Annotated in this window: 57 protein-coding genes and 1 tRNA gene (1 of these 58 cut by a window edge); 7 read left to right on the top strand and 51 right to left on the bottom strand. The window is 38.0% G+C overall.

Features of this window, described 5'->3' with window-relative positions; genetic code table 11:
* The 8 genes from eno to rpoN all read right to left on the bottom strand — a co-directional run.
* Window positions 1-137, bottom strand: the 5' end (the start) of a protein-coding gene (gene eno, locus ACFSCX_RS23245; protein ID WP_377930633.1) for a phosphopyruvate hydratase. It extends 1153 nt beyond the left edge of the window; only the first 137 of its 1290 coding nucleotides appear in the window; the start codon lies at window positions 135-137; the stop codon falls past the left edge of the window.
* A gap of 31 nt (window positions 138-168) precedes the next feature.
* The gene (gpmI, locus tag ACFSCX_RS23240) at window positions 169-1704 is read right to left on the bottom strand and encodes a 2,3-bisphosphoglycerate-independent phosphoglycerate mutase (protein ID WP_377930632.1); all 1536 of its coding nucleotides are present in this window, start codon (window positions 1702-1704) and stop codon (window positions 169-171) included.
* Window positions 1697-2458 (bottom strand): triose-phosphate isomerase, encoded by a 762-nt coding sequence (tpiA, locus tag ACFSCX_RS23235; RefSeq protein ID WP_377930631.1) that lies wholly within the window; start codon window positions 2456-2458, stop codon window positions 1697-1699. Before tpiA ends, gpmI begins: the two co-directional genes overlap by 8 nt.
* Window positions 2459-2482: 24 nt before the next feature.
* Entirely contained in the window at window positions 2483-3667 is a 1185-nt protein-coding gene (locus ACFSCX_RS23230) for a phosphoglycerate kinase (RefSeq protein ID WP_377930630.1), read from the bottom strand.
* Between the two features lie 166 nt (window positions 3668-3833).
* Window positions 3834-4841 (bottom strand): type I glyceraldehyde-3-phosphate dehydrogenase, encoded by a 1008-nt coding sequence (gene gap, locus ACFSCX_RS23225; RefSeq protein WP_377930629.1) that lies wholly within the window; start codon window positions 4839-4841, stop codon window positions 3834-3836.
* A 45-nt stretch (window positions 4842-4886) separates the two neighbouring features.
* Window positions 4887-5906 carry a sugar-binding transcriptional regulator gene (locus ACFSCX_RS23220; RefSeq protein ID WP_377930628.1) on the bottom strand — a complete coding sequence of 340 codons (1020 nt, stop codon included), beginning with the start codon at window positions 5904-5906 and terminating at the stop codon, window positions 4887-4889.
* A 169-nt stretch (window positions 5907-6075) separates the two neighbouring features.
* Window positions 6076-6321: a glutaredoxin family protein gene (locus ACFSCX_RS23215; RefSeq protein WP_377930627.1), complete on the bottom strand. Its 246-nt coding sequence runs from the start codon at window positions 6319-6321 to the stop codon at window positions 6076-6078.
* 10 nt (window positions 6322-6331) lie between these two features.
* A complete protein-coding gene (gene rpoN / locus ACFSCX_RS23210) occupies window positions 6332-7627 on the bottom strand; it encodes an RNA polymerase factor sigma-54 (RefSeq protein WP_377930626.1) in 1296 nt (431 codons plus the stop codon).
* A 77-nt stretch (window positions 7628-7704) separates the two neighbouring features.
* Between rpoN and yvfG the strand changes: the two genes are divergently transcribed.
* Both yvfG and ACFSCX_RS23200 read left to right on the top strand, forming a co-directional pair.
* Complete coding sequence (gene yvfG, locus ACFSCX_RS23205) at window positions 7705-7923, top strand: protein YvfG (RefSeq protein ID WP_377930625.1); 219 nt, start codon at window positions 7705-7707, stop codon at window positions 7921-7923.
* 67 nt (window positions 7924-7990) lie between these two features.
* Entirely contained in the window at window positions 7991-8323 is a 333-nt protein-coding gene (locus ACFSCX_RS23200) for a DUF3817 domain-containing protein (protein WP_377930624.1), read from the top strand.
* Window positions 8324-8868: 545 nt separating this feature from the next.
* Here the strand turns inward: ACFSCX_RS23200 and ACFSCX_RS23195 are convergent.
* Together ACFSCX_RS23195 and ACFSCX_RS23190 are read right to left on the bottom strand one after the other, a co-directional pair.
* Window positions 8869-8944, bottom strand: a tRNA-Arg gene (locus ACFSCX_RS23195).
* Between the two features lie 436 nt (window positions 8945-9380).
* Complete coding sequence (locus ACFSCX_RS23190; protein ID WP_377930623.1) at window positions 9381-9854, bottom strand: hypothetical protein; 474 nt, start codon at window positions 9852-9854, stop codon at window positions 9381-9383.
* A gap of 864 nt (window positions 9855-10718) precedes the next feature.
* Here ACFSCX_RS23190 and clpP point away from each other — a divergent pair.
* A complete protein-coding gene (gene clpP / locus ACFSCX_RS23185) occupies window positions 10719-11315 on the top strand; it encodes an ATP-dependent Clp endopeptidase proteolytic subunit ClpP (protein WP_377930622.1) in 597 nt (198 codons plus the stop codon).
* 69 nt (window positions 11316-11384) lie between these two features.
* Here the strand turns inward: clpP and ACFSCX_RS23180 are convergent, their stop codons facing one another.
* The 28 genes from ACFSCX_RS23180 to ACFSCX_RS23045 all read right to left on the bottom strand — a co-directional run bounded on the left by ACFSCX_RS23180 (window position 11385) and on the right by ACFSCX_RS23045 (window position 35319).
* Window positions 11385-11642, bottom strand: coding sequence for an HPr family phosphocarrier protein (locus tag ACFSCX_RS23180; RefSeq protein WP_377930621.1), 258 nt, complete (start codon window positions 11640-11642; stop codon window positions 11385-11387).
* 109 nt (window positions 11643-11751) lie between these two features.
* Window positions 11752-12696, bottom strand: a complete 945-nt coding sequence (whiA, locus tag ACFSCX_RS23175) for a DNA-binding protein WhiA (protein WP_377930620.1) — start codon at window positions 12694-12696, stop codon at window positions 11752-11754.
* A 50-nt stretch (window positions 12697-12746) separates the two neighbouring features.
* Window positions 12747-13718 (bottom strand): gluconeogenesis factor YvcK family protein, encoded by a 972-nt coding sequence (locus ACFSCX_RS23170; protein ID WP_377930619.1) that lies wholly within the window; start codon window positions 13716-13718, stop codon window positions 12747-12749.
* Complete coding sequence (gene rapZ, locus ACFSCX_RS23165) at window positions 13719-14579, bottom strand: RNase adapter RapZ (protein WP_377930652.1); 861 nt, start codon at window positions 14577-14579, stop codon at window positions 13719-13721.
* Window positions 14580-14644: 65 nt separating this feature from the next.
* The gene (locus tag ACFSCX_RS23160) at window positions 14645-15103 is read right to left on the bottom strand and encodes an NUDIX domain-containing protein (RefSeq protein ID WP_377930617.1); all 459 of its coding nucleotides are present in this window, start codon (window positions 15101-15103) and stop codon (window positions 14645-14647) included.
* A gap of 314 nt (window positions 15104-15417) precedes the next feature.
* Window positions 15418-16359 carry a thioredoxin-disulfide reductase gene (gene trxB, locus ACFSCX_RS23155; RefSeq protein ID WP_377930616.1) on the bottom strand — a complete coding sequence of 314 codons (942 nt, stop codon included), beginning with the start codon at window positions 16357-16359 and terminating at the stop codon, window positions 15418-15420.
* A gap of 151 nt (window positions 16360-16510) precedes the next feature.
* Window positions 16511-17506 (bottom strand): tetratricopeptide repeat protein, encoded by a 996-nt coding sequence (locus tag ACFSCX_RS23150; RefSeq protein ID WP_377930615.1) that lies wholly within the window; start codon window positions 17504-17506, stop codon window positions 16511-16513.
* A gap of 659 nt (window positions 17507-18165) precedes the next feature.
* Entirely contained in the window at window positions 18166-18792 is a 627-nt protein-coding gene (hisIE, locus tag ACFSCX_RS23145; protein ID WP_377930614.1) for a bifunctional phosphoribosyl-AMP cyclohydrolase/phosphoribosyl-ATP diphosphatase HisIE, read from the bottom strand.
* Window positions 18789-19550, bottom strand: coding sequence for an imidazole glycerol phosphate synthase subunit HisF (hisF, locus tag ACFSCX_RS23140; protein ID WP_377930613.1), 762 nt, complete (start codon window positions 19548-19550; stop codon window positions 18789-18791). Before hisF ends, hisIE begins: the two co-directional genes overlap by 4 nt.
* On the bottom strand, window positions 19544-20275 hold the full coding sequence (hisA, locus tag ACFSCX_RS23135) for a 1-(5-phosphoribosyl)-5-[(5-phosphoribosylamino)methylideneamino]imidazole-4-carboxamide isomerase (protein ID WP_377930612.1): 732 nt from the start codon (window positions 20273-20275) through the stop codon (window positions 19544-19546). Before hisA ends, hisF begins: the two co-directional genes overlap by 7 nt.
* The gene (gene hisH, locus ACFSCX_RS23130) at window positions 20276-20908 is read right to left on the bottom strand and encodes an imidazole glycerol phosphate synthase subunit HisH (RefSeq protein ID WP_377930611.1); all 633 of its coding nucleotides are present in this window, start codon (window positions 20906-20908) and stop codon (window positions 20276-20278) included.
* Window positions 20909-21502, bottom strand: coding sequence for an imidazoleglycerol-phosphate dehydratase HisB (gene hisB / locus ACFSCX_RS23125; protein WP_377930610.1), 594 nt, complete (start codon window positions 21500-21502; stop codon window positions 20909-20911).
* Window positions 21502-22773, bottom strand: coding sequence for a histidinol dehydrogenase (hisD, locus tag ACFSCX_RS23120; RefSeq protein ID WP_377930609.1), 1272 nt, complete (start codon window positions 22771-22773; stop codon window positions 21502-21504). The genes hisB and hisD overlap by 1 nt, the downstream gene beginning before the upstream one ends.
* A 9-nt stretch (window positions 22774-22782) precedes the next feature.
* Window positions 22783-23412 (bottom strand): ATP phosphoribosyltransferase, encoded by a 630-nt coding sequence (hisG, locus tag ACFSCX_RS23115; RefSeq protein WP_377930607.1) that lies wholly within the window; start codon window positions 23410-23412, stop codon window positions 22783-22785.
* Window positions 23409-24593: an ATP phosphoribosyltransferase regulatory subunit gene (locus tag ACFSCX_RS23110; protein ID WP_377930651.1), complete on the bottom strand. Its 1185-nt coding sequence runs from the start codon at window positions 24591-24593 to the stop codon at window positions 23409-23411. The genes hisG and ACFSCX_RS23110 overlap by 4 nt, the downstream gene beginning before the upstream one ends.
* Window positions 24594-24998: 405 nt before the next feature.
* Complete coding sequence (locus ACFSCX_RS23105; RefSeq protein WP_377930605.1) at window positions 24999-25529, bottom strand: acyltransferase; 531 nt, start codon at window positions 25527-25529, stop codon at window positions 24999-25001.
* The gene (gene ppaX, locus ACFSCX_RS23100; protein WP_377930604.1) at window positions 25526-26173 is read right to left on the bottom strand and encodes a pyrophosphatase PpaX; all 648 of its coding nucleotides are present in this window, start codon (window positions 26171-26173) and stop codon (window positions 25526-25528) included. The genes ACFSCX_RS23105 and ppaX overlap by 4 nt, the downstream gene beginning before the upstream one ends.
* Entirely contained in the window at window positions 26163-27104 is a 942-nt protein-coding gene (locus ACFSCX_RS23095; protein WP_377930603.1) for a nucleoside recognition domain-containing protein, read from the bottom strand. The genes ppaX and ACFSCX_RS23095 overlap by 11 nt, the downstream gene beginning before the upstream one ends.
* 30 nt (window positions 27105-27134) lie before the next feature.
* Window positions 27135-27950 carry a prolipoprotein diacylglyceryl transferase gene (gene lgt, locus ACFSCX_RS23090; RefSeq protein ID WP_377930602.1) on the bottom strand — a complete coding sequence of 272 codons (816 nt, stop codon included), beginning with the start codon at window positions 27948-27950 and terminating at the stop codon, window positions 27135-27137.
* 55 nt (window positions 27951-28005) lie between these two features.
* Complete coding sequence (gene hprK, locus ACFSCX_RS23085; RefSeq protein ID WP_377930601.1) at window positions 28006-28941, bottom strand: HPr(Ser) kinase/phosphatase; 936 nt, start codon at window positions 28939-28941, stop codon at window positions 28006-28008.
* A 411-nt stretch (window positions 28942-29352) separates the two neighbouring features.
* Window positions 29353-30159, bottom strand: a complete 807-nt coding sequence (gene phnE / locus ACFSCX_RS23080; RefSeq protein ID WP_377930600.1) for a phosphonate ABC transporter, permease protein PhnE — start codon at window positions 30157-30159, stop codon at window positions 29353-29355.
* 16 nt (window positions 30160-30175) lie between these two features.
* Window positions 30176-30991, bottom strand: a complete 816-nt coding sequence (gene phnE, locus ACFSCX_RS23075; protein WP_377930599.1) for a phosphonate ABC transporter, permease protein PhnE — start codon at window positions 30989-30991, stop codon at window positions 30176-30178.
* Window positions 30991-31767, bottom strand: coding sequence for a phosphonate ABC transporter ATP-binding protein (phnC, locus tag ACFSCX_RS23070; protein WP_377930598.1), 777 nt, complete (start codon window positions 31765-31767; stop codon window positions 30991-30993). The genes phnE (ACFSCX_RS23075) and phnC overlap by 1 nt, the downstream gene beginning before the upstream one ends.
* 162 nt (window positions 31768-31929) lie before the next feature.
* A complete protein-coding gene (locus ACFSCX_RS23065; protein WP_377930597.1) occupies window positions 31930-33027 on the bottom strand; it encodes a phosphate/phosphite/phosphonate ABC transporter substrate-binding protein in 1098 nt (365 codons plus the stop codon).
* 249 nt (window positions 33028-33276) lie between these two features.
* A complete protein-coding gene (locus ACFSCX_RS23060) occupies window positions 33277-33642 on the bottom strand; it encodes a phage holin family protein (RefSeq protein WP_377930596.1) in 366 nt (121 codons plus the stop codon).
* Window positions 33639-33836, bottom strand: a complete 198-nt coding sequence (locus ACFSCX_RS23055) for a PspC domain-containing protein (RefSeq protein ID WP_377930594.1) — start codon at window positions 33834-33836, stop codon at window positions 33639-33641. Before ACFSCX_RS23055 ends, ACFSCX_RS23060 begins: the two co-directional genes overlap by 4 nt.
* Before the next feature lies 1 nt (window position 33837).
* Window positions 33838-34959, bottom strand: a complete 1122-nt coding sequence (locus tag ACFSCX_RS23050) for a DUF4097 family beta strand repeat-containing protein (protein WP_377930593.1) — start codon at window positions 34957-34959, stop codon at window positions 33838-33840.
* 45 nt (window positions 34960-35004) lie between these two features.
* The gene (locus ACFSCX_RS23045; protein ID WP_377930592.1) at window positions 35005-35319 is read right to left on the bottom strand and encodes a magnetosome magnetite crystal formation protein family; all 315 of its coding nucleotides are present in this window, start codon (window positions 35317-35319) and stop codon (window positions 35005-35007) included.
* 170 nt (window positions 35320-35489) lie between these two features.
* Here ACFSCX_RS23045 and ACFSCX_RS23040 point away from each other — a divergent pair, with 170 nt between their 5' ends.
* Window positions 35490-35672: a hypothetical protein gene (locus ACFSCX_RS23040; protein ID WP_377930591.1), complete on the top strand. Its 183-nt coding sequence runs from the start codon at window positions 35490-35492 to the stop codon at window positions 35670-35672.
* 234 nt (window positions 35673-35906) lie between these two features.
* On the opposite strand, the gene uvrA (ACFSCX_RS23035) is transcribed toward ACFSCX_RS23040, so the two are convergent.
* The 3 genes from uvrA (ACFSCX_RS23035) to ACFSCX_RS23025 form a co-directional block, all read right to left on the bottom strand.
* Window positions 35907-38780, bottom strand: coding sequence for an excinuclease ABC subunit UvrA (uvrA, locus tag ACFSCX_RS23035; RefSeq protein ID WP_377930590.1), 2874 nt, complete (start codon window positions 38778-38780; stop codon window positions 35907-35909).
* A 3-nt stretch (window positions 38781-38783) separates the two neighbouring features.
* The gene (gene uvrB, locus ACFSCX_RS23030; RefSeq protein WP_377930589.1) at window positions 38784-40766 is read right to left on the bottom strand and encodes an excinuclease ABC subunit UvrB; all 1983 of its coding nucleotides are present in this window, start codon (window positions 40764-40766) and stop codon (window positions 38784-38786) included.
* A gap of 312 nt (window positions 40767-41078) precedes the next feature.
* Window positions 41079-42134, bottom strand: coding sequence for a D-alanyl-D-alanine carboxypeptidase family protein (locus ACFSCX_RS23025; protein WP_377930588.1), 1056 nt, complete (start codon window positions 42132-42134; stop codon window positions 41079-41081).
* Between the two features lie 561 nt (window positions 42135-42695).
* Here ACFSCX_RS23025 and ACFSCX_RS23020 point away from each other — a divergent pair.
* Window positions 42696-42803 carry a helix-turn-helix domain-containing protein gene (locus tag ACFSCX_RS23020; protein WP_377930587.1) on the top strand — a complete coding sequence of 36 codons (108 nt, stop codon included), beginning with the start codon at window positions 42696-42698 and terminating at the stop codon, window positions 42801-42803.
* Window positions 42804-42869: 66 nt separating this feature from the next.
* Here the strand turns inward: ACFSCX_RS23020 and ACFSCX_RS23015 are convergent, their stop codons facing one another.
* The 5 genes from ACFSCX_RS23015 to uvrA (ACFSCX_RS22995) form a co-directional block, all read right to left on the bottom strand.
* A complete protein-coding gene (locus ACFSCX_RS23015) occupies window positions 42870-43829 on the bottom strand; it encodes a DMT family transporter (RefSeq protein ID WP_377930586.1) in 960 nt (319 codons plus the stop codon).
* Between the two features lie 223 nt (window positions 43830-44052).
* Window positions 44053-44238 (bottom strand): hypothetical protein, encoded by a 186-nt coding sequence (locus ACFSCX_RS23010; RefSeq protein ID WP_377930585.1) that lies wholly within the window; start codon window positions 44236-44238, stop codon window positions 44053-44055.
* An 857-nt stretch (window positions 44239-45095) separates the two neighbouring features.
* The gene (locus ACFSCX_RS23005; protein ID WP_377930584.1) at window positions 45096-46100 is read right to left on the bottom strand and encodes a DUF3231 family protein; all 1005 of its coding nucleotides are present in this window, start codon (window positions 46098-46100) and stop codon (window positions 45096-45098) included.
* Window positions 46101-46228: 128 nt separating this feature from the next.
* Entirely contained in the window at window positions 46229-47965 is a 1737-nt protein-coding gene (locus ACFSCX_RS23000) for an ABC transporter ATP-binding protein (protein ID WP_377930583.1), read from the bottom strand.
* Between the two features lie 72 nt (window positions 47966-48037).
* Complete coding sequence (uvrA, locus tag ACFSCX_RS22995; RefSeq protein WP_377930582.1) at window positions 48038-50503, bottom strand: excinuclease ABC subunit UvrA; 2466 nt, start codon at window positions 50501-50503, stop codon at window positions 48038-48040.
* 146 nt (window positions 50504-50649) lie between these two features.
* On the opposite strand from uvrA (ACFSCX_RS22995), the gene ACFSCX_RS22990 reads away from it, so the two are divergent.
* Window positions 50650-51381: a MerR family transcriptional regulator gene (locus ACFSCX_RS22990; protein ID WP_377930581.1), complete on the top strand. Its 732-nt coding sequence runs from the start codon at window positions 50650-50652 to the stop codon at window positions 51379-51381.
* A gap of 388 nt (window positions 51382-51769) precedes the next feature.
* On the opposite strand, the gene ACFSCX_RS22985 is transcribed toward ACFSCX_RS22990, so the two are convergent.
* From ACFSCX_RS22985 to ACFSCX_RS22965, 5 genes are all read right to left on the bottom strand, one after another.
* The gene (locus ACFSCX_RS22985; RefSeq protein ID WP_377930580.1) at window positions 51770-52381 is read right to left on the bottom strand and encodes a TetR/AcrR family transcriptional regulator; all 612 of its coding nucleotides are present in this window, start codon (window positions 52379-52381) and stop codon (window positions 51770-51772) included.
* Window positions 52382-52451: 70 nt separating this feature from the next.
* A complete protein-coding gene (locus ACFSCX_RS22980) occupies window positions 52452-53705 on the bottom strand; it encodes a GNAT family N-acetyltransferase (protein ID WP_377930579.1) in 1254 nt (417 codons plus the stop codon).
* Window positions 53706-53718: 13 nt separating this feature from the next.
* The gene (locus ACFSCX_RS22975; RefSeq protein ID WP_377930578.1) at window positions 53719-54600 is read right to left on the bottom strand and encodes a GNAT family N-acetyltransferase; all 882 of its coding nucleotides are present in this window, start codon (window positions 54598-54600) and stop codon (window positions 53719-53721) included.
* 217 nt (window positions 54601-54817) lie between these two features.
* Window positions 54818-56053 carry an aminopeptidase gene (locus ACFSCX_RS22970; protein WP_377930577.1) on the bottom strand — a complete coding sequence of 412 codons (1236 nt, stop codon included), beginning with the start codon at window positions 56051-56053 and terminating at the stop codon, window positions 54818-54820.
* 47 nt (window positions 56054-56100) lie between these two features.
* The gene (locus ACFSCX_RS22965; RefSeq protein WP_377930576.1) at window positions 56101-56427 is read right to left on the bottom strand and encodes a hypothetical protein; all 327 of its coding nucleotides are present in this window, start codon (window positions 56425-56427) and stop codon (window positions 56101-56103) included.
* Between the two features lie 425 nt (window positions 56428-56852).
* Between ACFSCX_RS22965 and ACFSCX_RS22960 the strand changes: the two genes are divergently transcribed.
* Window positions 56853-57254 carry a hypothetical protein gene (locus tag ACFSCX_RS22960; RefSeq protein WP_377930575.1) on the top strand — a complete coding sequence of 134 codons (402 nt, stop codon included), beginning with the start codon at window positions 56853-56855 and terminating at the stop codon, window positions 57252-57254.
* The last annotated feature ends 417 nt before the right edge of the window (window positions 57255-57671 follow it).

Below are 57671 nucleotides of genomic sequence, written 5' to 3'. Positions count from 1 at the left end.
TATTCTCCAGTTGAAGCTCCGCTTGGTACTAAGGCACGACCCATTGCACCAGATTCAGTATAAACCTCTACTTCAACGGTTGGATTCCCACGAGAATCTAATACTTCACGAGCATAAACATCAATAATAAATGGCATATCTTTCTTCATCTCCTTAGTTTCTATATAATTATTTTTTAATTAACGTCTTTCCTGTCATTTCAGTTGGTAACGGAATATTTAATAAATCCAATATAGTAGGCGATAAGTCACCTAATATACCATCCTCACGAAGCTGAACGCCTTCCTTTGTCACAATTACCGGTACTGGATTTGTTGTATGAGCTGTCATCGGATTTCCTTCTAATGTGATGACTTCGTCAGCATTTCCATGGTCAGCAGTAATAATCGACACTCCGCCTTTTTCAATCACGGCATCCACGATTTTCCCTAAACATTCGTCAACTACTTCTATCGCTTTTACAGTCGGCTCCAGCATTCCAGAATGTCCAACCATATCAGGATTGGCGAAATTCAAGATAATAACATCATGCTTATCTAGCTCTATTTCTTTTAAAAGGGACTCCGTAACCTCATACGCACTCATTTGAGGCATTAAATCATATGTAGCGACCTTAGGTGAATCAATTAATATACGTTCTTCACCAGGAAAAGGATGTTCCCTACCACCACTAAAGAAAAAAGTCACATGTGGATACTTTTCAGTTTCTGCAATTCGTAGCTGTTTTAATCCGTGTTGGGAAAGAACTTCTCCTAAGGTATTATCTAGGTTTGTTGGTTTAAACGCAACATATCCTTGAACTGTTTCACTAAAGTGGGTCAAACACACAAAGTGTAAGTTCTTCGGATGCCCTGCCCCACGATCAAATGATCGGAAATCCTCATTCGTGAACGTATTCGAGATTTGAATTGCTCGATCTGGACGAAAGTTATAAAAAATGACTCCGTCGTTATCCATAATTGTTTGAACAGGTGTGCCGTCCTTCCTAGTAATAACGGATGGAATCACAAATTCATCAAATATTCCATTTTGATAAGAATCATTTACACACTCAAGCGGATCCGTGTATGTTGGTCCTTCTCCATAAACCATCGCTTTGTACGCTTTCTCAACACGCTCCCAGCGTTTATCACGGTCCATGGAGTAGTATCTACCAGATAAGGTAGCAATTTCACCTACACCTATTTCATCTATCTTTTTCTGGAGATCTTCAATAAAGGTTTTCGCTGTTTGCGGTCCAACATCACGACCATCTAGAAATCCATGAATATACACATTTTTGATTCCTTCAGAAGCTGCTAGCTTTAATAGAGCGTATAAATGCTGGATATGTGAGTGAATTCCGCCATCAGATAATAAGCCAAATAAATGCAAGTTGGTTCCATGCTTCTTTACATGATTCATCGCTTCAATAAAGGTTTCATTTCGCCCAAATTCACCTTCTCGAATCGCTACATTTACTCTTGTTAGACTTTGGTACACAACACGTCCAGCACCGATGTTGAGATGTCCCACTTCTGAGTTTCCCATTTGGCCTTCTGGAAGTCCAACGGCTTCACCAGAAGCCATTAAGGTTTGATGCGGGTATTGATTCCAATATCGATCAAAGTTTGGCTTCTTAGCATGGGCAACTGCATTTCCGGACTTCTCATCTCTAAGTGCAAACCCATCTAAGATGATTAACGCAACAGGCTTTTTAGTCATTACTAGCACCTTCCAATAATTGCAGGAAGGAGGTTGCTTCTAAGCTGGCACCACCAACTAATGCACCATCAATATCTGACATTGATAACAATTCTTTAATGTTAGATGGCTTTACACTTCCACCATATTGAATCCTTACCGCACTTGCTGCCTCATTTGAAAACTCAGTAGAGACGACTCGACGAATATGCGCACATACCTCATTTGCATCCTCAGAAGAAGCAGTCTTCCCAGTTCCAATTGCCCAAATGGGCTCATAGGCAATGACGGTTTGCTTTACTTGATCTTCCGTTAACCCTGTTAAAGCCTTTTTCACTTGCTCTTCAACAATCAAATTTGTTGAACCAGCTTCTCGTTGCTCAAGTGTTTCTCCGCAGCACACAATCGGAATGAGACCATGCTTAAAAGCGGACAATGTTTTTTTGTTTACAGATTCATCTGTTTCAGCAAACATTTCACGTCTCTCAGAGTGACCAATAATACAATAGCTAACACCTAAATCAGATAGTGCAGCTGGACTAATTTCACCAGTAAATGCTCCACTATCTTCAAAATGCGTATTTTGGGCACCTATTTTAATATCTGTTCCACTCGTTAAGTCTACCAAGCTCTCAAGAAACAAGGCAGGAGCACACACAACAGCATCCACCTTCTCAGAAGATGGGACAAGTCCTTTTACTTCCTCAATAAAACCTTTTGCTTCGGAAAGTACTTTGTGCATTTTCCAGTTTCCAGCGATAATGGGTTTACGCATGACAACACCTTCCCTAACTAGTTTTTATTTATCATGTAATGCAACAACACCAGGTAGCTCGATACCTTCCATAAATTCAAGGGAAGCACCGCCCCCTGTTGAAATGTGGTCCATTTGATCAGCAAGATTAAATTTTTCAACCGCTGCCGCCGAGTCTCCACCGCCGATAACGGTATATGTATTAGATGCGTGAGCAAGAGCCTGTGCAACAGATTTTGTACCGTTTTCAAACGCTTCCATCTCAAAGACCCCCATTGGTCCATTCCAGATCACTAGCTTTGATTCAGAGATAACCTTTTCGTAAATTTCTCTTGTTTCGGGTCCAATGTCTAACCCTTGCCATTCACTCGGTATCGAATCTACAGACACAACTTTAACATTTGCATCGCTAGAAAACTCATCCGCTACAACAGTATCGATTGGCATATAAAAGTTTACACCTTTTTCTTTTGCCTTTTCGATGAATGACCTCGCTAAATCAATTTTATCTTCTTCAAGCAACGATTGCCCAACGTCATGACCTTGTGCTTTGATGAACGTGTACGCTAGTCCACCACCAATAATGAGGTTATCTACCTTATCTAAAAGATTTTCAATAACTCCAATTTTATCCTTAACCTTTGCTCCACCAATAATGGCAGTAAATGGTCGGTCTGGATTGGATAGTGCTTTACCAAGAACCTCTAATTCCTTTTCCATTAAGAATCCGGCCACAGATGGTAAATACTCAGCAATACCTGCTGTCGAAGCATGAGCACGATGAGCTGTCCCGAAGGCATCATTCACATAAACGTCTGCTAGCTTTGCAAATTCTTTTGACAGTTCTGGATCATTTTTTTCTTCACCTGGATAAAAGCGAACATTTTCTAATAAAAGGACGTCTCCATCCTCTAGCTTAGATATACCGAGCTCTGCTTCTTCGCCATAGGCTTCGTCTGCTTTGTATACTTGTTTTCCAAGGAGATTGCTTAATCGCTTTGCCACTTCGTCTAAACGAAGCTCTTCTACTACCGTTCCTTTAGGGCGACCTAAGTGAGAGGCTAAAATAACCTTTGCCCCCTGCTCAACTAAGTACTGAATCGTTGGAAGAGCTGCACGAATTCTCGTATCGTCTGTCACTTCTCCATCCCTCATTGGAACGTTAAAATCAACACGGCAGAAAACTCTTTTCCCTTTGACATCCACATCACGAACTGTTTTCTTGTTCATTACAGGATTCCTCCTTATGTTTACGAGACTATGTAATAGTTTGTTTTTATGCCTCCAATTGTATTCCAACAATTAGAAAGGGAGTGAGTATCTACCCATCTCCCCATATGTTTCCAAACATTATTATAGTCGCTTGACAAAAGTTAATCCACTAACTATTTGATTTTTATAGACCTTTTTTTGCAATATAGTCGACAAGGTCAACTACACGGTGAGAATAACCCGACTCATTGTCATACCAAGAAACAACTTTCACTAGATTTCCTTCTAGTACCATCGTTGATAAAGCATCGATAGTAGAAGAATGTGGATCTCCATTATAATCGCGAGAAACTAGTGGCTCTTCACTATACGCTAGAATACCTTTTAAGTCACCTTCTGCCGCTTCTTTAAGAGCCTCATTAATTTCTTCAACCGTTACGTCCTTTTCTAGCTCTGCCACTAAATCAACTAAAGAAACGTTTGGTGTTGGAACACGCATCGCCATTCCGTTTAGTTTTCCTTTTAGTTCTGGTAATACAAGTGCTACTGCTTTTGCTGCTCCAGTAGAAGTTGGAATAATGTTCTCAGCGGCAGCACGTGCACGACGATAGTCTTTGTGTGGTAAATCTAATATTTGTTGATCGTTTGTATAAGCATGAATCGTAGTCATCATACCCTTTTTAATTCCGAATTTATCATTAAGTACTTTTGCATAAGGAGCTAAGCAGTTTGTTGTACATGATGCATTGGATAATACATGATGATTTGCTGGGTCATATTGATTTTCATTTACCCCCATAACAATGGTAAGGTCTTCATCGTTTGCTGGAGCTGAAATAATAACCTTTTTTGCCCCTGCCTCTAAGTGCTTTGCTGCATCTTCACGTTTTGTGAAACGTCCAGTTGATTCAACAACGATATCAACACCAAGATCTCCCCACCCTAATTGAGCAGGATCTCTTTCTGCTAATACCTTAATTTCTGTTCCATTCACAACTAATGTGTTGCCGTTTACCGTGACATCACCGTCTAATTTACCGTGAACAGAATCATATTTTAATAAGTGAGCAAGCATGTTTGCATCAGTTAGATCGTTTACAGCTACTACTTCAATGTTGGGATTTTTTAACGCTGCGCGGAATACAACACGTCCAATACGCCCAAAACCATTAATACCAATTTTTACTGTCATTCTATTTTTCCTCCTTTAATTTAAACATCTATTAATAGGATGTTATTATCCTTTAATTAATTCTGTTGCTACAGCTTCATCAGTAATTAAAACAGTATCGTGACCTTGTTTGACAAAGGCTTGAATTGCTTTCGCCTTAGAGGATCCTCCTGCTACGGCTATTACATTCATAGGATTCATTAAATCATCAAGTTGTATGCCAATGGTTTTTACTTTATGTACTACGTCTCCTTCTTTATTGAAGTAGTAACCAAAAGCCTCAGCTACCGCCTTTTGATCGATAATTTTCGCTAAAGTTTCTTGCTTTGTTTTACGGCGCTCAGCCATTGTTTTAGCATCTCCAATGCCATGAATTACAATACTAGCCGACCTAATTAATTGCAGAACTTCCCTCACTGCAGGTTCCTCGACTAATGAATGATACGCTTCATCGCTAACTTCATCTGGTACATGTAAGAGCCTGTAGGTCCCCATTGCCTTTTCTGCCATTTTGGCACATATCGTGTTTGCTTGGTTTTCTACTTGTTCACCAAGTCCACCCCTAGCCGGCACAAATAGAAGGTTTGAATGCTTCGTTTCAGGGGTCATCATGGATGCAACAGAAGCAAGCGTCGTTCCACCAGTTACAGCGATGACTGAACTTGGCTGAATACATGTTTTTAAGTACATGACAGCTGCTCTTCCCATCTCTTGTTTTACATATTCAGAGGTATCACTATCACCAGACACGACAATTACCTTTTTCACTTGTAATTTTGCCTGAAGCTTTTCCTCCAACACCTTTAGACCTGTAACTTCCTTCATTAAATCATCCAGCTCAACTAAGAGCTCATGCCCTTCATTTGTTAAGCTCATACCAGCTGTTGTCATGTCAAGTAAGTTTTGTGACTTTAGAAAATCAACTTCACTACGCAATACTCTTTCTGTCATGTTTGTTGTAAGTGCTAATGATCTTCTCCCGATAGGCTGAGTAAGCCGAATATGCCTAAGAATCTCATATCGTTTCTGCATAACAGACAACAAATCAGGTAACAATTTTTTTTGAATATCCACTAGACTTTTCAAATGAACGATCCTTTCTGGTAAAAAAATCTAATCGGGACTCATCGTGTCCCTATGTGACATATAGCGTCCCACTTCCTCAAAAAAAATATCCCTCTGTTACAATTTTAATTGTAGCAGAGGTGTAGTAAAACTTCAATTAGCTTGCATCTAATTTTTCAGTTTGTTTGAATTAATCTAGTTTTTGAAGTAATTTTTCTTTTAAATCAAACTTATCGATAATACCATAACCTAGTTCCTGCGCATTGATCGCAATAACAGGAATCATAACTTGGTACTTCTCCAACAATTCATCATCCTTATAGATATCGAACTCTTGTATTTGGAAATTCAATTCCTTTGAAAGCTCTTCCACGATAACTTTTGCTTTATCACATAATGGACAGTTTTCTTTTGTGAAAAATGTAACGACTCTCATGTTTAACTCCTTAATATTGTTTTCTTAGAGTAGAAGCTGGAATATGAAGCTGTTCTCTGTATTTTGCAACCGTTCTTCTTGATACCACAAGATCATGGTTCTCTTTAAGAAGGGTTGATATTTGTTGATCCGAATAAGGCTTCTGTTTATCCTCTTTTCGAAGCATATGAACAATAAGTTCTTTGACCCTTACAGAGGAGACATCCTTGTCATAGGAGGATTTAACTTTTGAATGAAAGAAATATTTCAATTCAAATACTCCATTTGGTGTTTGAACATATTTCCCTCTAACTGCTCTACTTACGGTTGATTCATGAACGTTAATGTCATCTGCAATCTCACGTAAAGTAAGTGGTCTTAAAAACGAGCTTCCATTATCAAAGTAATCCTTTTGTCTAACTAATATGGCCTCCATTACTCTCATGATGGTAGAGTTTCGTTGTTCGACGCTGCTAAGTAACCACTTTGCTTGGTGATATTTCTCCTTTATAAAGTGTTTCGCTTCTTCATCTTCTACCTCATTCTTAAACGTAACATATTCCTCATCAATTGAAAAAGGTGTATAAGACCGATCATTATGCTGCAAGTAATATTGATGGTTATCTTTTTTTAAGTAAAGATCTGGAACAATGTAAACAGTGTCTTCTTCTTTAAAATCAGCTCCAGGTCTTGGGTTTAATTGTTGAATTCGAGAAAAGGTAGCTTTAATATCTTCTATGCTAATAGTAAGCTCTTTTCTAATACGGTCCCATTTTTTCTCAGCTAAATAAGTAAAGTATTCGTCTATGATCTTGTGACCCATTACGTCTTCAGGATAATGATGTTTAAGTTGTATGGACAAGGACTGCTGTAAGGTTTGAGCACCTACTCCTACAGGTTCAAGTGTTTGGATGATTGATAATGCTTCAAGTAATCTCTCATTACTCTCACCAGTCATATGACTAATTGTTGATAAATCCTCTCTCATATAGCCATCTTCATCAATATGATTAACTAATAATAGAGCTCTTTTTTTTACATCAAGTGGTTCTGATAAATATTCAATTTGAGTGCAGATATATTCGTGCAACGTTGGCCCTAACTTCCCAGGTAGCTCTAACTCCCTTTTTTTAGACCCAGAAGGTTTATAATTCCCACTAGTTTGATAAACTGTATCATGTATTCGAATAAAGGGATTTTCTAGTGAAACTTGATTAATATATTGTGATAATTCATACGAGGAATATTGTAGTAGTGTGATCGCCTGTCTTAATTCTTTCGATAATGATATTTTTGTGGTTTGCGTTTGGATTAACCGATTATTCACAAGCATCACCTCTACTCTATTTTACAATAAAGAACTAGATTGTTGAACGACTAGAATTTGTAAGGGAGGCACAGACGATGATCGACTTATTTTCTGAGGAATATTTTGTAGAGCATCTGCGGAAGCATGTTGAAATGCATGCAGAGTTCACTGACAAGACTGACGCAATGAATAGCTACTATCGCTCAATAGTTTCGACACTCGTAACCGAAAACCTTACAAAATGCTCTGAAACATTAAGGAGAATTAGAAACTTAGAGGCTGCATATGCGACTGTGAAATCCCAAGATTTTTAGCTGTTTCAAGGCGAATCATTAAGGTATAATGAGGCTATACAACCGCAAGGTCCATAGGAGGAACAACATGCTTAAAGATTCACTCGGAAGACTACGTGTGATTGGCTTTATTGAAGGCTTATCATACTTAATTTTATTATTTATTGCCATGCCGTTAAAGTATATGGCAGACTTCCCTTTGGCTGTCACCATTACCGGAGGCATTCATGGTTTATTTTTTGTTCTGTTCATTCTAGCATTAGCACATGTATTTTTCGCTTATCGTCAATCCTTTTGGTTTGGAGTGATCGGTGTACTCGCGTCCCTTCTACCGTTTGGAACGTTTCTTTTTGATCGTAAATTAAGGCATATTGAAAAACCCATTGAAGTTGTTAAAAAGCGTAAATATATAGATCTATAAAAAAATGACAAAACGCATGAGACCTTACGAATATTTTCGTAGGTCTCTCTTTATCACTATATGAACGCTAGTGATAACCAGCATTTACTTATTCGACCTATATCGACAACTTTCGACAATAAGTGTATAATAAGGGTAAGATAAGGTTTTGGTTGGTACACCATCTGGGTTACCAAAGAGAATATTCGTCCGAGTTGATTTAGATCAACTCGGCTTTTTTTTATTTTTTAAAAAAATAAACAACCTGAATCTAAAGGTAGATAATACGACAATTGTGAGGAATAAAACATCAAAGAATATTTCTAACCGAAAGATATTAGAAAGACTGGCTAACACCAACTCCCAAAACGACGGCGATGGGCTCCGTTTCTCACAACAAAATGTCTTTGAGAACACCCTTCTCAGGGATTTCACTCGGCAATCTGTCCTATTTGTTACGGAATAAAAGTACGTAGCTCTTCAATTTTCGAAAAAAACTAGGAATTTTCTTTTCTATTAGCCAATAAAAAAACAAGACTTCGCAAAAGCAAAGCCTTGTTTTTCAGCGCGCTCGAGAGGATTCGAACCCCCGGCAGACGTGGTACCGGAAACCACCGCTCTATCCAACTGAGCTACGAGCGCAGGATAATATAAGTTTAACCTCTCTATACCACCTTTTAAGAATGCGTAAGGTCTACCAGACAAATGCACAATACACCGAAAAAAGACGCAGTGTTAAGGAGGTTGGTGCTTATGTATTATAACGTAGGTTAATGCGTATTTTCAACTGGAAATAAAAAATATGTGAAGCTATACGGAAGGCTACACTGCAATTCGAACACAACGTTATTATCTTCAGAGAAGTGTTGAAACTTGTTAAGAAAACAACTTCATTTCACACGTTCATAAGAAAGCATTTCATTCTCATTCGAAACGTGGTCATAATTTTGATACTCAAGAGCATTGAGTATTTGTACCATGCATTTGTTCCGTCTTGATTTCATTAATATATTTCTAGTGACATCCGATCAATAATATACGGAAGTAAGAGAAAAGCGCCACAAATAAGTGGCATTTTTTATTTCATATCCTGATACGCTACTTTAACCGACTCGCTCCACTTTGCTTGTGGTATTATGACAGGTGAAAAACCGCCAAGCTCTACTAACTGAGTCTTATCTTTAACTTTTACGAAGTACATATCATCGCCTGGTGCTTCATAAATTGCGTCTACATATAGACCCTTATCACTGTAAAACTCTTCAATTTGATCGTTACGAATAGGTGACGTAGGTGTTGTGTCTGTTTGTGTAGTAGTTTCTGCAACTGGCAACATGTTCTGTTCTTTACTACGTTGATTCATTTCGTGTAATATTCGAACAACTTCACCAAATCCTATAAATAACATGCCGGAAATGAATGAGTAGAATCCGGTTATTAAAGCCAGACTTCCTCCGAAATTGTCAGTTAAGTCAAACGAAAATATTATACCTAGAACGATTGTAAGAAAACCAATAAATCGTAGAATAATTGCGATAGAATTGTCCTTCATGATCTCCCTCCTATACCTTTTTATATTCGATATTTGGAAAAAAAAACCTCCATTTTTTTTAAATATTGCATGGAAGTTGAATAAAGCATATGGAGACAAACCAAGTGGCGTAGAGGTTGCGTATATTCAGAAATTAAAAGCAACGATAATTGCGGATTACATGAATATCATCTATTATTACAAAGAACGAAAGGCAAGCACCCCGTTTAGCCTCAGGCAGAAAATAACCCTAAATGAGAAAAAGTGTGCTTTTCCGCTTTTACTCATTTAGGAACATTAGACCTCGAGTGACTGGGTGCTGGAGCTGGATTACAAGTCACTAGCCTATTCTCTTGCTGAAAACTTCTATACATAACATAAATATCAACGTTTGAATTCAATGGAAGCTTCATCTAATTAATGAAGATTTACAACGTTTAAATAATGCGGTTTCTATCGATCGGTTGGCTTGTTACTCCCCTTAATTTTGCATAAAGACCATGAGTTTTAGTCACTTATTTCACATCCCTCGGGCTGAGTAACTTTTCAAGTATTATGATAAGTATTTTCAATCTCAAACGTAAATTTCTTTTCTCATATAGGTTAGAAAAGGGCCTTGATTGGTTATGATGAATATGTAACTATAAAGTGGTACTTTACATAGCTGGGTTTATTACATGCACCACCTAGGTGGAGCTTTAATTATCCGTTAATACAGGATATAAAGGTATGTTCTGTATCCTAGATGAATAGTGATAAAGTAACACTTTTTATTAGATGGTTAATGGGTTTAGATAGGCTGTAAAAAGCCTATCGTTTGACCTTCATTGACCATAAGTTGTATGATATGTACATAATGAACATCTATTAAAGGGAGGAATTTCAATGCACTTAATTCCAACAGTTATTGAACAAACGAATCGCGGGGAAAGAGCTTACGACATATATTCTCGTCTATTAAAAGACAGAATTATCATGTTAGGTTCAGCAATTGATGATACAGTAGCGAACTCCATCGTTTCTCAGCTTTTATTTTTAGCAGCAGAAGATCCAGAAAAAGATATTTCACTATATATCAATTCACCTGGTGGTTCGATCACAGCAGGTATGGCGATTTACGATACAATGCAATTTATTAAGCCAAAGGTTTCAACTATTTGTATTGGTATGGCTGCTTCCATGGGAGCATTCCTCCTTGCAGCTGGTGAAAAAGGAAAACGTTTTGCTCTTCCGAACAGTGAAGTGATGATTCACCAACCACTTGGCGGTGCACAGGGGCAAGCGACTGAAATAGAAATTGCTGCAAAACGAATTCTATTCTTACGTGACAAGTTAAACAAGATTTTGTCAGAGCGTACTGGTCAACCGCTTGAAGTGATTGAGCGTGATACAGAGCGTGATAACTTTATGACGGCTGAAAAAGCATTAGAGTATGGATTAATTGATCAAGTCTTAACAAACGATCCATCTGCGAAGAAATAATAGCATAGTAAAAAGGATGTCCTACTAGATAGGACATCCTTTTTGCTTACTTATAATGAAACTATCTAATTAAACTTCTTGTTGCACAAATTTTGCTAGTGCTTCTAAAGCTTCAGCTTGGTCGCTTCCTTCCGCCGATAAAACAACCTCTGAACCACTACCTACTGCGAGGCTCATAAGTCCCATGATACTTTTTGCATTTACTTTCTTTCCATCTTTCTCTAAAAAAATATCAGCGGAAAAACGATTTGCTTCTTGTACAAACATTGCTGCTGGCCTTGCCTGCAATCCTGATTTTAATTTTACTTCTACCTTTTTCTCAACCATATGAATTCCTCCTCTTTTTTTACCCCTCATTATGTCGTAGTTCATGGCATCACAATCGTAGAATGGGTGGACCACTACCTATATAAACATGTAATGTCATAACTCTTTTTTAAGAGATTGGTTCTCCAGCTCGGAGTTTCTCTGCAATTTCATCAATTTTCCGAAGTCGATGGTTAATACCAGACTTACTAACAGTCCCTCCAGAAACCATTTCTCCAAGCTCCTTCAGCGTAACATCTTGGTAAGTGACCCTAAGCTGAGCAATTTCTCTGAGCTTATCGGGTAAGATTTCCAATCCAATGGTACGATCGATAAACTTTATGTTTTCCACTTGACGAATGGCTGCACCAATGGTCTTATTTAAGTTGGCTGTTTCACAGTTTACAAGACGATTCACAGAGTTTCTCATATCACGCACAATTCTTACATCTTCAAATCGAAGCAAGGCTTGATGCGCTCCTACAATATTTAGAAATTCTGTAATTTTTTCAGCTTCCTTCAAATATGTGATATATCCTTTTTTTCGTTCTAGTGTTTTACTATTTAGGTCAAATGAATTCATTAATTCACATAATGAATCATTATGCTCTTTATATAATGAAAAGACCTCTAAATGATAAGATGAGGTTTCCGGATTGTTAACAGATCCCCCCGCTAAGAAAGCACCTCGCAAATAAGAACGTTTACAGCATTTCTTCTTTACAAGTGTAGGTGAAATATCTCTAATAAATTCAAAGCCCTCCCGTAATATGTGAAGGTCTTCTAGTATCATACGTGCATTTTTAACGAGCCGAACAATATATACATTGTTCTTCTTAAGTCTCATTTTCTTACGTACAAGTAGCTCCACCGGTGCATCATAATTTTTTTTCAAAAGTGTATATATTCTTCTAGCAATCGCTGCATTTTCCGTCTGTACATCTAACGAAAGCTGTCTATTTGAAAATGAGATCGACCCATTCATACGGATTAAAGCTGATAATTCAGACTTACTGCAGCATTCCTTTATTTGAAGATTTGTCAATTCCTTCTTTGTTTCTGATGCGAATGACAACTCTTCACCCCCTTATCATAATGAACCAATCCTCACGCTACCCTTAAGTCTTAGATTGCTTCATGATGAGTTAACAAATTATATAGTAGTGAAGCAACTTTATTCGTGTCATGCCTAATGACATCCCCATTATAATGGATGATTTTATCATGAATAATCTGCAAACCTAGAGAAGATAATCTTGAGGTGTCATAAATCACTGGTTTTGCTAATTCTTTCGCGTATAGTTGTTGGACATGTAGAGGTATCTCTTCATCATTTACTAAAATGGTGTCAATGAATGAGCTTCCAATATGATCATAAAGTGCTTGAACATGATCACTAGCCGTGTAGTTTAGGGTTTCTCCCGCTTGTGTCATCACATTGCAGATGTAAACTTTTAGCGCGTTTGATTTTACAACTGCTTCACCGATTTTCGGAACTAGTAAATTAGGTAAAATGCTCGTGTATAAACTTCCAGGGCCAATGACAATTAAATCCGCCATTTTAATCACCTTTAATGTTTCTGTAAGCGGATCGATGTTTTCAGGTGTTAAAAAAACTCGTTTGATTTTTTTACCTGAGTACGGTATTTTCGATTCCCCTGAAACGATTGTTCCATCTTCCATCTCCGCACTTAGTACAATACTTCGATTTGCCGCAGGGAACACCTGTCCTTTTACATTTAACACTTTACTCAGTTCTCGAATGGCGTGCATAAAATCACCTGTAATATCTGTCAGCGCTGCTAACAATAGATTTCCTAGCGCATGACCTGATAGCCCGTTGCCTGTTTTGAAACGATGCTGAAATAATTCCTCAATTAACGGCTCAACATCGGATAACGCTGCTAATACATTTCGAACATCACCTGGGGGTGGAATGTGGAGTTCATCACGAAGTCTCCCCGAACTACCACCATCATCCGCTACGGTAACGATAGCGGAAAGATCGACAGGATAATGTTTCAGTCCTCTTAATAGTACCGGAAGTCCAGTTCCTCCTCCGATGATGACAATTCTAGGCTGTCTACTCATTTTCATTTATCGTTGTTCCTTTCTCCTCTCAATGTCGCGATGGCTGATGTGCGTTTTATATTCAGGAGCAAAATGGCTACCAATCTTTTCCGCTAAGGCAACAGAACGGTGTTGACCTCCTGTACAACCAATTGCTACAACTAGCTGACTTTTCCCTTCTCGCTTATATTGAGGCAGCATAAATGCTAATAGATCTAAAACCTTTTCCAAAAATTTGTGAGTTTCATTCCACTTTAATACATAGGAAGAAACTTCCTCATCAAGTCCAGTTTGAGGTCTCATATGTTCAATATAATGAGGGTTTGGCAGAAAACGTACATCAAATACTAAATCCGCATCAATCGGAATACCATATTTGAATCCAAATGAGAGTACATTGACAGTAAACACTTGATTTCCGTGACCTGCAAATTGAGTAATAATTTTCTCTCGTAATTCACGTGGCTTCAAGTCTGACGTATCAAAAATAAGTTGTGCTCTTCCCTTTAGTTCTTCGAGTAATTCTCGTTCTAATCTTATTCCTTCTAACGGAAGGCCAGATGGTGCTAAAGGATGTGAACGACGCGTTTCTTTATAACGCGTAACTAGTGTTGAATCTTTGGAGTCTAAGAATAGAATTTGAGGGGTAATCCATGACTTTTCTGCAATATCATCCAATGCTTCCACTAAGCTATCAAAAAACTCTCTTCCTCTCAGGTCCATCACAAGAGCTACTTTATTCATCTTGTTTCCTGATTCTTTCATAAGCTCTAAAAATTTCGGGAGAAGAGTAGGTGGTAAGTTATCAACACAAAAGTAACCTAAATCCTCAAAGCTTTGAATGGCAACAGTTTTTCCTGCACCAGACATTCCTGTAATAATGACCATTTTAATATCTTGAACAGATCCAGTACTCAATGTTTAATTCCCCCTATAAATGATTGTTGGAGTGGTTAGCTAGGATCTAAACGGTATGAAAGCAATTCATATTCTGGAGTGTACGTGAAAATACCATAAATCGTACCTTTCCCCTTGATCATATAGTCGATTATATGGTAATCTCCTGGGGCCATTGGAAGGGCTTGAACATTCTCAAGTGGGTGCCATTCAATTTTACCTTCCTCTGATTGATCAACATTCTCTCCATCATACTCAGTTGCAACGAAGGTAAACATCATCCATTCGGAAACAATTTGACCCTCTTCTTGTATCATGATTGTAAATACGCCTTTAACTAACGGATTTTTAAGAAAAATTCCTGTCTCTTCTCTATATTCACGGATGACCGTGTCTTTAATAGATTCACCAAGCTCCATTTTCCCGCCCGGTGCAACCCACCAATTACGCCTTGGCTTTTGAAGCAATAAAACCTTGTCATCCTTAAGCAGGACACAGTTTGTTACACGTTGCACATAATTCACCTCATCTACTGCGATTATCAATGCTTGCTTATATGTATGAGATATTGCGCCTTAATGATGTTCTTTCCATTATACTATTATTCCAATTCCTGAACAATGAACGTGAACTTTGTAGTTGTGTCAATTTTTATCTGCATTAAAAAAGAAGCACGGGAGATAGTTCCCGTGCCATCAACGTATATCTATAAAAGGGGGTCAATTACTTAACTATATAATATCCTAAGATTATTTCACACGTGTTACAAGAGAGTTAAATGAACGTTACTTATTTGTTAACAAAAATTCGACAGTAATTTACAGTTCCATTATTTCAAAGATTCTTTTAATTCTTCTACATAATGCTGTGCACTTTGTGCCGCAATACTACCGTCTCCAGTAGCTGTAACAATTTGTCTAAGAGTTTTTTCACGAACATCCCCAGCTGCGAAAATGCCTTCCACCTTTGTTTCCATACGCTCATTAGTTTCAATATAGCCCATAGCATTGGTAATACCTAAATTTTCAAATGGCTTTGAAAGTGGTAGCATTCCTACATAAATAAATACTCCATTAGCAGGGAAGTTTCGTTCTTCTCCGGATTGAGTGTCAACTAACGTTACACTTCCAACCTTTCCACCTTCTTCGTTCACTTCTTTTACTGTTGTATTCCATATGAACTCTACTTTATCATTACTGAAGGCACGATCCTGTAGGATTTTTTGAGCACGAAGCTGGTCACGTCTATGAACAATCGTAACTTTAGATGCAAATCGGGTTAAATAAACACCCTCTTCAACTGCTGAATCTCCTCCACCAACAACTACAAGTTCTTTACCTTTGAAAAATGCTCCATCACAAACCGCACAATATGAAACGCCGCGTCCACCAAGTTCTTTTTCACCTGGCACTCCGAGTTTTTTATATTCAGCACCTGTTGATATAATAATCGCTCTTGCCTTGTATTCTTTCTTACCCGCAATTACGGTTTTGTACTCTTTACCATCAATGACTTCTTTTATATCACCATAAGCATACTCAGCACCAAACTTTTTAGCATGCTCAAACATTTTTGTAGATAAGTCTGGACCTAAAATATGGTCAAATCCTGGATAGTTTTCTACTTCCTCTGTATTTGCCATTTGTCCACCGGGTACTCCACGCTCAATCATGAGAGTACTCAAATTAGCACGTGATGTGTACACCGCAGCTGTCATTCCAGCAGGACCTGCTCCAATTATGATGACGTCATAAATTTTTGCTTCAGACATCTCTTTTCACTCCTCAATATAATACGTTCTTCTTATAATATAAACCCTAATATCTACTATTATCCTATAAAACGACACACGAAACGTCCACATTTTTGCTCACTTGGCTTCCAAAAGTAAAGCCACCCTTTTTTAAAGAGCGGCTTTACTATTATTCTATGTTTGGCTGCTCCCACGGTGCTGAACCTTCTTTTTTTGGCTCCATCGAAATGACCTTTGACCAGCAGTGCCGGGCAAGCTGTTCATGATTGGTATAAAAGGCTGCATAGGAAAGCCAATAATAAAACGTAGGATCTCCCTCGAATCCTGATTTTTTTAGTGAAAGTAACCATGGCAAGGAAAGTTCATATTTACCCACCATTCCAAAAGAAGCACCTAGCTTATAACGATGTTCCATTAGCATAGGGTGAACAACCTTTAACTGTTCAATCAGTTCGTCCACCTTGTCATCTTCTCGTAAGTAATAATAGATGACAAGCTGGTTACACATTGCATGTAAGTTTCCTGGATTTTTCTGAAGTAGATCTTCTAAAATTTCCAGCGATTTACTTGTTTCCCCTAAGTAAAAATGCGAAAGTGCTAAATTATTATGTGCAGACCAAAAATTCGGATGACCTTCTAATAATTCATGAAGAACTTCAATCGCAGATTTAAACTCTCCTGCCTCCATCAAATCCCTTGCATGATCTTGAAGAAAGATAATGTCATCTTCATCATCCTCAAAGTCTGCTTCAATACTGAGCACCTCAAGAAGATCCTCAACATCAGGAGCAAACTCTCCATCCGGTTCTGTTTCTAAATACTTGAATGCAAACTTTTTCGCTTCATAAAATAACCCTAAGTGTGCATAGTTGTTAGAAATAAAGTAATGGCATTCAACCATTTCAGGATCTAACTCTTCAATTACGATTTTTAAGTATTCGTTGGATAATTGATACTGTCCAACCTCTGAAAGGACAGCAGCAAGCTGGCAAAGAATCAACGGCTCTTCCGGTTCTAACTCATGCGCTCGTTTCAAAAGCTGTATTGCACGGTCAAATTGACGACTCCTATAGGCTCTTAGCCCCTTCTTAAAGAAAAACTCGCCATCTATATGAAAGGGAAGTACAATCGCAGTTTGCTGTCTAACTTCTGTATGTATACTCATTCGTTCCTCCGTTCCCACTACCAAATCTATCTATATCTAACACATTATATTCTCGAATTCATTACCAAAGATTAAGTATAACATAGGTGCGGTTGTTCGTCATTATATTGGGGAGAATGCTACTATCTTTTGGACTTGTGAGTAGAATTTGATTTGCCTAAATAAAAGTTTAATTGTAAAAAAATTATTTTATTTTCGGTTTCTAGTCTATGAAGATTGGGGGGCTGAATGGATTGTCTTTTTTGGTCCCTTTTCGTTTTTTTTGTATGATACGGAAAGTTTTTTCATCTCTTTGCTAGAATTCATGTTTTAGTTAGATGTGTGCTACCCATTTCAGCTTGAGAAGGGGGTTTTTTTAAAAATTTAACTAGTAACTTAGCCTTTAACAGCAACTTTTGAATTTTTATCAGCAACTCCCTCTGATTTATCGGCAACTTTTTTGTTTTATCATCAACTTTCCAATTTATCAGCGACTTCAAAAGGTTTATCAGCAACTCTCGACCTTTTATAATCAACTTCATTAGGTTTATCAGCAACACATTTTTCTAAAAATCACCTCAACTTTACCTACAACATAAAGTTATTAATACAAGGTATCCACAAACCTCCAAACCAAAATAAAAACCAGACGGCCATACCTCAGCACCATCTGGAAAACTTTACTTTTTATGACGCTCCTCTAACACACTTAAAATTCGATCTAAAGGAAGTTTTTGTTCTTGCAGCAAAACGAGTACATGATATAGAAGATCAGCTACCTCCCAGGAGAGCTCCTCATGATCACGGTTTTTTGCGGCTATAATGACTTCTCCTGCCTCTTCTCCTACCTTTTTCAAGATTTTATCAAGGCCTTTTTCAAATAAATAGGTCGTATATGCGCCTTCAGGTTTTTCTTTTTCTCTTTCAGCAATGACACGCTCTAGCTCATTTATGATTGCATAGCGATTACCCACTGATTCCCTAAGATCGTCCCCTAACAATGCTTCACGAAAGCATGAGTATGCCCCAATATGACAAGCTGGACCCGCTGGTATCACCTGTACTAGCAGGGCATCTTGATCACAGTCATATCGCATACTCACAATTTGTTGCGTATGACCGGAAGTTTCCCCTTTATGCCATAACTGTTCTCGAGAACGGCTATAAAACCATGTTTCTCTCGTTTCTACTGACTTCTTCAGCGACTCCTCATTCATGTAAGCGAGTGTTAACACTTCCTTACTTACGGCATCCTGAACAATAGCCGGGACTAACCCCTTCTCATCAAACTTAATATCTCCAATCATGATCTTACAGACACTCCTTTCTCTTGAAGATAGCGCTTCACTTCTCTAACAGACGTTTCCTTATAGTGAAAAATAGAAGCTGCTAATGCTGCATCTGCTTTCCCTTCTTCAAAGGCTTCAACAAAGTGCTCTGCCGCACCAGCTCCACCTGAAGCAATGACTGGAACTGTTACCGCAGAACTAACAGCACTTGTCAGCCTCAAGTTAAAACCTGATTTCTCGCCATCTTTGTCCATACTCGTTAACAGAATTTCACCTGCACCACGCTTCACTGCTTCCTTCGCCCATGCGACGACCTCCCACTCAGTCGCCTTTCTTCCACCGTGAGTGTACACACGCCATGAGCCTAACTCCTCGTCCCAACGTGCATCAATGGCACAAACGATACACTGTGACCCAAAAAATTCAGCACCCTCATTGATAAGAAATGGATTCAATAGGGCAGCTGTATTCACCGATACTTTATCTGCACCTGCCCGTAAGATACGCTTCATATCTTCAAGACTATTAACCCCACCACCTACCGTAAATGGAATAGCTAAATTTGCAGCAACCTGTTCCACTACTTCAACCATCGTTTGTCGCCCTTCATGCGAGGCGGAAATATCGAGAAAAACTAACTCATCTGCGCCCTCATTGTCATACATTTTCGCTAATTCCACTGGGTCACCCGCATCGCGTAATTCTAAAAACTGAATTCCTTTTACGACACGGCCTTCCTTTACGTCTAAACATGGAATAATACGCTTCGCTAACATAATTGAATAGCATCCTTTACACTAAATTGATTCGTATATAATGCTTTGCCTACTATTGCACCCGCAACCCCAGCTGATTCATATAATTTTAAAGCCTTAATATCTTCTAATGAGCTAACACCACCTGATGCGATAACAGCTTTGCCTGTTATTTTTGCTAGTTCTGCCACTGCCTCTATATTGGGGCCTGATAACATGCCATCGGTTGCGATATCCGTAAAAATAAACGTCTCCGCACCGTAATCAACTAATTGCTGAGCGAGGTCAGTCGCTTTAATCATAGATGTTTCAACCCATCCTTCTGTTGCTACATACCCATCTTTCGCATCAAGACCAATTACAATCCTTGTGCCACCATATGTAGATAGCATTTCTTTCACAAACTCCGGATGATTAATGGCTGCGCTACCTAAAATCACACGGTCCACACCATTTTCTAAATAATATTTCACATCTTCTTCTGTTCGAATGCCACCGCCAATTTGTACGCTAACCGGTAGGCTTCTTGCTACTTGAATAACATAATCATCATTTACACGTTTCCCCATTTTAGCTCCGTCTAAATCTACCATATGAATCCAGCTAGCTCCTTGATTAGCAAACAATGAAGCCATGTCAAAAGGGGAATCTCCATAAACTGTTTCTTGATTATAGTCTCCTTGTATAAGCCTCACACATTTCCCTCCGCGCATATCAATAGCCGGATATATCGTAAAACTCCCCATTTACTTTTCCTCCTTTAAACAAACAGCCGCAAAATTTTTCAACATTGCCATCCCTAAATCACTGCTTTTTTCAGGATGAAATTGGGTTCCGAAAACATGCTTGCTCCCCACAACAGCTGGTACATCTACATCATATGGGCTACTTGCTAAGACTACCTCTTTATCTTCTGTTTCGACATGATATGAGTGAACAAAGTAGACGTAGCCTTCCTCAAGCCCTTCTAATAATGGGCTTTCATAGTGAAAGTGTAGTCTATTCCATCCCATATGTGGTACCTTATAGCTTTCTCCGGTTTCAAAGACTCCGCGAAAACGAGTCACTCTTCCATTAAGTAAACCTAGACCTTTCGTTAAACCGTTTTCTTCACTTTCATCAAATAACAACTGCATTCCTAGACAAATCCCAAGTAAAGGATTCCCTTTGCGAACCTGCACCTTAATAAAAGTTGATAAGTCGGATTGCTCAAGAATTCCCATCGCATCCTTAAATGACCCTACTCCCGGAAGAATCAGCCCTTTCATCTTTGATAATTCTTCCTGATTATTTGTTACAACGTACTCGTAGCCAAGACGCTCTAACGCTTTACTCACGCTATATAAATTTCCCATTCCATAATCGATAACTCCGATCATTTATAACATTCCCTTCGTCGATGGAACCCCCTTGATTCTTGGGTCAATTGTGGTTGCCTCATCCAAAGCTCTCGCTAACGCTTTAAAAATGGCTTCTATAATATGATGTGTATTTTGACCGTAATGAACGATTACGTGTAGATTCATTCGTGCTTCAAGAGCGAGCTTCCATAAAAATTCATGAACAAGCTCTGTATCGAAAGTACCGACCTTTTGACTTGGAAAATTGGCACGAAACTCTAAATGAGGTCGATTACTTAGATCGACAACAACTTGAGCAAGGGCTTCATCCATTGGGACAAACGCATTCCCATAACGTTTAATTCCCTTTTTTTCTCCAAGCGCCTCTTTCAGCGCTAATCCAAGGCAAATCCCAATATCCTCTGTTGTGTGATGGTCATCAATTTCTACATCACCTTTTGCATCAACCGTTAAGTTAAATTGACCATGCTTGGTAAACAAATCAAGCATATGTGTCATAAATGGTACACCTGTCTCTAACTTCGATTCCCCCATCCCGTCGATGGCAAACTGAAGAGAAATCTGCGTTTCGTTTGTCGTACGTTCAATAAGTGCTTGCCTACTCTCTGACATTACAAATCCTCCAATCTAAGCTCTACTGCTCTCGCATGTGCTTCTAAGCCTTCTAATCGTGCAAAGGCTGCAACTTTACGCCCATTTTCCAACATCGCTTGCTGACTATAAGAAATAATGCTCGACTTTTTCATAAAATCATCCACATTTAAAGGACTCGAAAAACGTGCTGTCCCATTTGTTGGTAAAACATGGTTCGGTCCAGCAAAATAATCGCCTATCGGTTCTGAACTGTATCTACCTAGAAAAATCGCACCCGCATGACGGATTCTTCCTAGTAAACTCATCGGATCTTCCGTCATAATCTCCAAATGCTCTGGCGCTAATTCATTCACAATGTCGATGGCATGATCAAGTGTATCCGTTACATATATGGCCCCATACGATTCAATGGAAGACCTAGCAATTACACTTTTAGGCAATGGTTCTAGTTGTTTATAAACCTCCTTTTTTACTTCTCTCGCTAAAGAAAGGGAGGTGGTAACTAATACACTTGAAGCCCTCTCATCATGCTCTGCTTGAGATAATAGGTCTGCAGCCACTTCAGCAGCTTTAGCTGTATCATCGGCTAGTACTACAATCTCACTTGGCCCAGCTATCATATCTATCGATACATGTCCAAATACTTCACGCTTTGCAAGAGCAACATAAATATTACCTGGTCCTGTAATTTTATCTACCTTTTCAATTGTTTCCGTTCCATAAGCGAGCCCTGCAATCGCTTGAGCACCACCCATTTTATATATTTCTCTTATTCCGAGCTCTCGAGCCGCCACTAGCACTCCAGCTGGAAGATAGCCATTTTCCTGAGGAGGAGAGGCAATAACGATCCTTTTCACACCTGCTACTTGGGCTGGGATCACATTCATTAAGACAGATGATGGATATGCAGCAAGACCTCCTGGCACGTAAAGACCGACAGCATCTAAAGGTGTATACTTTTGTCCAAGAATCGTTCCATTTTCTTGTGTAGTCATCCAAGATTCTCGTTTTTGTCTGCTGTGAAAATCACGAATGTTACATGCTGCCTCTTGAATGATCGTCAAAAGCTCTTCATTAATTTCTTTATAGGCTTGTTCAACTTCTTCCTCTGTTACTAGAAACGAACGTAACGATACTCTATCAAGCTTTTCTGTATATGCTTTAATGGCTGCATCTCCGTTTTTTCGAACCTCGTTAATGATATCTAGCACAGCAATTCGCTGGTCAGCTGTACCTTGTTCAATCGTTCTCTTTAAAGAAGTAGAATCCGGATTTTGAATAATGTTCATGATTTTACCTCACTGTTCAATAATTTGGGACAATCGTTCGACAAGCTCATCAATTACGCCGCTTTTTACACGATAGCTAACTGGATTTACTACTAGTCTAGATGTAATAGGAGCAATATTTTCAAGCTCTATTAATCCATTTTCCTTCAATGTTCTCCCGCTCGACACGATATCAACAATACGATCCGCAAGACCGATTAATGGGGCTAATTCGATGGATCCGTTTAACTTAATGATTTCAACTTGTTCTCCTTGCTCCCGGAAATAGCTAGAGGCTACATTCGGATATTTAGTAGCCACCTTAGGCGCAACCTCTTTTATCTTCACGTCTGGCAGGCCTGCAACGGCTAAATAGCATTCACTAATTTTCAAGTCAAGCACTTCGTAAACGTCGCGTTCTTCCTCCATCATGACATCTTTGCCTGCAATGCCTACGTCGGCTACTCCGTGTTCAACATATGTCACTACGTCCATCGGCTTTGCTAAAATAAAACGCATCTCTGCTTCTTCAATAGTAAGTATTAATTTCCTCGTTTCATCAAACTCTTCTGGTAAAGGATACCCTGCTTTCCTCATGAGCTTCGCTGCTTCTTCAAATATTCGCCCTTTGGGCATGGCAATTGTTAGGAAAGGTTTCATAGGTTTACCTCTCTCCCTGGTTTTCCAATAAAGAAGGTGGTTTCGATAAATTTTTCTGTAAATGCATCCACGTCCTTCACACCCGCAATATCTTGTAGAACTACTTGTTTATCTTTTTTTCTTAGTTCTTCAGCAAAGCGTATAGCCTCTTTTCTTCGCTCACTGCTAAATAGTACACATTCCATTTTAAGTGAATTCGTATCATCGAGAGCTTCTAACAAGTAATCTAAACGAATGGCAAAGCCAGTCGCATCAGCAGGTCGGTCAAATTTCTCTAAAAGCTGATTATATCTACCTCCACCACAGATTGGATAGCCTACTAGTGGTGAATAGCCCTCAAATAAAATACCCGTGTAATAACTCATATGCGGAATCAAATTGAAATCGATTTTGACAAACTCTGTCACACTATTCGCTTCAAGGGCACTCCAAAGCTGCTTTAACTCTTGAATAGATTGGATCGCCTTCTCATCCTGAACTAGTTCGATGGCTGTTCGAAGCACATCTCCTTCTCCTCTAAGTCGAAGGAGAGTGAGCAATCGATTTTTATCGATAGTAGATAGTGGTAAACTCTTTACATGCTGACGATAACCTACATAATTTTTTTCATAAAGGAACCGTCTTATTTGTTTTGTACGTTCTTCATTTCCAAGGATTTCTCTAAACAACGCATTCACATATCCAATATGCCCTAATGCGATGGTAAAATTCGTAAGTCCTGCTGCTTTTAAAGAAGTAATCATAAGAGTAATCACTTCTGCGTCCGCACTTGCTGTCCCATCACCAATGAGCTCTACTCCAACCTGCTCAAATTCAGCTGGTCTACCTCCTTCACGCTGCTGTGCACGAAATACATTCGTATCATAGCTTAATCGAAGCGGATATCCTCCCGTGTACAGACTAGAAGTAGCTAGTCTTGCAATCGGTGCTGTCATATCCGGTCGTAATACGAGTGTATTCCCATCACGGTCCATTAATTTAAACAGCTGCTGATCTAAAATAGCAGAGGCTTTTCCAACCGTATCGTAAAACTCCAACGTTGGAGTTTCTAAAAAGTCATATCCAAAACTTTCAATCACATTTGATATTCTAGTTCTTGCTTCTCGTTTTCTTCTATATAAATCAGGAAGTGTATCTCTCATCCCGATAGGTTTTTCAAACATCTTTCGTTTTGACACAATCCCACATCCCTTAAATGATAAAAACACTTTAGTTCGCTAATATGGTAACAAGGTGAAGTTATTTGTAGTTTACACGTCTTTCCACATGCCGTCAACCATTCACAATGGTTGAGAACCTTTTCTACTCCGTTCATTATTTTTTTATAGGAAAAGGCACAGTGCGCCCTGTTTAGCCTCAGGCATAGCAAATGTTCTTAAATGAGACAAAGGGTGCTTTCCCCTTTTACTCATATAGGGTTATTTGACCAAGGAAACGTGATTTTTCTTTTTCCCTCGAGTAGGATGAATGGCAAAGATCGTCGCCATTTCATCTTGGCTGGGTGCTGGAGCTGGATTCCAAGTCACTAGCCCCTTCTCTTGCTGAAAACTTTTATACTTTCGTTATAATTAAAAAAACTACAAACTTTAATTGTTTGTAGTTAGGATTTCCTCTTTATCTCGTTTTACCATTTCTTCTTTCGTATAGATGACTTTCATCGGATTACCCCCAACAAAAGCACCTGCTGGGACATCTCGATATACAAGGGTTCCTGCTGATACGATGGCCCCATCTCCGATTATAACTCCTGGTAGGATGGTCGTGTTGGCCCCTATCATGACTCCGTTCCCAATTATAACATCCCCAAGGCGATACTCTTTTATTAAATATTCATGGGCAAGAATGGTCGTATTATAACCAATAACAGAGTTTCGACCCACTTGAATTTTCTCTGGGAACATAATATCAAGCATGACCATTAAGGCAAACGCTGTATGTTCTCCGACCTTCATTCCAAGAAAATGGCGGTACATCCAGTTCTTCATTGGAAGAAAAGGAGTATAACGTGCTAGTTGAATGACAATAAAATTCTTTACAACCTTCCAAAACGGAACCGTCTTATAAATATGCCAAAGAGAGTTTGCTTCCTTTACAGGATAACGGCTCGTTCTTCTCACTCTTGTTCAGCTCCGATTATCTCAAATAAATCATCCATGTGCTCTAATATGTAATCAGGGTGATATTTCTTTAAATAATCGACACCTTTTAATGCCCAGCCCACTCCCGCGGTTTTCGTTCCCGCATTTTTTCCAGCTAGAATATCGTGATGATTATCACCAACCATAATAGCGTCTTCTGGAGTAGAACCTAATTGTTCTAGTGCTTTTAATACGGGCTCTGCATCAGGTTTTGCATGTTGAACATCATCCAGTGTCACTACAACATCAAAAAATTGATCTAGCTTTGTTAGTTTTAATCCCATATTTACGGTATGACGCATCTTTGTCGTCACTATGCCGAGCTTATAGCCTTTCTGATGTAAACGCTCAATCGTTTCATATACACCTTCATACTCCGTGACAAGTTCATCATGGTGGGTAAGGTTATGCTCTCGATACGTTTTAATCATTTCCTCTACTTTCTCTTCATCGATGTTTACAAATGTATCGAACAAAGGTGGCCCGATAAATTCCCCTACATCGGCACGCTTATATTGTCCTGGATAATAATGCTCTAGTGTGTGCAGAAATGAAGAAATGATCAGTTCATTTGTATTAATTAACGTTCCATCTAAATCAAATAGTAATGTATTAATTTTCATATGATGCTTCCTTTCTATTTACTTCCACACGCTTCCATACATATGCCACTATAATCGTTAATAAAACGGCAGTGACGATTCGGATAATCAATAGTGGTAGTACTGGAATTCCAAGTGGGATAAAGATTAACGTATCCTCCACTACAGCATGGCACGATACAAGAAATATAAACGCCAAAGTTAAGTCTTTCTTACTAACCCCATCTTCTTTTGCTGCTTGAATCATCACACCTGCTCCAAATGCTAACCCGAATAATAATCCAGCAGCTAATGTTGTAGAGGTGTTCTCCTTCATCCCAAGCAGTCTAGTAAACGGTGACATCCATTTTGAAAACATAGACAACCACTGTAAATCCTTTAATAGTTGGATAACAATCATTAACGGAATGACGATCATAGCCAGCTGGAAAATTCCTAATCCAGCTTTTGAGAAAGCATCAATCAATATATTTCCCCATCCAGTGATGACTTCTTCCTTTTTTGTAATGAGTCCATATTGAGCAAGGCTTCCTCCACCGCTCCACACAAGGTTAATGACAACTGCCGAGATAATGGCTAATCCTACGCGAACCAATATCGTGAGGCCAATACTAACACCCACTCGTTTTGCTACTGTGGATTCTACAATCATATTATGTGAAAATGAAAGCATTACCGCTAATATAAATACTTCCTTCACCGTTAAATCGAGAGAAAGTATGGCTCCAATTGCGGCATACAAATTCAACAAATTTCCAAGTACAAGAGGAATTGCCGCATCTCCAGATAATCCAATCCACCCCATCAGTGGCGTGATTCCATTCATCGCCCATTTCATGACAGGTGTGTACTGCAAAAGTGTCACAATAATCGTGATTGGGAAGATTACCTTCCCTAATGTCCAAGTGGTATTTAGACCAACAAAGAATCCCCTTCTCACACTGCCTAGCATACTCTACTCCCCTTCTGTCTCTCTATGCTGTTATGATTGATCTAAATAACGCTTATTTGCGTATCCCTTTGACCTTCTATAAAAAATTAAACCAATCGCTAAAGCAATTAACACTAAAGAGATTACTTGAGCAATTCTTAACGTGTCTGTTAGCATTAAACTATCTGTTCTCAAACCTTCTATAAAGAATCGTCCTATTGAATACCAAATCACATACGTTAAAAACATTTCCCCGCGTCTCATATTGACGCGTCTTAACAATAGTAGAATCCCTAATCCAGCAAAGCTCCATAGTGATTCATATAAAAATGTCGGGTGATAATAGGCGCCATTTATGTACATCTGATTAATGATAAATTCAGGTAAAAATAGCCCTTCAAGAAACTCACGAGTTACTTCTCCACCATGTGCCTCTTGGTTCATAAAGTTTCCCCAACGACCAATCGCTTGACCTAAAATAATGCTTGGGGCTGCTATATCAGCAAGCTTCCAAAAGGATATGCCTCGTTTTTTCGCAAACACTAAGGCTGTAATAATGGCTCCTATAAGTCCTCCGTGGATGGCTAAACCTCCGTGCCATATCATCAAAATTTCGGCAGGATTTTCTAAATAATAATCAAGCTTAAATAACACATAATAGAGCCTTGCAGATAAAATAGCAATGGGTATAGCAAACAGGACTAAATCCACAAACACATCCTTTTGAAGCCCACGACGCTGTGATTCTCTGACGACTAACCAAAGAGCTAGCATTACACCAGTTCCGATAATAACTCCATACCAATAAATTGTAAGTGGCCCTAGTTCTAGAAAAACACGATCCAACTGCGGAATATTTTGCTCCACCGTTTTTCACTCCCTTATACACAATATTTTTTATATGTTCAACATATGGTGTTCATTATAAATCCTCATGATCGCCATCTTCAATAACATCTGTTAATCGGCTAGAAAACTGTTCTGCTGCATTCATCCCCATTCTTTTCAAACGAAAATTCATCGCTGCAACCTCGATGATGACAGCTAAGTTACGACCTGGGCGAACGGGAACAGTAAGCTTTGTCACGTCGGTGTCAATAATACGCATTTTTTCGTCCTCTAAACCAAGACGATCATATTGCTTCTTTTGATCCCAAAGCTCTAGATTTACAACAAGTGACACCTTTTTATAGGTTCTAACTGCACCTGCTCCAAACAAAGTCATCACATTAATGATTCCTAGACCGCGAATTTCTAGGAGATGCTGAATAAGCTCAGGTGCGCTTCCAACCAAAGTATCTTGACTTTCCTGTCTAATTTCAACACAATCATCTGCTACTAATCGATGCCCTCTTTTCACTAGCTCTAGTGCGGTTTCACTTTTCCCTACTCCACTTTTTCCCGTAATCATGACACCGACTCCGTAAATATCAACTAAAACACCATGGATAGCTGTTGTAGGAGCAAGCATCCCTTCTAAGTAATTTGTTAAATTACTGGATAGTCTAGTAGTTTTTACCGTGGAACGCATGACAGGAACTGCTTCTCGTTCAGACGCTTCAATTAATTCTTTTGGCACCTCAAAGCCTCGTGAAATGATGATTCCAGGAGTTAAATCCGTACAAAGCCTTTCCATCCGATCACGTTTATCAGCTTCTGAAAGTTGCTCAAAGAAAGACATCTCTGTTTTCCCTAGGAGCTGGATCCGCTCTGCTGGATAGTGGTCAAAATAACCAGCCATTTCAATCCCCGGACGTGATAAATCACTCGTCGTAATTGGCCTGTTTATGCCTTCCTGCCCGCTAATTAATTCCAAATGAAATTTCTCCATCAAATCCTTCGTCCGGACCTTTACCATATGCCGATACCCTCCTGTCAGATTCAACCATCAGTACAGACCTATTGTATCACTAATTGAAGAAAGGATGAAAGCTTATAACTTATGAAGTCGCTTACAAAACAAAAGGCTCAGGGCGCCCCAGTTTGACCTAAAACGCCGACGTCCTGTCGGCAACGTTCAAACCTTGCACTTCCTGTGCTCTTTTCGATAAGCAAATGTTCCTTGAAGAGAAAAAGGGTGATTTTCCTTTTACTCTTCAAGGGTTATTTGACCAAGGAAAAGTGGTTTATCTTTTCCCTCGAGTAGGATGAAATTGCGAAGATTTTTGCAATTTCATCTTGGCTGGGCGCTGGAACCAGATTATAAAAACAGGGACACTTCTTATATTTCAAAACATTGAAACAGAAGAAATATCCCCAGGCTTTATGATTATCCTCTTACTAATTTTGAACGTAGTTTCGTAGAAATAAGCTCAATGATTAAGATTAAGACAACTAATCCAATTAAGATAGAACCAACTTGGTCCCATTTATAGCCTCTCATCGCGAAAATCAATGGAGCCCCAATTCCCCCTGCTCCAACAAGTCCTAAGACAGAGGCATCTCTCATATTCATATCAAAACGATAAATCATAACGGACATAAATATGGATAATAATTGTGGTATGATTCCGTAGCGTATTTTTTCAAATGTCGAACACCCAATTGATGTCATAGATTCCAATACTTTTACGTCTAATTCTTCAATGGCATCAACATACAGTTTAGATAGCATTCCAATTGATGTTAAACCTATTGTTAATACCCCTGCAAATGGTCCCGGCCCTGTAACGCGGATAAACATAAGTCCATACACAAGAGCTGGAATGGTTCTAATGAAAATTAATAAAAGTCTAGTTAACCATGAAACAGGTTTCGGAACAATATTAGATGCTGCTAGAAATGCCAAAGGTACAGCTAATATAGAACCAACGATTGTACCTAAAAAGGCAATCGCAAGTGTTTCTACAAGTAAATACAATACACTTTGCTTTGATACATTTAATAAAAGGTTTAAGTCTGGGTGTGTCAGTCCGTATATGATATTAGACGCTACCTTTAGCCCAGCTTCGTCCATCGCTTGTAGGCTTACGGTCGTCATCGACCAAACAAATAAGACAAGGACGATCATAGTAACCGTTAGGACGTAACGATGATTACGTGGTGCAGCAAGGAGCTGCTTTTCTACTGTCAACATAGCATGTACTACTCCTTTAAATTAACTTTTTCCTAAAGTGCTCACTAACTGTTTCAATCAGATAGACAGTAATAACTAACGTTACAACAATCATCCCAACACTTTCATAATCACGCCATCCAAGACCTTCATTAATAAGAAGTCCGATCCCGCCTGCTCCTACATAACCAAGAATTGCCGCATAGCGAACATTTCCTTCAAAACAGAATAGGGAGGTAGAAAGATAACTCGGTAACACTTGCGGGATGATAGCATAACGAAATGCTTGGATTCTTGTCATCCCAATAGATTCCATAGCTTCAAAAGCACCCATATCTACGTTCTCAATTTGTTCATATAATAATTTTCCAACATAAGAGATAGTAAAAAGAAAAATCGCAACCGTTCCTGCCATAGGACCTAGTCCAAAAACAAATGTAGCAATCAAGGCTGTTACAAGTGAAGGTAACGTCCTAAGAAGACTTAGCATCACTTTGAATACAGAAACGATAACTTGATTTTTGATAATATTCGTCGATGACAAAACCGCGATTGGCATTGCCACTAATGCACCCAAAATCGATCCTAAGAGTGACATTTTGATCGTATCCATGAGTGGACCCCAAATATCAGATAAATAACTCCAATTTGGTGGGAACATATCACCAATAATTGAGAAAAAGTATCCGATCCTCATAATAAATACTTCCAAACTAAAACCAGTAAATTTTACGGAAACATACATTGCCACTAGGATCAGTATTGTAATAAGCGGGGTGCGTGATCTTTTTTCAAGCACAACTTTTCCATTCGGTAATGTCATTTTTTTAGGAGGAAAAATTTTATCATACATTATGCTAATCTCTCCTCTGTTGAGGATTGAATTTCTTCTAATCTACCACCATATATTTCAGATAGTATTTCTTGTGTCACCTTCTCAGATGGCCCGTCGAACACAACCTCTCCCTTACGAATGCCGATAATGCGATCAGCATACTGTAATGCGATTTCTACGTGGTGGATGTTCATTATGACAGAGATGTTTAGATCCTGATTAATCTTTTTAAAATCATTCATTACGATTTTTGAAGTAACTGGATCTAATGAAGCGATTGGCTCGTCTGCTAAAATAATGTCTGGATTTTGAGCAATGGTACGTGCTAAAGCTACACGTTGTTGTTGACCACCTGAAAGCTGATCTACTCGAACATAAGCTTTATCTAGAATACCTACTTTATCTAATGCTTCTAATGCTTTAATTTTTTGCTCCTTCGTATAAATGCCAGTCAGCTTACGCCAAAATGGATTATCCGGAACAAACGATACTAACACATTCTTAATGACGGTTGTTCTAGTTACCAGATTGAAGGATTGGAAGATCATTCCGATTCTTCTTCGTAATTGGCGGATTTGTTTTCCTTTTAATGTCGTTACATCGACTTCATCAATTATCAGCTTACCACCTGTGATATCATGCATTCGATTCACACAGCGAATTAATGTCGATTTTCCGGCACCAGATAGTCCGATTACGGCTACAAACTCACCTTGTTCAATTTTCAAATGAATGTTTTCTAATGCTTTTGTACCATTCGTATACGTTTTTTCAACATTAATAAACTCTATCATGGTTATTCCCCAATCCTATTAAACTAAGAGACTTCTAGTTTATGTAAACTTTTCCTAGACATGTATTTTTAAAACTCAAATACATGTGAAAAAATGAGAACATAACCTATTAAAGGATGTTCTCATTTTTATAGAAGCATTTATTGTTATCTTGTTTAAGGGTTACTTCTTTAAACTTCTGAGAAGCTCTTGTGCTTTTCTTTCGTTATCATAATCAGAAGATTGAGCCTTTTGGTAACCTTCATGACTGTAGATTGCGATAACTTCTTTACCTTCTGTAGTTTGAGCAATATTGATAAATGCTTCTTGGATAGCAGCTTTTAGCTTGTCATCCATTTTTTTTGAATGTTTACTTACGCTTACAGTGTCGTTATAAATTGGATCAGTGACACCGATTACGTTTGTTTCATCCCAAACAGAGGCAGTACGACCTAAGTCAGTTGTCCACTTATCCGCATTATCTCTTCTTGCATCAGCATATGCTACGATTACGTCAGCTTGGTCAACAGCTAAACGTGCAAATGAGCTACCATAAGAATCTGATTGAACAAGTTTAGAAAGGTCGGTTAAGCTCTTACCGTACTTTTCTTGCATCCATAATGTAGGGTAGATGTAACCAGCAGATGAAGAAGAAGACATTACAGCCCAGTTTGCGCTATCTAAATCTTCCCATGTTAATTCTTCACCATTGTTAACTTTTGCAGCTAATTCTTGTCCTTTTTCAGAAGGACCAGCGATAATAATACTACGGTAGTAAGTTGCTTGCTTGTCTGTTAAACCTTCAGTAGGCTTATTGTCATTCCAATCCTTTGGATTTTCTGAGTCATTAGAAAGTGCAGCACGAGTAGCTGTTAAAATGACTTCAGCACCATCATCATATAATACATATGTTCCACCCGGAATAAGACCTACATCAGTTGTGCCAGCAGAAAGTGCCTCTCCAACCGCTTCATATGTAGTACCAACATCAATTGTTACATTTCCAATATCAAAACCTAATTTAGCTAATTCATCTTTTAATAAACCTTTAAGTGGTTCAGTTGTAGTAATGATTTGATCTGGGTCTTTTGATGGCACAAAGCTTACTTTAAGCTCATCAATTTTTGTATTTTCTTCTACAGCTGTTTCTTTTTCAGCATTTGAGTCAGTTGTTGTAGCTGTGTCCTTCTCATTTGTTGCAGTTTCTTCAGCTGATCCACATGCTGCTACGATTACAGCTAACGTAAGCATCATGAATACTGTAAGCCATTTTTTTAACATGATCGTTCCTCCCGAATGTTTCAAATGTTTTAACCTAGAAGAATATATCACGCGAATTCAACAACAAACAACATACCTTATGTAAATTTCAGGTAAATATTTGCATATTTTTGTAGATTGATTGTTTACAAAATTATTTTAAAAAATAACTAGTACAAAGCCATTACCTACGAATGCAAGGATTCCTTGCGGCGTCGATTCGTAATAAAAACAAACAAAAACCTCCAACAATTTGGAGGTTTTGAACGATTACTTTTTCTTCTCTGACATTGGTTCAATAATAATCTTTTGGATGAGTAAATTTAATACGGAGATGGCTATAGCTGCTATGATTGCAGTTCCAAATGATTCGATAACAAATGAATCACCCATGATTCCCTGAGTCATCCAAAGGGTAATTGCATTAATTACAAATAAGAATAGTCCAAGAGAAATCACTGTAACAGGTAGTGTGAGTATAACTAGTATGGGCTTAACTAATACGTTAAGGATGGCAAGTATGATGCTTGCTATGATTGCAGAGCCTACTCCATCAAGGTGAAAGGATTCAAAATACCCTGCAACAACAATGAGTACTAAACTGTTAACAAGTATGGATGAGATCCACTTCATCAACGAATCACATCCTCCTCATTTGGAACAATGAGCATCCAAACAAAATAGATTAACGCAAATGTTCCAAAGCTCATTAACAGACAAATCACAAAAATAACTCGTAATAAGGAAGCATCAACACCTGTATAAGAAGCCAACCCTCCAATCACGCCAGCAATTTGTCGGTTAGATCTTGAACGAAATAATTTGTTCACCTTATATTCCTCCTTTCTCCTTTACAACAATGGAGCCAGTCTTCGTATCTACATCTATGAGCAACGGCTCTTGTTCATTCGTATTTGGCGTCACAAATTTAAGATATTTTTGGACAATTTCTGATTTTTCCTCTTTTCTGTCCACTTTAGGAATTTCAACCTGGAAGTTACCGATATTGGATTTAAGCTCACCGTGAATCGCTCGATCTTTTGGAACAAAGAGATCTACATTTCCGGTTGTTGATTTAATAAACAGCGCATCACAGGTCGAATTGGATATGCTACAAATAACATTTCCATTAAAGCTCTGTAGGTCCGCCTTCGAGAATTCTCCATCGATTTTAATTGTCCCATTGATCGTTTCAGCTTCTACCTTTTCACTTGTCAGGTTCGTCGCTGTAATATGACCATTTGCCGTTTCTACTTCAAACTTCTTAGTATTAAGATTTGCTAATGTAATTTTCCCATTAGCCGTCTTTGCTTTAAACTCCTTTACTAGTAGGCTTTCCCCATCAATTTTCCCATTAAACAGCCTGATGATAACTTTCTCAAATTCAGTTCTTGGTAAATAAAGAGTGGAATTTACTTTTAGTTTCTTTTTTTGAACAGAATAACGCAGCTTGCCACCCTCTATGGAAAACAATACATCCTCTAAAAATGTTTTTCTCGCTTCATCTTGAGATTCTACTTGATACACCTTTGCATCACATTCTATACGTACATCCGTCTCATCCCATGGTTGCAATTTCACACTACCATTGGCAATATCAATTTCTATATCTGTTAAATATACATTCGAATGCTGGAATATATGTTGAACAGATATGGAGGTTCCAAAATTAAAGTCGAGATCAAGAGTCTTTATTTTTTTTAATGCTTTATCCACAAAGTCAAAAACAGAATCTTTTACAGAGGTAGTTTTAGTTGTTTTTCCTTTGTCTTGCTGTGACTGTTCCTCCCACTTCACTTCTGTACTAAGCTCAGCTAGAATCTCTTCTTCCTTTTCGAGGACAGCTTGCTCATCTTTCTCTAGGTTTTCTATTAAAATCAATGCTTCTTCAGCTGATAATTTTCCTTCTTCCACCATTTTCAAAATACGCTTACGCTGTTCAGTTACCGCCATTGTATTCACACCTTCCTTTTACAAACACATAGTACCTATGTTTTTTTAGTAGCTTCTTAGTACCTGAATACCTTTAATAACATTCCAAACGACAACGACAATATTAACGATAAAGGTAACGATGAAGCCAATAATTAATATAATGAAAAATCCTTCTGCAACACCTGACATGATTCCACCGAAAACAAAGACCGGTATCGTCACAAGAGGGATTACGTGAGATAGAAACGCACCCTTAGCATGATCTTTCACTTCTCTGTCACTAACAATAAAATAAATAACAATTGGAAGAATGAATCCTGCAAAGAAAATGCTAAAGTAGCACAATGCCGATAGTAATTTATTTGTATCTCCATTCATTTTATCATCCCCTTTATAATAATTACGAATGAGTGAATCATTAGTTTCAAGTATATAATGAATCTATTGTATTTTATGAAAAAAATTTTATATTTTAATCAAAAGGGATTTTTAAACTTTTGAAGAATATATTTTTTTTATATTCGTATTTTGCTAAGGAGGAAATACCTGTGAGTTCAGTAAGTGCATCATCTGGTAGCGGAGTCGTATCTCAAGCCGTTCAAATGAACAAATCAAAAGCAGAACAAGCTTTAAATCAAGCTATTAGAGAAGTTGTTCAAGACCCTGCAAAGAATTTAAGGGAATTACAGCAACCTTCCCCGCTTTCTCAATTTCTGGATATTAAAATTTAAGAAAAAAAGGCTCAGGGCGCCCCGTTTTGCCTCATGCAGAGCAAATGTTCTGTCATGAAAATAGGGTGGTTTTCCCTTTTATTCATGACAGTACATTTAACCTCGATTAGGATGAAATGGCAAAGATCGTCGCCATTTCTTCTTGGCTGGGCGCTGGAGCTAGATTTAGCAGTAACTAAACACCAGAAACTTATTAACAAAAAGAGACCTAACTTGCGTTAGGTCTCTTTTTCGTTATTGACCGACTGATTCGAGCTTCTTTACACGTTCTTTCATTCGCTTCCGATCACGTTCTAGTATTGGTTTTAAATATTTTCCAGTATAGGATTCTTTCACCTTCACAATTTCCTCTGGTGTTCCAGTCGCTATAATCGTTCCACCTTTGTCTCCACCTTCTGGGCCAAGATCCACAATATAATCCGATGCTTTTATTACATCCAAATTGTGCTCAATAACTAATACGGTATCACCGTTTTCAACAAGTCTTTGTAATACTTGAAGTAATCTAGCGATATCATCAACATGGAGACCGGTAGTTGGTTCATCTAAAATATACATGGATCTTCCTGTTGAGCGTCTGTGTAATTCTGACGCAAGCTTTACTCGCTGCGCTTCTCCTCCTGATAAGGTCGTAGCTGGTTGACCTAGCTTAATGTAACCTAGACCTACATCAAAAATTGTTTGGAGTTTGCGATTTATTTTCGGTATGTTGGTGAAGAACTCCAATGAGTCATCTACCGTCATTTCAAGAACTTCTGAAATACTTTTTCCTTTGTATTTCACCTCTAACGTTTCACGGTTATATCGTTTACCGTGACATACCTCACAAGGTACATACACATCGGGCAGGAAGTGCATTTCGATTTTAATAATTCCATCCCCTCGGCAAGCCTCGCATCGTCCACCCTTCACATTAAAGCTAAAACGACCTTTTTTATATCCTCGTACTTTCGCTTCATTTGTTGATGCAAACACATCACGAATGTCATCAAAAACACCAGTATATGTAGCAGGATTTGACCTTGGTGTTCGGCCAATCGGAGATTGATCAATATCAATCACTTTATCAAGCTGGTCAATCCCTTTTACTTCCTTATGCTCACCAGGTCTTACTTTGGCTTTCGTTAAGTGTTGTGCTAATGATTTATATAATATTTCGTTAATCAACGTACTTTTTCCTGATCCAGATACACCCGTTACAGAAATAAACGTTCCTAACGGAAATTTCACCTTCACATTTTTCAAGTTATTCTCACGCGCACCAATTACCTCTAAGTATCGACCATCAGGTTTTCTACGCTCAAGTGGTAAAGGGATAAATTTCTTTCCTGATAAATATTGTCCCGTTAATGAGTTTTGGTCGTTCATTACCTCGTCTGGTGTACCTTGAGAAATGATTTCTCCGCCGTGGACACCTGCACCTGGTCCAATATCAATCAAGTAGTCAGCAGCCATCATGGTATCCTCATCATGTTCAACGACAATTAAAGTATTGCCAATGTCACGCATATTTTGAAGCGTATGAATGAGCCGGTCATTGTCGCGTTGATGTAAACCAATCGAAGGTTCATCTAATATATAGAGAACACCTGTTAAACGTGAACCAATTTGAGTGGCTAAACGAATTCGTTGTGCCTCCCCACCTGATAAAGTCCCCGCCGCACGGCTCATCGTGAGATAATCGAGTCCAACATTGATAAGAAATCCTAGTCGCTCTTGAATTTCTCGTAAAATCATATTAGCAATTTTTGTTTCTTTTTCTGTTAAATGAAGCGATGTTACATAATTATAAGCTTCTGTAATGGAATAATTCGTAACATGTCCAATATGCTGATCCTGAATTAAAACAGCAAGGCTTTCTTTCTTTAGTCGATGCCCTTTACAAGTAGGACAATCTTGCGTAGCCATGTACTTTTCCATTTGTTCTCGAATATAATCAGAGCTTGTTTCCTTATACCTTCGATTAATGTTCGAGACAACACCTTCGAATTCAATGTAATTTTCTCTCACTTGACCAAAGTCATTCTCGTATCGAAAATAGATTTGATCACCTTGACTACCATATAAAACGCGATCCATTAAATGCTTCGGAATATCCTTTACGGGCATATCCATATCTATTCCATAATGATTACAAACCGCTTCAAGAAGCGATGGATAATACTGTGAGCTAGTTGGTTCCCACGGGGCAATCGCATGGTTTTTTAATGATAGGTTCCAGTTAGGAATGACAAGATCTAAGTCAACCTCTAGCTTCGTACCTAAGCCATCACAGCTTTGACAAGCTCCAAATGGACTATTAAATGAAAACATCCTTGGTTCAAGTTCACCAATCGAAAAGCCACAATGAGGGCATGCGTGATGTTCACTAAATAAAAGCTCTTCTTGCTCCATAACATCGACGATGACTTTTCCATCCCCTAAACGAAGAGCGGTTTCAATCGAGTCGCTAAGTCTTGCAGATATACCTTCTTTAATGATGACACGGTCGATGACGACTTCTATAGAATGTTTTTTATTCTTTTCAAGTTCAATCTCATCTGAAATCTCCATCATTTCCCCGTTCACTCGAACACGAACAAATCCTTGCTTTTTTATATCCTCTAATACCTTCACATGCGTTCCTTTTTTTCCACTTATAACGGGAGCAAGTATTTGCATTTTAGTTCGTTCAGGATACTCAAGAATTCGGTCAACCATTTGTTCGATCGTTTGTGATGTAATCTCGATTCCATGCTCCGGACACACTGGACGCCCCACTCTTGCAAAGAGAAGTCGCAGATAGTCATAGATTTCAGTTACTGTCCCGACAGTTGACCGTGGGTTACGACTTGTTGTTTTTTGGTCAATTGAGATCGCTGGAGAGAGACCTTCGATTGCATCGACATCAGGCTTATCCATTTGACCTAAAAATTGTCTCGCATAGGCAGACAAGGATTCTACATATCTACGTTGTCCTTCAGCATAGATTGTGTCAAAAGCTAAGGAAGATTTCCCAGAGCCCGATAAGCCTGTTAATACAACAAGCTTATCTCGGGGAATGGTGACATCTATATTTTTTAAATTATGTGCTCTCGCACCTTTTACAACAATTTTATCCATTACCATCGATTATTTTCCTTCCGCCTTTAATTCTAATAATAAATCACGGAGCTCTGCAGCACGTTCAAAGTTTAATGCTTTTGCTGCTTCCTTCATTTCTACTTCTAAGCTTGCCAGTAATTTCTCACGCTCTGGCTTTGATAGCTTTGTAAGCTTCGGTGCTGTCTCATACGTTTCTTCTGCTTCTGCCGCAACTGTTGCCCGAATGACATCTCGTATCTTTTTATTTATCGTTTGTGGGGTAATTCCATGTTTACGGTTATAATCTTCTTGAATTTCACGTCGGCGTTTCGTTTCATTCATGGCAATTTCCATCGATTTCGTGATTCTATCGGCATACATGATGACATGACCATTTGCATTACGAGCTGCACGTCCAATCGTCTGAATTAACGAACGTTCAGAACGAAGGAAGCCCTCTTTATCTGCATCTAATATTGCAACAAGTGACACCTCTGGAATATCAAGACCTTCCCTAAGTAGGTTAATACCAACGAGGACATCAAATTTTCCTAATCGTAAATCCCGTATAATTTCAATTCTTTCGAGCGTTTTAATTTCCGAGTGTAGATAGTTTACTTTAATACCTAACTCCTTCAGGTAATTTGTTAAATCCTCAGACATCTTTTTTGTTAAGGTGGTAACGAGCACACGCTCATTTCGTTCAATTCTAGTCTGAATTTCACTCAACAAATCATCAATCTGACCTTTTATTGGGCGAACATCAATAGTTGGATCTAGAAGACCCGTTGGACGAATAATCTGCTCAATTGTCCCTGGCGATTGTTCCAGTTCATAAGGTCCTGGGGTCGCAGAAACATACACGATTTGATTAATATGTTTTTCAAATTCATCAAACATTAAGGGTCTGTTGTCAAGTGCAGATGGTAAGCGAAAGCCGTGATCAACTAGAACTGACTTACGAGCACGGTCTCCATTATACATTGCTCTGATTTGCGGAATGGTAACATGAGACTCATCAATGACAATTAACGAATCCTTCGGAAAGAAGTCTAGTAAAGTGTAAGGTGTCGATCCTTCAGGACGTAAGGTTAAATGTCTAGAGTAGTTTTCAATCCCTGAACAGAAGCCCATTTCGCGCATCATTTCTAAGTCATACCGAGTACGTTGCTCAAGACGCTGTGCCTCAAGCAGCTTTCCATTTTCTCTCATCTCTGCTAATCGTTCCTCTAGCTCTTTTTCAATATTTTCTATCGCCACTTTCAGCTTCTCTTCACGTGTAACGAAGTGGGAAGCCGGAAAAATCGCTACATGATCACGATCGGCAATGATTTCTCCAGTTAATGCATCTACTTCGCGTATACGATCAATTTCATCACCAAAAAACTCGACACGTATACAATGCTCATCACGTGAAGCAGGGAAAATCTCTACAACATCACCTCTTACACGGAAGGTTCCCCTTTGAAAATCGATATCATTTCTAGCATACTGGATATCCACCAAATCCCGAAGAAGTTTGTTTCTTTCCTTTTCCATCCCAACTCGAAGCGAAACAACTAATTCACGGTATTCTTCTGGAGAACCTAAGCCGTATATACAAGAGACACTGGCAATAATGATAACATCTTTTCGTTCAATTAAAGATGATGTAGCAGAGTGACGTAGCTTATCAATCTCATCATTAATGGAGGCGTCCTTTTCAATGAACGTGTCCGTTTGCGGAACATATGCTTCTGGCTGATAGTAATCATAATAACTAACGAAATACTCTACAGCATTGTTTGGGAAAAAATCTTTGAATTCACTATAAAGCTGTCCAGCTAACGTTTTATTATGTGCAATGACTAGTGTAGGCTTATTTACTTCATTAATTACATTAGAGATGGTAAACGTCTTACCTGTTCCTGTTGCTCCAAGTAATGTTTGGTGCCTTTTATTTTGCCTGATACCCTCTACAATTTTTTCTATTGCCTTCGGCTGATCTCCAGAAGGAGAATAGGCTGAGACTAGTTCGAACTGATCCTTCACACGAAAGCCTCCTATCGGTCATATCTGTTTCCTATTGTACCAATTTCCCATTTAAAATCCAAGAAATATACGAACGAACATTCGATTTTTTTAATGAATCTGTTATTTATGTAGTTAAATAGTAAATTTACGGTATCATTTTTCAAACTACTTTGGATAACTGTATGGTGGCCGTAATCCCGTAACACATTACATTATCGCCGTTATATTCAAATAATAGCCGTATCTCTATCATTTCAAGGTAAGCAAAAATATCATTCTGTACATTTAGATGCAGAAAAACCACAGCACTACCATGCCGTGGTTCAAAATTTATACTTTATGAAGATTATTCTTCCGTATTTTCACTATTAAAGAGATCACAAACATTTCAACCAATGCTAAAGTTACAAGAAAATTTATGAGATTGTGATCATTAACCGATTCCTTTTCAACAGGCTCAAGAGATTCTTTTTCCATCGAAATGCCTTTTTTCTCTAAGATTGGTTCTCTGTCTTTTTGATCATTTTTACTATTCTGTTTAGGCTTTGGTAGGAGTGACGTATCAAAGTTTTCGAAGCCATAATCTAATAGTTTAATAGTGTCCTTGTATGCATCATTTTTTCGGGAAGCTTTTAAGGTTACCGCTATAAGCTGAGTCTTTTCTCTTTCTGCAACAGTTACAAGTGTATAGCCAGATTTTTGGACATACCCATTTTTCCCGCCAATAACACCTTCATAAGGAATTTCACCACGCACAAGCTTATGATGATTGTAAATAGTTGTCTCCCAGCTCTCTCCCTCCCAAGGTAAGGAGCGCGTACCCATTATTTTAGTGAAGGTTTCATTCTTCATCGCATATCTTGTAATGAGAGCCATATCATAGGCTGTTGTAAAGTGGTCCGGGTCATAAAGTCCATGTGGGTTTTGAAAAATTGTTTGCTCAACTCCAACTTTCTCTCTTACAAACCGGGTCATTCGCTCTGAAAACGCTTCCTCAGACCCATCCATATGCTCCGCGATAGCAACCCCTGCATCATTTCCAGAATTAATGAGAAGCCCTTGAACAAGCTTATGCATTGACACTTGTTCTCCTTCATTTAAATACACTCGTGTTCCTTCTACATTGGTAGCATTTTTACTCACTACGACTATATCGTCTAATTTCCCCTCTTCTATTGCTACGATGGCTGTTACAATTTTTGTAATGCTAGCTGGGTACATGATGTCTCTACTATTTTTTTCATATAATGTGATTCCTGTTTTAGCGTCTATTAAAATAGCACTCTCACTATTTATTGAAACTCCATGATCCTGAGCATTAATGTGAGCAGAAAGAGGAAAACTACACAATATCATGACCAAGATAAGGATACTTGTCCTTTTCATCTCTTCCTCCATTACTTTTGACTTATTAAAGGGAAACTTCTTTCAGTGGGGGTTTTCCTCATCCCCCACTGATTGTTAGCCCCGGCCCACACTGTGGGTCACACAGACGTTGCCACAGGAGGTGGCGACTTTAGTCTGTGATCCTTTTCAGGGTTCCAACTGGCGCTTATCTCCCACTTAAACTTCTCAATTCATCTAAAGTTTTGAAGTGGGGGTCTTAGCGCCAGTTGGAACGGGATAAATTAACTATATGCTTATATACTACGATTCATCCACTCTTTTTTGACGTAGAATACATATAAAATATGGCAAATTATGTATGATAGTGAAGAATAATAGAGGAGCGTGATTAGATGAATCGTCAAGAAATTAAAGCATTACTGAGGTCTTTTCCACTATTTAAAGATCTTGAAACCTTTTTGCTTACATTCCGGAAATGAGCATCAAAGTGTTCCGAATGCTAAGTAAAAAAATTGTTGATTTACAAAATCGATTAGAGGAACAAATTCACATAATACGTCTGAACAAAGCCTACTTGGAGAAAAACATGAGCAAGGATTCATGCTTACAAACACCTTTACAGATCAGGAATTGGCAAGCATGATTGGAACAACTAGAGAAACGATCAATAGAACCACGATATATAAACAGAGAAGGCTATCTACTTGAACAACCTCTTGGTCAATTAATATAAAACAGATATGTTAGAGGAGCTTCTTTTCAATCTTTAGCTATTTATTTTTGCAGTGCCATCTTATCTTGGTTTGGAATGGTTAACTTTTTCTTTCCTTTTAAGCTATGCAGGATCATCCCAACCACCACGAAAGCCATTCCTACTAACGATAAAGTAGAAGGTATCGAAATAGATAAGAAGGCTATTTCCCCAAGGACAACAAAAATGACTTGTGTAGATTGTGTTGCTTCAACAGCCGCTAGCAAATTGCTATCATCCTTTACCAGTTCAGTAGCAAAGAAAAACAATAGTGTTGCAATGACCCCAGAAGATATAGCAACGATAAATGATTGAAAAACTTGATCCCCGCTTGGCAAACCAACACTAACATAACCCGTAAAGGCAAGAATAACCCATAACGGAGTCGATGCTAATGTCATCCCTAGTACCCGTTGAAAAGTATCAAATTTCCCTGAATACCTCTCCATCATTTTACGATTTCCTAAAGGATAGGCAAAGGCAGCCACCACCACTGGCAGTATCCCATGTAACACGAGTTTAAGGGAAAGCTCACCGTTTGCGTTTTCCCATTGCATGATTAATATTCCAGCTAAAATAATCAATGAAAATAATAAACTACTTATTGGAAGCCTTTTTCGAATACCGCTTGCCTCTAGGAACAACGGTGTAAGTAAAATTCCTGCAATAATCGTGAATTGCCAGGTTCCAGCAACTAACCAGCCTGGGCCAGATGCCGCTGCATAAGTGATGGGTCCATAGAATAATCCAAATCCTACGAAGCTCCAAATCAACCAAGGCTTTGGATTTACCCAAAGCTCCTTCAATAATGCCTTCCCATTCCCCCTACAAAAAACAATGAGCAGTAGGAAAGGGATCATAAAGAAATATCGTAACGATGAACTCCATAACCAGCTCCCTCCGGAAAGCTCCATCGATCGATTTAATATAAAGGTAACAGCAAAAAATATAGATGATAATATTCCAATAATGATTGCTTTCATCTGCACTCCCCTACCCACTTTGTGATATCAGTTTCGATAGATTCTAAGAAAATCAGTCATTAACATAAGAAAACTGGTGCACACTTTTAAAACAAATATACAAACATCATTGATATACCTACCATTAGGAGCAATGTAAAGAAGGTAACTTGAATGAATATATCAGATAACCAGCCGATTAATGGTTTATATATCATACCAATAACACTTCCAGTTAATCTAATCACCGATAAAATGGTGGACACTGTGCCCCATCTATTTGTTCATTGACAAAGGTTCGATAAATAGGCTGCTTTATCGAATGAAGCACTTGAATCAGTAAGAATAGAACATTCCCAACAATATATGTTTCTACCATTGAGAGAATGATAAAGAATGCACTTGGAAAAAGCGTCGCAACTAGAAACAATCTACCATATCCCATTTTCTGTTTAGGATGGGTTCACTTTACACCGCCCACATAATTAACATTCACAGCAAGCATGATAAATCCAAAGTATACGAACTCATCCCATACCCTATAAATAATGGTTGATGTAAATACATTATACTAAAAAACGCTCCAAACGTAAGGGATTGTAAAGCTTGAAATCCTATTAACATTGGATAGGTTTGAACTATCTTCCACAAGCTATATTTTTGATTATGAAGGACAGGCTTTATATTCCAGTTTACTTTTTTGCAAGAAGAAGCTCAATAGAAATGAGATGGTTAAGCCAATTGATAGATACCTCTGCAACCAATCCATCCATAGGTAGACTTACAATCATGGCTACTGTTACCGATGATCCTGTTCATGAATATAACTTGTCGTGTAAATCGTAACGAGTAGAAATAAATCATCAGTGTAAGGATTCGGATATTGGTCTTTCGTAGCTTTATTGAATTCAAGGTCGACTAACCCTTCCAATATAAAGTAAAAAAAAGCCATGGAAAACCCATGACTAAGAACACAACCTAGTGGTTGTTTTTTCTGCTGATGGATCCTTCCAATATTGTTAATTCACTAATTTACGAAAAAGGGCATACTTTACCCTTGATGGGCGCTACGCGTTTTTTTCGCCCAGAAAATTAGTTACCTCGAACAAATTGGAATGGCATCCACTTTACCTCATTTTTAAAGGGTACCTTTACTAAAATTGGTCACAATTTATTTGATAAGGAATTTAACGAGGTGGACTCTTGAGAAGCGTTAACAAAGTTACAAAATTCAGCCGCTCTGTTTATGTCATTCCATTATAAACTGCATTAATAATGGTACATTTCTCAATTTCCTTTTTGTAGTTTTTCCCTATCAATTGTTTGTGGCGGTTTTTCAATCCATCCATTTTTAATGGAGATTTTTCCACTTTTCATTGCAAATTTTCCAATTTTCGCTAACAATTTTGTATATTCTCCAATTATATCACTTCTCATACTTGCCCCAATCCCTTGTCCTATACTACCAATCGATACTGTAGTTAATGCTGATAATATCCCCATAATCAATTTATCTGAAAATGTTGTAATGGTACTGTTTGTAATTGTTGAATCAGACGAGAAAGGAGTATTAGTATGATTCTCTTCAAGAATTTGTTCTATTGCTTTTATTATTTGAGATCCTAATTCAAATCCTTCTTGCAAATGTTTCTTTACTTCTTTTGCTTCCGCTACCTGCGTGAGGCCATCAACTAATGTTCTTCCAATAACATTTGCTTCAATAATATTGGAAAGGTGTGCTATTTCTATAGCGAGTAATGGTCTTTTATGTAATGTTAAATACCCTTCTAAAAAGTGGTCATCCTGTATAAACTCAACCTGTTGATAATAGGGTATATAAGGGGAACGAACGAGTATACCCTTTTTGGTCATAAGTCGAATAATGTTGTCATATAACTCCGCACTCTCGTTTACTGTTGACTTATAAAATGCCCTTACGTCTTCTCGATAAGTTATACCTAAGGCCATACCATTGATATTTGTACCCGTTCTCCCCATAAATTGTAAAAAACGCAGATAAAAGATATCAGAAAATAGTCTAGGTGCTTGCTCATTCACATCAGCATCTGTGTAGCCTATTGGTAATGGTAGATTCTCTTTGTTAAAAATAGAAATTAATGATTCTATATGGCCGGTAGAAAGTTCTTTCGAGTGATGAACAATTTCTTTTATTTGTTCATCGTCTACATTTGCTAAAAAATGCTTCATAATACAAATATTCATACTGTCGGATATATAAGAACTCCATAAGGATGCTAATTCCGATGACGTTAATTTGGGGTTGTGGTTCATCCAGGGTCTTCCTCCTTTTAAAATTATCTTCTACCAACAAGAGGAAATATATGTAAAAAAATAATGGATAATCCACATTTCATTCTTAATTCATCGTTCAGAATAGCTGGCTTCAATCCCATAAAGTGTTATGTCAATTGTTGTTCCGCAAACTCTCTATAAAGCTCGTGTGATTGGACGAGTTCCTGATGAGTACCGGAACCAGTTACTTGTCCTTTATCAATAAAGATAATGTTATCAGCATTTACGATTGTAGATAATCGGTGAGCGATGATAAACGTTGTACGACCTTCCATTAATCGTGTCAAGGCTTGCTGAACGATTCCTTCAGACTGGCTATCTAAGCTAGCGGTCGCTTCATCCATCATTAATATTTTCGGGTCTCTCAAAAATGCCCTAGCTATGGCAATTCTTTGCCTTTGACCACCAGAGAGCTTCACTCCACGCTCTCCAACCTCTGTATCAAGCCCCTTTGGAAACTCACGGATAAATTGATCGGCATAGGCCATTCTTGCAACTTCCCATAAACGATCGTCATTGATATCATGCCTGTCTTCTAAACCATAGCAGAGGTTCTCCCGGATGGTCCCGACCATCATTGGGCTATCCTGCGAAACATAACCAATTTGTTTTCTCCATGAATACATGGAAAGTTCGTTAATTGGAGTATCTCCAATCAAAATATTACCTGAAGTAGGTTCATAAAAACGTTCTAATAATCCAAACATCGTGGTTTTTCCGCCCCCACTGGGTCCAGCAAATGCAACCATCGTACCTGGATTTACATGAAAGGAAATATGTTTCAGTACCATCTCGTCCTCACTGTACGAAAAAGATACATTTTCAACGCGGAGTCCTTGATTAGAAATATCCATGTCGATTCCATTCTGTCCGGATTCTACATCTACCTTTAGAATGTCAATGATTCTCTCAGTTGCTCCCATTGCCTTTTGCAATTGTGTGAAGAACATCGTAAATGACGTAATCGGATAAATAATTTGGAAAAGATAAAGGAGAAACGCAACAAGAGAACCGGTCGTCATGGAGCCTTCTGCTACCCGTATTCCTCCATAGCCAATAATGATAACAATGACGATCATCACAATGGAATACATGATTGGAGCAATTAAAGCAAAAATCCGACCTTCTCGCAATCCATATGTAAACAGCTTTTCAATACCGCTCGCCCCTTTTTTCTCTTCTGTCTGTTCAGCATTTGAAGCCTTCATCAATCGAATTTCACTAAGAGTTTGCTGAACATTTGAAGTAAAGCTCGCTGTTTCATCTTGAAGACTTCGAGAAATTTTCGACATTCTTCTCCCAAGAGGCACCATCACGAGAACGGTAATGGGCACGGCTATAAACATTAATAACGTCATTTTCCAATCCATGATAAAAAGAATAATGACTGAGCCGATAATTGAAATGATCCCACTAATAAATTGAGGGAAATGTTGGGAAATTAAATCTTTTACAATTCCAGTATCATTAACGACACGACTTACGGTTTCCCCGCTTGTATGTTGATCAAAGTACTGTACCGGCAAGCGTAAAAGCTTGAACCACATTTTTTCTCGAAGCCTAGCAACAATTTTTTGACCAACATACGCGAGTGCATACATGGAAATTCCGTCTATTACTGCCTGTAATATAAACACCAAAATAATCGCAACGATAAGAAATGTGTTAAGCGATTCCACCGAAAAGCCATCTACCATCTCTCTAGTTAAAAGTGGGATGGTTAGACCTATAAGTGTAGTGATAAAACTCCCAATAAGCCCAATTGCTAGAGCAATCTTCGGAATCTTCGTTGATAAAATTAGTGAAATAAATGGGTTTCGTTTGGCTTTTTTTCCCATCTCCATATGTTCAGCTCCAATCTAGAACAATAATGCTTCTGGTCATCTATACGAACCAAAAGCGTCAATGTTTCATTTTTAGTTACGACTCAAATATTTCCCTGTATGTGATTCCTCTGCTCGAGCAATCTGTTCAGGTGTACCTTGTGCTACAACCTTACCACCATTTGCCCCACCTTCTGGACCAATGTCTATAACCCAATCAGAGGCACGTATGACCTCCAAGGAATGTTCTACCACAATAACCGTATGCCCTGCATCAACAAGTCTATTTAACAGCACTAACAGGTTATTTATATCTGATGGATGTAATCCTGTCGTCGGTTCATCTAGCAAATAAAGCGTATGGCTTGTTGTTTGTTTATATAATTCTTTTGCTAGCTTCAACCTCTGGCCTTCCCCGCCAGATAAGGTAGTGACAGACTGCCCCCAGCTTAAATAGCCTAAGCCTACCTCACACATAATTTCAATTATCGACCCGATTTTCTTCACCCCTTCAAATAAAGGGAAGCTTTCCTCAATAGTCATATCAAGAATGGAAGAAATCGTTTCTCCCCTATAAGTAATCTCTAAAATGGAATCCTTAAATCGTTTACCTCTACACACAGGGCATGTCACTTCAAGATCCGGAAGGAAATGCATGTTGGTCAGAACGAATCCTAAACCAAGGCAATGCTCACACCTTCCACCTGGGGTGTTAAATGAAAAATCTTTTGGCATTAGGCTTTGTTTCTTTGATTCCGGCAGAGACGCGAACAGATTTCGTATGTAAGTGAACGCATCTGTATAGGTCGCAATATTGGATCGCTGCATTCTTGTAATGGGTGATTGGTCAACCGTAATGATATTTTCTATAAAATCTAATCCAGTTATTTTTTCACATCCATCAAGTTTTCCACCTATACCAGATGAAAGAACGTCAAAAACTAATGTTGATTTTCCTGATCCAGAAACACCTGTTACAGAAATGAAAGTACCAAGAGGAAAGGAGATTGTTATATTTTCCAAGTTATGCTTTGTTGCATGATGGACAGTCAAATATTTTCCATTGCCCTTACGTCTATTTCGGTAAACACTGATAGGCTTGTTCAAAAATGCACCTGTTATGGATTGTTCCTGTTTCATTAGCTGCTGGACAGTGCCTTCTCCTACAATGTTTCCACCATACTTCCCTGCACCTGGCCCTATGTCGATTATATGGTCAGCATCCCGCATCACTTCTTCGTCATGTTCAATAACTAAAACTGTGTTACCTAAATCTCTTAATTCTTTCATTACTTTTAAAAGGCCTTGTGTATCTTTTGGGTGCAGTCCTGCTGTCGGTTCGTCAAGAATATAGAGAACTCCTGTCAAACCAGATCCAAGAATAGTAGCCAATCTCAGTCGTTGTGCCTCTCCTCCAGAGAGAGTAATCGTTTGTCTATTAAATGATAAATAGCCTAACCCAACATGAATAATTCGAGCTACTTTCGTTTTCAATTCATACAGTAATCCTTCAACAACATACATACTTTCACTCGGCAATTGGTGCTGAAGATTTTCAATCCATGTGTAAATATCTTCAAGAGACATTTTCGTTAAAGCGGTTATGCTGGTTCCCAATACTAGGACTTGACGACTTTGTTCCTGTAATCGATCCCCTAAACAATCCGGACACTCCGTTGAGAAAAATAATCTAGCTTCACCCGATTGACCACCTTTTTCCCTATACCTTCGCCAAATCCCTGTGACTACCCCTTCAAATTTTCCTTGTCCAACCGTTTTGGGGGGCTTCTTTCCTGGAAAGTAAGATGAAAATTGTTCACTTTCCACTCCGTAGAATAACAGATCTTTTTCTAAGCTATTGAATGTTTTCAGTGGCAAATCAAAGTCGATCTTCAGGTCATAGTATTGGGCTGCTGCTTTTAAGATGTTCAGCTGATAATCACGATATTGACCATTCCAAATGCTTACACTGTCTTCATGTAAGCTTTTTTCCTCATCAAATACCGACGGGTAGTCTAATTCGACAACTTGTCCAAGTCCATCACAAGTGCTGCAAGCACCTTCTGGTTTATTAAAAGAGAAATGACTTCTTGTTAATTTTTCAAGGCGGTTGTGGCAATAAGGACAGTCAACATATTGGGTATATCCAGATTCTTCTTGATAAAGGTTTTTGTCAAATCTTGGAGGTATGTACTGCTTACAATTAGGACATTTTCTTTCCCCTAACTTTTCAAAGAGTACACGTAGGTAAGTGTACATGTCTGTTGTGGTTCCAACAGTTGAACGAGGATTTCGGTTTGTGATGTGCTGGCCAATACTAATAGAGGGAGATAAGCCAATAATTGAATCGACATTAGGCTTACTAACAGCATCTGTTGTCATTCCCATTGACTCCATGTATTGCCTCTGACATTCTCTTTGAAGGGTATCAAGTGCTAACGTTGACTTTCCGGAACCAGATGGTCCTGTTAATACGACAAGCTTATTTTTTGGTATTTGTACCGTGACGTTTTTAAGATTATGCTCCCTTGCACCTTTAATTTGGATAAGATTATTCAAACCTTTCCCTCCTTATTTTTAGCTTACGACTACATTCTACAACATTCATGCAAATGCTAATGTTTTTAGGTATATTCATTGATATAATAGTGCAAAGTCGGTCATGTTGCTTTAATGTTTTAGAATAATGTTCATTGGAGGTAAGTGTGATAAGACCGTTAGATATCGCCAAGAAATTAAACATTAGTACAAGTGCTCTCAGACATTATGAGTCATGGGGAATTGTTCCTAAAGTTGAGAGAAAAGAAAATGGATATCGAATTTATACAAAGGAGCACATTGCCTATTTCGAGTGTATACGGGCAATGAATACCGGATTTGGGATGAAAGTCATTCGAGAGACCATGCCTCTTATTCAACAGAAGAAAATAACTGATGCTTTATGGTTGGTTAGCAAGGTGCAAGCAAAGCTATATGAGGATAAAATGAAAGCCGAACTAGCTCTAAATGTGCTTGAGCTGGATAATCTTGATGAAATAGTGAATCCTTTCTCAAAAAAGAACTGGTACTCTATTGGAGAAGCAGCTAAAGCAATTGGTGTAGCAAATTCCACCTTAAGACACTGGGAAAAGGAAGGATTAATACTCCCTGAGAGGGACGATGAAAGTGGGTACAGAATATACAACAAAAGTGATATAAGAAAACTAGTTGTCATCCGTACACTCCAAAGTGCAGTATACTCACTTGATGTTGTTCGGGAGGTACTAGGTGAAATGGATAAGCATAATATTAGTGAAGCGATTCGTATTACGAGAGAATCTTTAGTTTATTATGACTATTTAGTGAAGGAACAACTACGTGGGATGAGGTATTTACATCTCTTATGTGTAATGGTGGAGGATTCAGGAGAAGATGATTTTCCTTATTGTAGTAGATAGTGTTTAAGTAGGAATGATCTCTTTTTCAGTATTTGAAATCTCCCCTTATTATAATAAACAAATGTCGACATTTAGGTATATTTTAGGTGAAAATCGACATTTTCCTAGACTTAGGGAGGAGATACATTCGGTAAATAAAACATGGAATACTCTATAGAAAACATAAAAGGCACTAGTATGTCTGAGGTTCCCCAAAAGTTAGAGTGAAAAACTAACTTTTGAGGTGCAGAACGTCTCCACACTAGTGCCCTTCATTTAATACTTCATTGGAAATAGCCACTCAATATCTCTAGGAACGGGTATGTTTGGCTTTTCTCTTTTACAAATAACCTTCATTAGAGTCACTCTCCCTTATTTCCTATACTATAGTAGACTAAGGTAACCTATCTTACATTAGAGATTTTATATACATCGCTTTCGCTTCCTCTAAGACATCCTCATATGGGTAATGATCTTGTAACGCAGAATATTGAAAATTAATTCCGTCGAGCATACTCCAAAATAAGTTTGCTGCTATTTCAGAATCAGTGGTCGTCTTGATTTCTCCCGCCATCTTACCTTCCTCAAGAACATCAACAAGGACATTAATATAGTAGTGCTTAGCTCTCTCAATCAAAAGGCTCCTAAGGTCCGGATCCCTCGAAGCATGAAGATAAAATTCTGTATGTACCTTCACCCGATCAATCCAATTACTTCTCCCAGCTTGGCTTTTAAATATATCAAAAATAAATCGTATTTTTTCGATTGATGAATCAAATTTCTTTAACTCTTCTTTTAAGTGCTGCGTACTAATCTCCGTTTTTTCATTCATCAACGCTACATATATATCCTCTTTACTTTGAAAATACGTATAAATAGAACCTTTACTCATTTTGGAGCGCTTCACAATATCATCTATCGTTGCTGCTTGAAATCCCTTTTCTGCAAAACAAACGAGAGCATGCTCAATGATTTCCTGTTTTTTCTTTTCCCGATATTCTTCAGAAACTACTGGTGTCATCGTATCCTCCTTGAACCTTATCATTCACTTCATCATACCACAATCAGACATTTCGATTCATAGAGTCTCATTAGAATAAAGTCATACAAATTGGGTTTTGGTTCGTTCTAAACATCTGATTAAGAAGCGAAATATAGGATTCGTCAGAAAGCTGAACTTTTCCGAAGCGATACAAGGCTTGAAAATCTACCGCACCCATGATGAGTGAAGAATAATCGGCAATATCCATGCCTACAGTTACATCACAAGTCAGTTCTTTCAGTACCTCAATTCTTCCATTTGTTACCTTCAACAAATAATCCTTACTATTTTCTTGGATGAATGAATCGTCAATTTTCAGCTTTATTGATACCGTCTCATATCCAAATAAGTGGTTCGGCACGATGCGGAAGAACTGCTCAACATCAATTACTCGGTACATGATCCCAACTCCAGCTGTATGACTTTCATGATAAACACTTGGAATCAACTCATTTGTGTGGTTCCTTGGGTCAGATAATACATGGTGAAACGCTTCATCCTGAGTATTAAGTACAATTCGATTAACCTGATCAGCCTGTGATTCCAAAAAGCCGCATAGCTCCATAAAGGCGGAATTCGTTTCGTATACAAATTCATGGATAACCAAGTCATTTAAACAGAAGTTGGTTTCACTCATTTTCTTAAAAGAAAAGGATAGATACCCTTCAATTACGTTATCTTTTTTATACACTACGATTTTCTTATTAGGGTCCTGGAAATAATTTTTTGCTTCATGGCCATTTTTATAAATCATTCCGTGGGTATCCTTTGCATAACGATTAAAACAATCAACTAACAATGGACCATCTTCTTCCCGAGCAAATTGTAGATGATCTTTCTTTGCATGTTTTGGTAGTCCACTTGGGTTCATTCGATATTGGTTCATTTTTGACCCGTAACCAAACCCCATTTTTTTATAAAAATCAGGTCGAAATGGATACAGCATAACAAGAGGAACGTTTTTGTCTTTGAACATTTCGATAAATCCCTCGATCATTTCCTTTGCTACTTTTTCTTTTTTATGTAGCAAATCCACAGCTACCAGGCCGACCCCACCTGTGGGAATCGTGTGTTGGAGAACGTTCATAGTAAAAGTATGAATCCTCATTCCCCCTAGTAGTTTATCCTCTCGAAAGAGTCCATAAAAATCGATGGTTTCATCTTCTTCCTGAATACTCGTTAATCTAGTTATGAGCTTTTCCCTATAGTCAGGACTGTTATTTGAAACTCCTGGATAAGCATTAATGACGATATCTGAATAAGTCTCTAATTCTTCTAATGATAGCTTCCTAATTTCACTCATTCTATCACTCTTTCTACATTTCTTTCGTCATATATACTTGCTTTATAGTTGGGGAAAATCCAAGGTTTTTTAAAACATTGTGTGTTACTTTACTACTCTCACTTGGAAGATTTAGTATCACTCTTCTAGTATCATCTGAGCAAGTACCAAATACCTCATGGATGATATAATGAAGAATTGATTCCTGGTCTTCTCTCTCTGGATTTGCCTCACATTGATATAGATATGTTGCTACATGCTTTCCATCTTCAGAATAGCCGTAATTATAGTTTGCATACCCAACCTCTTGAAGGTTCGAATCTAATACAATAATGGCTTGACTTCCCTTCGCATTTTTCCAATGGGTTTGCCATGGGTTCATATGTTTATAAAAAGCAAGTTGATCCAGCTTTTGAAGAGCTACTCTTTTACTTGTATAATCAGTGTTTTTCTGATTTGATAAAGGAGGTGTTTTGGGTCCTGATAGTTCTAAATATTCGAGATGATCCATGACTGTAAAACCGCAATCTTTATAAAGATCTATCGCCTTTGCATTCTCACTTATTGCCTCAAGGGTAGCAAGTTGAACCCCTTCCTCTTTGTAAATATCAAGTACCTCTTTCATTAAGGCTTTCCCTACTCCTTGCCTACGAAAGGCTGTTGCTACCCCAGTTCCTCCATTCCAAGCAACCTTCTTCCCTTGAATCATACGAATGCCACTTAAAATAATTCCAGCCGGTTGACCATTCATAAATCCTACAACTGATAAATCGGCTGATAGCCCTTCATTTGATAGCCTCGTAATAAAATGATCAATGGTCATTGTCATATTAAAAGAATAGCCCTCAAAACCCGAATTCCATGCCGAAATAACATCATCTAACTTGCATTCTCTTAATCTCTTAATCTCTAACATACCTTTGCCCCCTAATTAAAATAAAGTGAAACTTCAATCAGTGAAGGTTTTCCTCATTCTCCACTGATTGTTAGATGAGGCCCACAAGATGTGTTCCTATTATAAAGTTCTTACTGGCGTTTATCCCCCACTTAAACTTCTTTGAATCTAAAGTCTTGAAATGGAGGTCTTAGCGCGCCAGTTAATACGGGATAAAATGTTACTACCTCTCCTTATATTATATAACCCATTCACCATTTCTAAAAAGTGGAATCACACGTCCATCCTTCTTTTTTCCATCAATATTCATTTCACTAGAACCGATCATAAAATCGACATGGTTAGCACTGTTGTTAACACCGTTATCCGCTAATTCCTGCTCTGTCATTTCATACCCATTTTCAATAGTAAAAGTATAGGAATTTCCAATGGCAAGGTGGTGTGAAGCATTTTCATCAAATAATGTATTATAAAACGTAATCCCTGAGTTTGAGATTGGAGAGCAATGAGGCACGAGAGCCACTTCTCCTAAATAAAGAGATCCTTCATCTGTTTCAAGCATTCTCTTCAATGCTTCATACCCCTCTTCTGCATCAAAATCAACGATACGGCCGTCTTCAAAGGTGAAAGAAAAATGATCAATTACATTCCCTCCATAATTAAATGGTTTCGTCCCTCTAACAGTTCCATTAACACCTGTTTTTAAAGGAGTAGTAAACACTTCTTCCGTAGGTATATTCGCGATAAAGCTGTTTCCCTTATCATTAATACTTTCTGCTCCCACCCATATATGCTTCTTAGCTAATTCAATCGTTAAATCTGTACCTGGAGCCGAATAATGAAGGGTATCTAGTTCTAACTCATTCAATAGATTTACCTTACTCATAAGACTTTGAATATGATCGTTCCAAGCTTGGATGGGATCCTCTAGAGATATACGAGTTGCATCAAAAATAGCATTCCAAAGCTTCTCTATTTGTTCGTCCTTAGAATCAGTTCCTGGAAAGACCTTTGCAGCCCATGCTTCAGAAGGGACAGCAACAATTGACCAACTTATTTTAAACCCTCGCGTATATTTCATATATCGTTTTGTTGCTTCCCCTGCTACTCTTCCTAGGCTTGAAATTTTAGAAGGATCCACCCCCTTTAATAAATCTGGATTCATCGAAACAACGGATAATGCGGCAGCTCCTTCTTGATACGCTTTTTCAAGCATATCCGCTCTCCACTCAGGAAAGTATGTAAACGATTCATCCGGAGCATAATCAAAACGAGTACGAGTAACATGCTCATCCGTCCAATCGACCTGAACAAGCCTCGCCCCTGCTTCATAGGCTTTTCTTACAATCTTTCTAACAAATAGAGCACTTGAAATATCAGCATTTATTATTAATGTTTGACCTTGTTGAATATTAACCCCTACTTTGACCGCTAATTCTGCATATTTATCTACGTTTTCCTCAAATGTTCTCATCTCATATACCCCTTCCTCAAAGGAAACTGACTGAATAGTTTATTTTACTAGGCAGATTTCTTTTTATTCTTTTCTTTTCCTCTTTGAAGTTCGATTTGTTTTCTGCATTGAATGACTTCCTTTAACAGTTCTTTTACCTTTTGCTCCTCCATAAAAGCAATATTTTTAATCCATCCATTGTTATCAACTTTATATAAGTGAAACTTAGGATTGTTCAAAACATCTCTTCCCCAAATATAACAGTTACCTGTTTGAGACAAATAAGCTACAACAATTTTATTTCTGTATTTGTAATTTAACCTGCCGTCTTTAAAAGAGCTTTCCTCTAATGAAAAGGATTGACATAAAGTTCTCACTTGTTCAAAAGAAAGCATACCGATCCCTCCTTTTATATAAACTGACTAATTAGTTTGTTTATATTGTATGACCACTTCATGGAAAATTCAAGATATTTTTTGAAAATTTCTATTTTTAAAATAACTGGTTGGTAACTCTAAGTATTTCAGTTTTAAGGTAGAAAAATAAAATAAACTCACCTTTTAGAAGTCCAATTCGCATATGAATTAGACTTCAAATTTTCTCTTATATATCAAGGCTTGTCCAAAAATTCAAATGTAAATAGCACTTCAATTAGGATAGGAATTTGCGTAAGGACAATTTTAAGCAAATATTAAAAACGATGCTAATTTAGGTGATAACATTGCTATAATACTATTCTTTTTGATTTTTCAAAATTAATCTCTATAGTTATTAGTACGCAGTGCTTTTTTAGACTAAAATAGTGGTAGGTGATGTTCAAATGAATCTAAAATTAATAGAAAGTGGAATTGAACCAAATATAGAATTTTATGATGGTATTAGTTTAAAGCAATATCAAGACTTATCTAAAAGATGGAATGAAATATTATTAATTGTTCATAAAGAAATATTGAACTATGTCAATGACGACAACTTGTGTTTTGATAGTGGTGAAGACATATTTCCATTACGTAGTGAATTAACGGGAAATTACTATATAGATTCTATTTCTTATATTAAACACGTGAATCCAATAGGAATTCAGATTATGATAAAAACCAGACTTACAAAAACTCTACAGAATGGTAAGGAGGATGATTATTTAGAGTTAGACGTTACTTTGTTTACTTCGTTTATTAACCATAATTTTGAAGTTTGGGGTATTGATAGTTCTTCAATTTAGAATTAGTAATAGATAAAGTTCGTTATGACGATAAAAAACGCAAGGCTTTGAAAAGCTTTGCGTTCTCTTATGTTAATTAAGTTGTTATTTAACAACTGTAATTAGAGTTTTCTACTTCAAAACTAATTAGGTTGGTACCAGTCTTTGGAATCCCTTTGGTGCGTTAGGAAAGCTAGATTTATCAATAATTTAGCTGAAAAGTTATGGCTTTTTTTACGATTATGAAAAATTTTGTTTAGGGACAGAGTCAAAATAGCAGAAAATTTGCTTTCATACCATAAAATACATAGTCTTATTTATCATTTTAGGAGTCTTCCATCAACTTCAGTCATTTTATCAGCAACTCCGTAAAATTTATCAGCAACTTCCTGATTTTATCAGCAACTTTTTGTATTTATCATCAACTATTTGAGTTAA

It is taken from the genome of Bacillus salitolerans, from assembly GCF_042680805.1.
Taxonomy (GTDB): Bacteria; Bacillota; Bacilli; order Bacillales; family SA4; genus Bacillus_CJ; species Bacillus_CJ salitolerans.
This window is presented reverse-complemented; position numbering and strand designations above follow the sequence as displayed.

Excerpts from the sequence above, each read along its gene's own strand:
- hisB (WP_377930610.1), bottom strand. The coding sequence starts at position 21,502 with ATGTCAGAGAGTAGGCAAGCACTTATTGAACGTACGACAAACGAAACG.
- phnE (WP_377930600.1), bottom strand. The coding sequence starts at position 30,159 with ATGTTGACAGTAGAAAAGCAGCTCCTTGCTGCACCACGTAATCATCGT.
- ACFSCX_RS23215 (WP_377930627.1), bottom strand. The coding sequence starts at position 6,321 with ATGAGAGTCGTTACATTTTTCACAAAAGAAAACTGTCCATTATGTGAT.
- clpP (WP_377930622.1), top strand. The coding sequence starts at position 10,719 with ATGCACTTAATTCCAACAGTTATTGAACAAACGAATCGCGGGGAAAGA.
- ACFSCX_RS23020 (WP_377930587.1), top strand. The coding sequence starts at position 42,696 with ATGCTTACAAACACCTTTACAGATCAGGAATTGGCAAGCATGATTGGA.
- ACFSCX_RS22970 (WP_377930577.1), bottom strand. The coding sequence starts at position 56,053 with ATGAGAACATTTGAGGAAAACGTAGATAAATATGCAGAATTAGCGGTC.
- ACFSCX_RS23170 (WP_377930619.1), bottom strand. The coding sequence starts at position 13,718 with ATGAAAATGAGTAGACAGCCTAGAATTGTCATCATCGGAGGAGGAACT.
- ACFSCX_RS23025 (WP_377930588.1), bottom strand. The coding sequence starts at position 42,134 with ATGAAAAGGACAAGTATCCTTATCTTGGTCATGATATTGTGTAGTTTT.
- trxB (WP_377930616.1), bottom strand. The coding sequence starts at position 16,359 with ATGTCTGAAGCAAAAATTTATGACGTCATCATAATTGGAGCAGGTCCT.
- ACFSCX_RS23050 (WP_377930593.1), bottom strand. The coding sequence starts at position 34,959 with ATGGCGGTAACTGAACAGCGTAAGCGTATTTTGAAAATGGTGGAAGAA.
- ppaX (WP_377930604.1), bottom strand. The coding sequence starts at position 26,173 with ATGAAAATTAATACATTACTATTTGATTTAGATGGAACGTTAATTAAT.
- ACFSCX_RS23180 (WP_377930621.1), bottom strand. The coding sequence starts at position 11,642 with ATGGTTGAGAAAAAGGTAGAAGTAAAATTAAAATCAGGATTGCAGGCA.
- phnC (WP_377930598.1), bottom strand. The coding sequence starts at position 31,767 with ATGATAGAGTTTATTAATGTTGAAAAAACGTATACGAATGGTACAAAA.
- ACFSCX_RS22985 (WP_377930580.1), bottom strand. The coding sequence starts at position 52,381 with ATGACACCAGTAGTTTCTGAAGAATATCGGGAAAAGAAAAAACAGGAA.
- ACFSCX_RS23095 (WP_377930603.1), bottom strand. The coding sequence starts at position 27,104 with ATGCTAGGCAGTGTGAGAAGGGGATTCTTTGTTGGTCTAAATACCACT.
- ACFSCX_RS23015 (WP_377930586.1), bottom strand. The coding sequence starts at position 43,829 with ATGAAAGCAATCATTATTGGAATATTATCATCTATATTTTTTGCTGTT.
- hisA (WP_377930612.1), bottom strand. The coding sequence starts at position 20,275 with ATGGGGAGTTTTACGATATATCCGGCTATTGATATGCGCGGAGGGAAA.
- hisF (WP_377930613.1), bottom strand. The coding sequence starts at position 19,550 with ATGTTAGCGAAGCGTATTATTCCATGTTTAGACGTAAAGGAAGGCCGT.
- ACFSCX_RS23150 (WP_377930615.1), bottom strand. The coding sequence starts at position 17,506 with ATGAGTATACATACAGAAGTTAGACAGCAAACTGCGATTGTACTTCCC.
- ACFSCX_RS22960 (WP_377930575.1), top strand. The coding sequence starts at position 56,853 with ATGAATCTAAAATTAATAGAAAGTGGAATTGAACCAAATATAGAATTT.
- hisH (WP_377930611.1), bottom strand. The coding sequence starts at position 20,908 with ATGATCGGAGTTATCGATTATGGAATGGGAAATTTATATAGCGTGAGT.
- ACFSCX_RS23190 (WP_377930623.1), bottom strand. The coding sequence starts at position 9,854 with ATGAAGGACAATTCTATCGCAATTATTCTACGATTTATTGGTTTTCTT.
- phnE (WP_377930599.1), bottom strand. The coding sequence starts at position 30,991 with ATGTATGATAAAATTTTTCCTCCTAAAAAAATGACATTACCGAATGGA.
- ACFSCX_RS23200 (WP_377930624.1), top strand. The coding sequence starts at position 7,991 with ATGCTTAAAGATTCACTCGGAAGACTACGTGTGATTGGCTTTATTGAA.
- ACFSCX_RS23230 (WP_377930630.1), bottom strand. The coding sequence starts at position 3,667 with ATGAACAAGAAAACAGTTCGTGATGTGGATGTCAAAGGGAAAAGAGTT.
- hisIE (WP_377930614.1), bottom strand. The coding sequence starts at position 18,792 with ATGATTGGAGATATTAAGTTTGATGAGAAGGGGTTAGTCCCGGCTATT.
- ACFSCX_RS22965 (WP_377930576.1), bottom strand. The coding sequence starts at position 56,427 with ATGCTTTCTTTTGAACAAGTGAGAACTTTATGTCAATCCTTTTCATTA.
- yvfG (WP_377930625.1), top strand. The coding sequence starts at position 7,705 with ATGATCGACTTATTTTCTGAGGAATATTTTGTAGAGCATCTGCGGAAG.
- hisD (WP_377930609.1), bottom strand. The coding sequence starts at position 22,773 with ATGAACATTATTCAAAATCCGGATTCTACTTCTTTAAAGAGAACGATT.
- tpiA (WP_377930631.1), bottom strand. The coding sequence starts at position 2,458 with ATGCGTAAACCCATTATCGCTGGAAACTGGAAAATGCACAAAGTACTT.
- gap (WP_377930629.1), bottom strand. The coding sequence starts at position 4,841 with ATGACAGTAAAAATTGGTATTAATGGTTTTGGGCGTATTGGACGTGTT.
- rapZ (WP_377930652.1), bottom strand. The coding sequence starts at position 14,579 with ATGGTCATTATTACAGGAATGTCTGGTGCAGGAAAAACTGTTGCCATT.
- ACFSCX_RS22975 (WP_377930578.1), bottom strand. The coding sequence starts at position 54,600 with ATGTTAGAGATTAAGAGATTAAGAGAATGCAAGTTAGATGATGTTATT.
- ACFSCX_RS22980 (WP_377930579.1), bottom strand. The coding sequence starts at position 53,705 with ATGAGTGAAATTAGGAAGCTATCATTAGAAGAATTAGAGACTTATTCA.
- ACFSCX_RS23005 (WP_377930584.1), bottom strand. The coding sequence starts at position 46,100 with ATGAACCACAACCCCAAATTAACGTCATCGGAATTAGCATCCTTATGG.
- ACFSCX_RS23000 (WP_377930583.1), bottom strand. The coding sequence starts at position 47,965 with ATGGAGATGGGAAAAAAAGCCAAACGAAACCCATTTATTTCACTAATT.
- hisG (WP_377930607.1), bottom strand. The coding sequence starts at position 23,412 with ATGAAACCTTTCCTAACAATTGCCATGCCCAAAGGGCGAATATTTGAA.
- uvrA (WP_377930590.1), bottom strand. The coding sequence starts at position 38,780 with ATGGTAATGGATAAAATTGTTGTAAAAGGTGCGAGAGCACATAATTTA.
- ACFSCX_RS23065 (WP_377930597.1), bottom strand. The coding sequence starts at position 33,027 with ATGTTAAAAAAATGGCTTACAGTATTCATGATGCTTACGTTAGCTGTA.
- gpmI (WP_377930632.1), bottom strand. The coding sequence starts at position 1,704 with ATGACTAAAAAGCCTGTTGCGTTAATCATCTTAGATGGGTTTGCACTT.
- hprK (WP_377930601.1), bottom strand. The coding sequence starts at position 28,941 with ATGGTAAAGGTCCGGACGAAGGATTTGATGGAGAAATTTCATTTGGAA.
- ACFSCX_RS23045 (WP_377930592.1), bottom strand. The coding sequence starts at position 35,319 with ATGAATGGAGATACAAATAAATTACTATCGGCATTGTGCTACTTTAGC.